Origin of the sequence: Stenotrophomonas sp. I18B00994, from assembly GCF_014145825.1 — a bacterium.
Classification (GTDB): Bacteria; Pseudomonadota; Gammaproteobacteria; order Xanthomonadales; family Xanthomonadaceae; genus Stenotrophomonas; species Stenotrophomonas maltophilia.
Map to the genome: position 1 here is coordinate 1 of NZ_JACIUW010000013.1, position 55,882 is coordinate 55,882.

The 55,882-nt window shown below is 66.8% G+C and carries 52 protein-coding genes (1 of these 52 cut by a window edge); 25 read left to right on the plus strand and 27 right to left on the minus strand.

What is annotated here, in order from left to right; genetic code table 11:
- The first annotated feature begins 244 nt into the window (after positions 1-244).
- The 5 genes from H4O10_RS14800 to lpdA all read left to right on the plus strand — a co-directional run bounded on the left by H4O10_RS14800 (position 245) and on the right by lpdA (position 8,326).
- Complete coding sequence (locus H4O10_RS14800; RefSeq protein ID WP_049452169.1) at positions 245-1,660, plus strand: cupin domain-containing protein; 1,416 nt, start codon at positions 245-247, stop codon at positions 1,658-1,660.
- 8 nt (positions 1,661-1,668) lie between these two features.
- Positions 1,669-2,565, plus strand: coding sequence for a GNAT family N-acetyltransferase (locus H4O10_RS14805; RefSeq protein WP_049452168.1), 897 nt, complete (start codon positions 1,669-1,671; stop codon positions 2,563-2,565).
- A 186-nt stretch (positions 2,566-2,751) separates the two neighbouring features.
- Positions 2,752-5,583, plus strand: coding sequence for a 2-oxoglutarate dehydrogenase E1 component (locus tag H4O10_RS14810; RefSeq protein ID WP_005410271.1), 2,832 nt, complete (start codon positions 2,752-2,754; stop codon positions 5,581-5,583).
- A gap of 40 nt (positions 5,584-5,623) precedes the next feature.
- A complete protein-coding gene (gene sucB / locus H4O10_RS14815; RefSeq protein ID WP_005410272.1) occupies positions 5,624-6,826 on the plus strand; it encodes a dihydrolipoyllysine-residue succinyltransferase in 1,203 nt (400 codons plus the stop codon).
- 63 nt (positions 6,827-6,889) lie between these two features.
- Entirely contained in the window at positions 6,890-8,326 is a 1,437-nt protein-coding gene (lpdA, locus tag H4O10_RS14820; RefSeq protein WP_005410273.1) for a dihydrolipoyl dehydrogenase, read from the plus strand.
- A gap of 161 nt (positions 8,327-8,487) precedes the next feature.
- Here lpdA and H4O10_RS14825 read toward each other — a convergent pair whose 3' ends face one another.
- From H4O10_RS14825 to H4O10_RS14875, 11 genes are all read right to left on the minus strand, one after another.
- Complete coding sequence (locus H4O10_RS14825; RefSeq protein ID WP_049402259.1) at positions 8,488-8,733, minus strand: hypothetical protein; 246 nt, start codon at positions 8,731-8,733, stop codon at positions 8,488-8,490.
- Positions 8,730-8,942: a hypothetical protein gene (locus H4O10_RS14830; RefSeq protein WP_005410275.1), complete on the minus strand. Its 213-nt coding sequence runs from the start codon at positions 8,940-8,942 to the stop codon at positions 8,730-8,732. Before H4O10_RS14830 ends, H4O10_RS14825 begins: the two co-directional genes overlap by 4 nt.
- Before the next feature lie 168 nt (positions 8,943-9,110).
- Entirely contained in the window at positions 9,111-10,700 is a 1,590-nt protein-coding gene (locus H4O10_RS14835; protein WP_049452167.1) for an alkaline phosphatase D family protein, read from the minus strand.
- Entirely contained in the window at positions 10,700-12,943 is a 2,244-nt protein-coding gene (locus tag H4O10_RS14840) for a TonB-dependent receptor (RefSeq protein ID WP_049452166.1), read from the minus strand. Before H4O10_RS14840 ends, H4O10_RS14835 begins: the two co-directional genes overlap by 1 nt.
- A gap of 173 nt (positions 12,944-13,116) precedes the next feature.
- Positions 13,117-14,547: a replicative DNA helicase gene (locus H4O10_RS14845; RefSeq protein ID WP_005410278.1), complete on the minus strand. Its 1,431-nt coding sequence runs from the start codon at positions 14,545-14,547 to the stop codon at positions 13,117-13,119.
- A gap of 317 nt (positions 14,548-14,864) precedes the next feature.
- The gene (locus tag H4O10_RS14850; RefSeq protein WP_005410279.1) at positions 14,865-15,425 is read right to left on the minus strand and encodes an NAD(P)H-dependent oxidoreductase; all 561 of its coding nucleotides are present in this window, start codon (positions 15,423-15,425) and stop codon (positions 14,865-14,867) included.
- Positions 15,426-15,491: 66 nt separating this feature from the next.
- Entirely contained in the window at positions 15,492-17,435 is a 1,944-nt protein-coding gene (asnB, locus tag H4O10_RS14855; protein WP_049402262.1) for an asparagine synthase (glutamine-hydrolyzing), read from the minus strand.
- Positions 17,436-17,438: 3 nt separating this feature from the next.
- Positions 17,439-19,718: a transketolase C-terminal domain-containing protein gene (locus tag H4O10_RS14860; RefSeq protein WP_049452165.1), complete on the minus strand. Its 2,280-nt coding sequence runs from the start codon at positions 19,716-19,718 to the stop codon at positions 17,439-17,441.
- A 62-nt stretch (positions 19,719-19,780) separates the two neighbouring features.
- Positions 19,781-20,437, minus strand: a complete 657-nt coding sequence (locus H4O10_RS14865) for a glutathione S-transferase family protein (protein ID WP_005410282.1) — start codon at positions 20,435-20,437, stop codon at positions 19,781-19,783.
- A 176-nt stretch (positions 20,438-20,613) separates the two neighbouring features.
- Positions 20,614-21,156, minus strand: coding sequence for a GNAT family N-acetyltransferase (locus H4O10_RS14870; RefSeq protein ID WP_005410283.1), 543 nt, complete (start codon positions 21,154-21,156; stop codon positions 20,614-20,616).
- A gap of 123 nt (positions 21,157-21,279) precedes the next feature.
- Positions 21,280-22,122, minus strand: a complete 843-nt coding sequence (locus H4O10_RS14875) for a glycine zipper 2TM domain-containing protein (RefSeq protein ID WP_049452171.1) — start codon at positions 22,120-22,122, stop codon at positions 21,280-21,282.
- A gap of 163 nt (positions 22,123-22,285) precedes the next feature.
- Between H4O10_RS14875 and H4O10_RS14880 the strand changes: the two genes are divergently transcribed.
- Positions 22,286-22,504 carry a DUF6116 family protein gene (locus H4O10_RS14880; protein ID WP_005410285.1) on the plus strand — a complete coding sequence of 73 codons (219 nt, stop codon included), beginning with the start codon at positions 22,286-22,288 and terminating at the stop codon, positions 22,502-22,504.
- A complete protein-coding gene (locus H4O10_RS14885; RefSeq protein WP_080353398.1) occupies positions 22,501-23,274 on the plus strand; it encodes a TatD family hydrolase in 774 nt (257 codons plus the stop codon). The genes H4O10_RS14880 and H4O10_RS14885 overlap by 4 nt, the downstream gene beginning before the upstream one ends.
- A gap of 34 nt (positions 23,275-23,308) precedes the next feature.
- On the opposite strand, the gene H4O10_RS14890 is transcribed toward H4O10_RS14885, so the two are convergent.
- Positions 23,309-24,133, minus strand: a complete 825-nt coding sequence (locus H4O10_RS14890; RefSeq protein ID WP_049452164.1) for a tRNA threonylcarbamoyladenosine dehydratase — start codon at positions 24,131-24,133, stop codon at positions 23,309-23,311.
- Positions 24,134-24,213: 80 nt separating this feature from the next.
- Here H4O10_RS14890 and H4O10_RS14895 point away from each other — a divergent pair, with 80 nt between their 5' ends.
- Complete coding sequence (locus H4O10_RS14895) at positions 24,214-24,648, plus strand: cytochrome c (protein WP_049452163.1); 435 nt, start codon at positions 24,214-24,216, stop codon at positions 24,646-24,648.
- Positions 24,649-24,784: 136 nt separating this feature from the next.
- Positions 24,785-25,279 carry a glycine zipper 2TM domain-containing protein gene (locus H4O10_RS14900; protein WP_005410289.1) on the plus strand — a complete coding sequence of 165 codons (495 nt, stop codon included), beginning with the start codon at positions 24,785-24,787 and terminating at the stop codon, positions 25,277-25,279.
- A gap of 73 nt (positions 25,280-25,352) precedes the next feature.
- Here the strand turns inward: H4O10_RS14900 and H4O10_RS14905 are convergent, their stop codons facing one another.
- Positions 25,353-25,562 (minus strand): cold-shock protein, encoded by a 210-nt coding sequence (locus H4O10_RS14905; protein WP_005410290.1) that lies wholly within the window; start codon positions 25,560-25,562, stop codon positions 25,353-25,355.
- Positions 25,563-25,798: 236 nt separating this feature from the next.
- Between H4O10_RS14905 and H4O10_RS14910 the strand changes: the two genes are divergently transcribed.
- From H4O10_RS14910 to arsC, 3 genes are all read left to right on the plus strand, one after another.
- Positions 25,799-26,284: a DUF456 domain-containing protein gene (locus tag H4O10_RS14910; protein ID WP_033835435.1), complete on the plus strand. Its 486-nt coding sequence runs from the start codon at positions 25,799-25,801 to the stop codon at positions 26,282-26,284.
- A 119-nt stretch (positions 26,285-26,403) separates the two neighbouring features.
- A complete protein-coding gene (locus H4O10_RS14915) occupies positions 26,404-27,558 on the plus strand; it encodes a phospholipase A (RefSeq protein ID WP_005413953.1) in 1,155 nt (384 codons plus the stop codon).
- Positions 27,558-27,899: an arsenate reductase (glutaredoxin) gene (gene arsC, locus H4O10_RS14920; RefSeq protein WP_012480792.1), complete on the plus strand. Its 342-nt coding sequence runs from the start codon at positions 27,558-27,560 to the stop codon at positions 27,897-27,899. Before H4O10_RS14915 ends, arsC begins: the two co-directional genes overlap by 1 nt.
- A gap of 188 nt (positions 27,900-28,087) precedes the next feature.
- Here the strand turns inward: arsC and H4O10_RS14925 are convergent, their stop codons facing one another.
- From H4O10_RS14925 to H4O10_RS14935, 3 genes are all read right to left on the minus strand, one after another.
- The gene (locus H4O10_RS14925; RefSeq protein WP_033832915.1) at positions 28,088-28,723 is read right to left on the minus strand and encodes a glutathione S-transferase family protein; all 636 of its coding nucleotides are present in this window, start codon (positions 28,721-28,723) and stop codon (positions 28,088-28,090) included.
- A 58-nt stretch (positions 28,724-28,781) separates the two neighbouring features.
- Positions 28,782-29,120 (minus strand): hypothetical protein, encoded by a 339-nt coding sequence (locus tag H4O10_RS14930; RefSeq protein ID WP_005410295.1) that lies wholly within the window; start codon positions 29,118-29,120, stop codon positions 28,782-28,784.
- Positions 29,121-29,246: 126 nt separating this feature from the next.
- Positions 29,247-30,764, minus strand: coding sequence for a fumarate hydratase (locus H4O10_RS14935; RefSeq protein ID WP_033832916.1), 1,518 nt, complete (start codon positions 30,762-30,764; stop codon positions 29,247-29,249).
- 146 nt (positions 30,765-30,910) lie between these two features.
- On the opposite strand from H4O10_RS14935, the gene H4O10_RS14940 reads away from it, so the two are divergent.
- The 4 genes from H4O10_RS14940 to H4O10_RS14955 all read left to right on the plus strand — a co-directional run bounded on the left by H4O10_RS14940 (position 30,911) and on the right by H4O10_RS14955 (position 35,267).
- A complete protein-coding gene (locus H4O10_RS14940) occupies positions 30,911-31,807 on the plus strand; it encodes an RNA polymerase sigma-70 factor (RefSeq protein WP_033832917.1) in 897 nt (298 codons plus the stop codon).
- Between the two features lie 36 nt (positions 31,808-31,843).
- Positions 31,844-32,296: a carboxymuconolactone decarboxylase family protein gene (locus H4O10_RS14945; RefSeq protein ID WP_033832918.1), complete on the plus strand. Its 453-nt coding sequence runs from the start codon at positions 31,844-31,846 to the stop codon at positions 32,294-32,296.
- A 239-nt stretch (positions 32,297-32,535) separates the two neighbouring features.
- Positions 32,536-34,407: an ABC transporter ATP-binding protein gene (locus H4O10_RS14950; RefSeq protein ID WP_005410299.1), complete on the plus strand. Its 1,872-nt coding sequence runs from the start codon at positions 32,536-32,538 to the stop codon at positions 34,405-34,407.
- An 80-nt stretch (positions 34,408-34,487) separates the two neighbouring features.
- Complete coding sequence (locus tag H4O10_RS14955; protein ID WP_005410300.1) at positions 34,488-35,267, plus strand: ferredoxin--NADP reductase; 780 nt, start codon at positions 34,488-34,490, stop codon at positions 35,265-35,267.
- A gap of 78 nt (positions 35,268-35,345) precedes the next feature.
- Here H4O10_RS14955 and H4O10_RS14960 read toward each other — a convergent pair whose 3' ends face one another.
- A complete protein-coding gene (locus tag H4O10_RS14960) occupies positions 35,346-35,825 on the minus strand; it encodes a glutathione peroxidase (protein WP_033832919.1) in 480 nt (159 codons plus the stop codon).
- Positions 35,826-35,955: 130 nt separating this feature from the next.
- Here H4O10_RS14960 and H4O10_RS14965 point away from each other — a divergent pair, with 130 nt between their 5' ends.
- The gene (locus H4O10_RS14965) at positions 35,956-38,124 is read left to right on the plus strand and encodes a M3 family metallopeptidase (protein ID WP_033832920.1); all 2,169 of its coding nucleotides are present in this window, start codon (positions 35,956-35,958) and stop codon (positions 38,122-38,124) included.
- A 126-nt stretch (positions 38,125-38,250) separates the two neighbouring features.
- Here the strand turns inward: H4O10_RS14965 and cfa are convergent, their stop codons facing one another.
- From cfa to H4O10_RS14980, 3 genes are read right to left on the minus strand one after another with little or no spacing between them, the layout of a single operon-like run.
- Positions 38,251-39,366 carry a cyclopropane fatty acyl phospholipid synthase gene (cfa, locus tag H4O10_RS14970; protein WP_005413964.1) on the minus strand — a complete coding sequence of 372 codons (1,116 nt, stop codon included), beginning with the start codon at positions 39,364-39,366 and terminating at the stop codon, positions 38,251-38,253.
- Between the two features lie 19 nt (positions 39,367-39,385).
- Positions 39,386-40,267: a DUF3298 and DUF4163 domain-containing protein gene (locus H4O10_RS14975; protein ID WP_005410304.1), complete on the minus strand. Its 882-nt coding sequence runs from the start codon at positions 40,265-40,267 to the stop codon at positions 39,386-39,388.
- A 37-nt stretch (positions 40,268-40,304) separates the two neighbouring features.
- Entirely contained in the window at positions 40,305-40,607 is a 303-nt protein-coding gene (locus H4O10_RS14980) for a GNAT family N-acetyltransferase (protein ID WP_005410305.1), read from the minus strand.
- Positions 40,608-40,816: 209 nt separating this feature from the next.
- Between H4O10_RS14980 and H4O10_RS14985 the strand changes: the two genes are divergently transcribed.
- The gene (locus H4O10_RS14985) at positions 40,817-40,978 is read left to right on the plus strand and encodes a hypothetical protein (RefSeq protein ID WP_005413966.1); all 162 of its coding nucleotides are present in this window, start codon (positions 40,817-40,819) and stop codon (positions 40,976-40,978) included.
- Between the two features lie 56 nt (positions 40,979-41,034).
- Here the strand turns inward: H4O10_RS14985 and H4O10_RS14990 are convergent, their stop codons facing one another.
- Both H4O10_RS14990 and H4O10_RS14995 read right to left on the minus strand, forming a co-directional pair.
- Entirely contained in the window at positions 41,035-41,661 is a 627-nt protein-coding gene (locus H4O10_RS14990) for a rhomboid family intramembrane serine protease (RefSeq protein WP_005410307.1), read from the minus strand.
- 7 nt (positions 41,662-41,668) lie between these two features.
- The gene (locus H4O10_RS14995; protein ID WP_180845737.1) at positions 41,669-43,234 is read right to left on the minus strand and encodes an oligopeptide:H+ symporter; all 1,566 of its coding nucleotides are present in this window, start codon (positions 43,232-43,234) and stop codon (positions 41,669-41,671) included.
- A gap of 163 nt (positions 43,235-43,397) precedes the next feature.
- Here H4O10_RS14995 and H4O10_RS15000 point away from each other — a divergent pair, with 163 nt between their 5' ends.
- On the plus strand, positions 43,398-44,333 hold the full coding sequence (locus H4O10_RS15000) for an endonuclease/exonuclease/phosphatase family protein (protein ID WP_259394426.1): 936 nt from the start codon (positions 43,398-43,400) through the stop codon (positions 44,331-44,333).
- On the opposite strand, the gene H4O10_RS15005 is transcribed toward H4O10_RS15000, so the two are convergent.
- A complete protein-coding gene (locus H4O10_RS15005) occupies positions 44,312-44,923 on the minus strand; it encodes a superoxide dismutase (protein ID WP_005410310.1) in 612 nt (203 codons plus the stop codon). The genes H4O10_RS15000 and H4O10_RS15005 overlap by 22 nt on opposite strands.
- 221 nt (positions 44,924-45,144) lie before the next feature.
- Here H4O10_RS15005 and H4O10_RS15010 point away from each other — a divergent pair, with 221 nt between their 5' ends.
- Both H4O10_RS15010 and H4O10_RS15015 read left to right on the plus strand, forming a co-directional pair.
- Positions 45,145-45,597 (plus strand): ribonuclease domain-containing protein, encoded by a 453-nt coding sequence (locus H4O10_RS15010; protein WP_033832926.1) that lies wholly within the window; start codon positions 45,145-45,147, stop codon positions 45,595-45,597.
- The gene (locus H4O10_RS15015; RefSeq protein WP_033832927.1) at positions 45,597-46,010 is read left to right on the plus strand and encodes a barstar family protein; all 414 of its coding nucleotides are present in this window, start codon (positions 45,597-45,599) and stop codon (positions 46,008-46,010) included. The genes H4O10_RS15010 and H4O10_RS15015 overlap by 1 nt, the downstream gene beginning before the upstream one ends.
- Before the next feature lie 142 nt (positions 46,011-46,152).
- Here H4O10_RS15015 and H4O10_RS15020 read toward each other — a convergent pair whose 3' ends face one another.
- Positions 46,153-47,919 carry a hypothetical protein gene (locus H4O10_RS15020; protein WP_049452162.1) on the minus strand — a complete coding sequence of 589 codons (1,767 nt, stop codon included), beginning with the start codon at positions 47,917-47,919 and terminating at the stop codon, positions 46,153-46,155.
- Between the two features lie 10 nt (positions 47,920-47,929).
- Positions 47,930-48,529: an NfuA family Fe-S biogenesis protein gene (locus H4O10_RS15025; RefSeq protein WP_005410314.1), complete on the minus strand. Its 600-nt coding sequence runs from the start codon at positions 48,527-48,529 to the stop codon at positions 47,930-47,932.
- Between the two features lie 90 nt (positions 48,530-48,619).
- On the opposite strand from H4O10_RS15025, the gene H4O10_RS15030 reads away from it, so the two are divergent.
- The 3 genes from H4O10_RS15030 to zupT all read left to right on the plus strand — a co-directional run bounded on the left by H4O10_RS15030 (position 48,620) and on the right by zupT (position 50,291).
- Positions 48,620-48,970: a 4a-hydroxytetrahydrobiopterin dehydratase gene (locus H4O10_RS15030; RefSeq protein WP_005410315.1), complete on the plus strand. Its 351-nt coding sequence runs from the start codon at positions 48,620-48,622 to the stop codon at positions 48,968-48,970.
- Positions 48,967-49,383 (plus strand): energy transducer TonB, encoded by a 417-nt coding sequence (locus H4O10_RS15035; RefSeq protein WP_005410316.1) that lies wholly within the window; start codon positions 48,967-48,969, stop codon positions 49,381-49,383. The genes H4O10_RS15030 and H4O10_RS15035 overlap by 4 nt, the downstream gene beginning before the upstream one ends.
- A gap of 98 nt (positions 49,384-49,481) precedes the next feature.
- Complete coding sequence (gene zupT / locus H4O10_RS15040; protein ID WP_012480802.1) at positions 49,482-50,291, plus strand: zinc transporter ZupT; 810 nt, start codon at positions 49,482-49,484, stop codon at positions 50,289-50,291.
- An 87-nt stretch (positions 50,292-50,378) separates the two neighbouring features.
- On the opposite strand, the gene H4O10_RS15045 is transcribed toward zupT, so the two are convergent.
- Positions 50,379-51,353, minus strand: a complete 975-nt coding sequence (locus H4O10_RS15045; RefSeq protein ID WP_182681058.1) for an RluA family pseudouridine synthase — start codon at positions 51,351-51,353, stop codon at positions 50,379-50,381.
- Positions 51,354-51,760: 407 nt separating this feature from the next.
- On the opposite strand from H4O10_RS15045, the gene rne reads away from it, so the two are divergent.
- On the plus strand, positions 51,761-55,036 hold the full coding sequence (gene rne, locus H4O10_RS15050) for a ribonuclease E (protein ID WP_033832931.1): 3,276 nt from the start codon (positions 51,761-51,763) through the stop codon (positions 55,034-55,036).
- Positions 55,037-55,358: 322 nt separating this feature from the next.
- On the opposite strand, the gene H4O10_RS15055 is transcribed toward rne, so the two are convergent.
- A protein-coding gene (locus H4O10_RS15055) for an endonuclease/exonuclease/phosphatase family protein (protein ID WP_033832932.1) crosses the window boundary here: on the minus strand, positions 55,359-55,882 show its 3' portion. It continues 361 nt past the right edge of the window; only the last 524 of its 885 coding nucleotides appear in the window; the start codon falls outside the window, past its right edge; the stop codon is at positions 55,359-55,361.

Consider the following 55,882-nt stretch of genomic DNA (forward strand, 5'->3'; position numbering starts at 1 on the left):
TCTTCCGATCTATCGAGCCCCCATGGATGGGTTCACGGCGTGTCCCGCGAACCCACCCCGCCCGGCCCAGCCCAGGAAGCCGGCGCTTTGCGCGACCAACCACCCCGCCACGAGGGGCTCCGCCGTTGGCCGGACACCCCGCGACAAACCCGCGCACGTGCGCAATCCCGACGAACGGCGGACAATGGAGACCTTGGCGGCCCGCCGCGCCGCCCCTCCCGCTTTCCGCTGCAAGGATTCCCCCATGGCCGCCCGCAAGTCCTCCGCCCCCCTGATCGAAGTCACCGCCCGCCCCGGCCAACCGCTGGGCATGGCGCCGGCCACCTTCCTGCGCGACTTCTGGCAGAAGCGCCCGCTGCTGATCCGCAACGCCTTCCCCGACTTCCAGACCCCGGTGCAGCCGGAAGACCTGGCCGGGCTGGCCTGCGAAGAAGGCGTGCTGGCGCGCCTGATCGAGCACGACAAGACCCAGGACGGCTGGCGCGTGCGTACCGGCCCGTTCCAGGAAGACGTGTTCCCCGCCCTGCCCGACCACGACTGGACCCTGCTGGTGCAGGACGTGGACAAGTGGGACCCGGACGTGCGCGCCCTGATCGAGCACTTCAGCTTCCTGCCGCGCTGGCGCATGGATGACGTGATGATCAGCTTCGCCGCCACCGGCGGCTCGGTCGGCGCCCATGTCGACCAGTACGACGTATTCCTGCTGCAGGCCCACGGCCACCGCCGCTGGCAGATCGATGCCAGCGAATCGATCAAGGGCAGGCAGCCGCCGCTGGGCTTCCGCCCCGACGTGGAGCTGAAGCTGCTGAAGGTGTTCAAGCCCACCCACGACTGGGTGCTGGCGCCGGGCGACATGCTGTACCTGCCGCCGAACGTGCCGCACCACGGCGTCGCTGAAGACCCCTGCCTGACCTTCTCCTTCGGCATGCGTGCGCCGTCCTCGGCCGAGCTGATCAGCGACTACCTGGACACCCTGATCGCCGACGCCGACGAGAACATCCGCTACCAGGATGCCGACCTGAAGGTGCCGGCCGACCCGAACGAGATCGACACGGTGGCGATGGCGCGGGTGATCACCGCGCTCAATGCCATCCGCATGAACGATCCGGACAAGCTGGGTGACTGGTTCGGCCGTTTCATCACCACCTACCGCGCGGCCGGCGAAGTGATGGCCCACCAGGCCGCACCGGCACAGGAGGAAGTGGTCCAGGCCCTGGCCTCGGGCCTGCTGCTGCAGCGTCATCCGTGGGCACGCCTGGCCTGGCGCCGGGCCAAGCGCGGCGCCAGCCTGTACGTCAGTGGCCAGGACTTCGCGCTGCCGGTGAAGGACGCGCAGCGCCTGGCCGGCGCCGAGCAGCTCGATGCCGCCGCCTATCGCGGCCTGTCCGACAAGGGCCGCGCGGTGGTCCAGCAGCTGTTGGTCGGTGGCGTGTTCCAGCTGATCGATCCGAACGAGGTGTATGACGCTGAAGATGAGGATGACGGCGAAGACGCCGTGGTGCTCGGCGAAGTGGTTGAAGGCCGTGACCGTGTCGACGCGATCGACGCCGAGGCGGTGTCCGACGATGTCCACACCGTGACCGTGCACGACGACGGCATCGAGGTCATCGTCAACTTCGAGGATCACGACGAAGACGACAGTGACGACGGTCGCGCCTGAGCCCTGCCATGGTCCGGGTCCAGCAGGTCAGCCACGCCGACGCCCACGTTGCCATCCACGACGTGCGCCAACGCGTGTTCGTGCAGGAACAGGGCATCACCGCCGAACTGGAACGCGATGCGCTGGACCCGCTCAGCGCCCATGTGCTGGCGCTGGACAGTGACAACCAGCCGGTCGGCACCGGTCGGCTGGCCCCGGACGGCCGCATCGGCCGCATGGCGGTGTTGGCCAGCCATCGCAGCCACGGGGTCGGTGAGGCCCTGCTGGAGGCACTGGTCGAGGCCGGGCGCAGGCTCGGCCTGGCCGAGCTGCACCTGCACGCCCAGCTGCCCGCCCGCGATTTCTATGCCCGCCAGGGCTTCCTGCCGGAAGGCGAGGTATTCGAGGAGGCCGGCATCGGCCACCAGCAGATGCGCCGCCGGTTGGGCGCGGCCAGTGCCATCGACAGTCGCGAGCAGGCGGTGGCCATCACCACGGCCATCGTCCACCGCGCCCGCCGCCAAGTGTGGCTGCACAGCCGTCAGCTGGACCCGGGACTGCTCGACGCGCCGTCGGTACAGGCCGCCCTGCGCCGCTTCGTCACCGCCCGCCACGACAAGCAGCTGCGGGTGATCGTGCACGACGCCGCCGCCATCGCGTCTGCCGGGGCGCCGCTGCTGGCCTTGGCTCAACGCCTGCCCAGTGTGATCCAGTTCCGCGAGGCCACCGATCCGGTCGACCGTGCACTGGCCTCGGCCTGCCTGCTCAACGACGCCGGCGACTTCTACTTTCGTCTGATCGGTCATCGCCTCGACGGCGAGGCAGGCGTCGCGCTGCCTGCACGTTCGCAGCCGTTCGAGCAGCAATTGCAGCGGGTCTGGGACCGTTCGCGCGATTGCAGCGAACTGCGTGCGCTCGGCATCTGAGCGGGTACCGCCTACTCAACCTGTCTGGAAGCGGCACCGGGGGACCCGGGATGCCCGTTTTGGTGCCCCTTCCTGTCCGGATGGGGGTACAATTTGGCTGTTTGAACGCGCCCGCGCAGGGCTATTCATCTTCCTGCCGGGTCCTTCTGAAGCCATACCCCACAAAGCGAATCAACACCCTCCATCGTGGACAATCAACTGAAGCAGTTTGCGCAATCTTCGCAGCTCGCCGGCGGCAACGCCTCCTATGTCGAGGACCTGTACGAGCAGTACCTGGTCTCCCCGGACAGTGTCGATCCCAAATGGAAGACCTACTTCGACGGCTTCAAGGGCCGCGAAGCAGGCGACATTCCGCACTCGGCCGTCATCTCCCACATTGCGGACGCGGCCAAGGAAGCGCTGAAGGCCGGCACCGGCAACGGTGCGGGCGACGAGCGTGAACGCAATGTCGGTCGTCTGATCACCGCCTACCGCTCGCGCGGCCACCTGGACGCCCGCCTCGATCCGCTGGGCCTGGCCGCGCCGGTCAACACCCCGGACCTGGGCCTGCCGTTCCACAGCCTGTCCGATGCCGACCTCAACAGCGAGTTCAGCACCGGCGGCGTCGGTGGCCAGCCGCGCATGAAGCTGCGCGACCTGCTGGCACGCCTGAAGGCGACCTACACCGGCTCGATCGGTGCGGAGTTCATGCACATCTCCGAGGTCGAGCAGCGCCAGTGGATCTACAAGAAGCTGGAAGCAGCCGGCGGCAACTACCAGCTGGACGCTGACACCCAGCGCCGCACCCTGGAGCGCCTGACCGCGGCCGAAGGCCTGGAGCGCTACCTGCACACCAAGTACGTCGGCCAGAAGCGCTTCTCGCTGGAAGGCGGCGACTCGCTGATCCCGATGATGGACACCATCATCCGCAGCGCCGGCAAGGATGGCGTCAAGGACGTGGTGATCGGCATGGCCCACCGCGGCCGCCTGAACGTGCTGGTCAACACCCTCGGCAAGAACCCGCGCAAGCTGTTCGACGAGTTCGAAGGCAAGTTCGAGCACGACGAGCACGCTTCTGCCGGCGACGTGAAGTACCACATGGGCTTCTCGGCCGACGTGGCTACCGACGGCGGCCCGGTGCACCTGGCGCTGGCGTTCAACCCGTCGCACCTGGAAATCGCCGACCCGGTCGTGGCCGGTTCCGTGCGTTCGCGCCAGGAGCGCCGCAAGGACACCGCACGCAAGCAGGTCATGCCGATCCTGATCCACGGCGATGCGGCCTTCTCGGGCCAGGGCGTGGTCATGGAGCTGTTCCAGATGTCGCAGGCCCGCGGCTTCGCCGTCGGCGGCACCGTGCACATCGTGGTCAACAACCAGGTCGGCTTCACCACCTCCAACCCGCTGGACACGCGCTCCACGCGCTACGCCACCGACGTGGCGAAGATGATCGCCGCCCCGGTGCTGCACGTGAACGGCGATGATCCGGAAGCGGTGGTGTTCGCCGCGCAGCTGGCCTTCGAGTTCCGCCAGAAGTTCGCCAAGGACGTGGTCATCGACCTGATGTGCTACCGCCGTTGGGGCCACAACGAGGCCGACGAGCCGGCGATCACCCAGCCACTGATGTACCAGGTGATCCGCAAGCACCCGACCACCCGCGAGATGTACGCCGAGCAGCTGGAAAAGGCAGGCGTGATCGCTGCCGGTGCCGGCAAGGCGATGGTCGATGCCTACCGCGAGAAGCTCGATGCCGGTGAGGTGACCACCGAGCTGGCCAAGGTCGAGAAGACCCCGCCGACCAGCCCGCTGTTCGTCGATTGGCCGAAGCTGCTGGAAGGCAAGCTGTCCGACCCGGTCTCGACCAAGGTCGAGAAGAACAAGCTGGTCGAACTGGCCAAGCTGATCAACACCATTCCCGAAGACGTGCAGCTGCACTCGCGCGTGGCCAAGGTCTATGACGACCGCCGCAAGATGGCCGCCGGCGAGATCCCGGGCGACTGGGGCTTTGCCGAGAACCTGGCCTACGCCACCCTGCTCGACGAAGGTCACGCACTGCGCCTGGTCGGCCAGGACGTCGGTCGCGGTACGTTCACCCACCGCCACGCGATCCTGCACGACCAGAAGACCGACAACTACTACATGCCGCTGCGGCAGCTGGTGGATTCGCCGGAGAAGGCCACCGTCATCGATTCGCTGCTGAGCGAAGAAGCGGTGATGGCCTACGAGTACGGCTTCTCCACCACCGATCCGAACACGCTGTGCATCTGGGAGGGCCAGTTCGGCGACTTCGCCAACGGCGCCCAGGTGGTGATCGACCAGTTCATCGCCGCCGGTGAAGCCAAGTGGGGCCGCATTTCCGGCCTGACCCTGCTGCTGCCGCATGGCTATGAAGGGCAAGGCCCGGAGCACAGCTCGGCGCGCCTGGAGCGCTTCCTGCAGCTGTGTGCACTGGAGAACATGCTGGTGGTGGTTCCGTCCACCCCGGCACAGGCCTTCCACATGCTGCGCCGCCAGCTGCACCTGACCACCCGCAAGCCGCTGGTGGTGATGTCGCCGAAGTCGCTGCTGCGCCACAAGCTGGCCGTGTCGACCCTGGACGAGCTGGCCAACGGCGAGTTCCAGCACCTGATCGGCGACGCCAGTGCGGACGCCAAGAAGGTCAAGCGCGTGGTGCTGTGCTCGGGCAAGGTCTACTACGATCTGCTGGAAGACCAGACCAAGCGTGGCCAGGACGACGTGGCGATCATCCGCGTGGAGCAGCTGTATCCGTTCCCGCGTGCGCTGCTGGCTGCCGAGCTGAAGAAGTACGGCAAGGCCACCGACGTGGTGTGGACGCAGGAAGAACCGCAGAACCAGGGTGCGTGGTACCAGATCCGCCACCACCTGCAGTTCTGCCTGGCCGATGGCCAGAACCTGCACTACGCCGGTCGCGCACGTTCGGCGTCGCCGGCTGCCGGTCACATGGCTGACCACGTCCGCGAACAGCAGCAGCTGATCGCCGACGCGCTGGTCAACCCGTTCAACGACACGTTCGCTGAATAATCCTCCCCCTATTTAGAAGACAAACCAGGAAGCTCCCGCAATGGCCACCGAAGTCAAAGCCCCGGTACTGCCCGAATCCGTCGCCGACGGCACCATCGCCACCTGGCACAAGAAGGTGGGCGACGCCGTCAAGCGCGACGAAAACCTGCTTGACCTGGAAACCGACAAGGTCGTCCTGGAAGTGCCGTCGCCGGTCGACGGCGTGCTGAAGGAAATCAAGTTCGCCGAAGGCTCGACCGTGACCTCCAGCCAGGTCGTGGCGATCATCGAAGAAGGCGCCGTGGCTGCTGCCCCGGCTCCGGCTGCCGAAGCCGCTCCGGCTGCAGCCGCTGCGCCGGCCGCTGCTGCTCCGGCCGCTGCCGCCGCTCCGGCCCCGGCCGCCAAGTCGGCCGCCGATGCGCTGCCGCCGGGCGCCCGCTTCACCGCCATCACCGAAGGCGTGAACCCGGCCGACGTCGACGGCACCGGCCGTCGCGGCGCGGTGACCAAGGAAGACATCGTCAACTTCGCCCGCAACGGCGGCGCCGGCAAGGCCGGTGGTGCACGTCCGGAAGAGCGCGTGCCGATGACCCGCATCCGCAAGCGCATTGCCGAGCGCCTGATGGAGTCGAAGAACTCCACCGCCATGCTGACCACCTTCAACGAAGTCGACCTGTCCAAGGTGTCGGCGGCGCGCAAGGAACTGCAGGACGAGTTCGTCAAGGCCCACGGCATCAAGCTGGGCTTCATGAGCTTCTTCGTGAAGGCCGCCGCCAACGCGCTGCAGCGCTTCCCGCTGGTCAACGCCTCGATCGACGGCGACGACATCATCTACCACGGCTACTCGGACATCTCGATCGCCGTCTCGACCGAAAAGGGCCTGGTCACCCCGGTCCTGCGCAATGTCGAGCGCATGTCGTTCGCCGACATCGAGAAGACCATCGCCGACTACGCCAAGAAGGCGCGTGACGGCAAGCTGGGCCTGGATGAACTGCAGGGCGGCACCTTCACCGTGACCAACGGCGGCACCTTCGGTTCGCTGCTGTCGACCCCGATCATCAACCCGCCGCAGAGCGCCATCCTGGGGATGCACGCCATCAAGGAGCGTCCGATCGCCCAGAACGGCCAGGTCGTGATCGCGCCGATGATGTACCTGGCGCTGTCGTACGACCACCGCATCATCGACGGCAAGGATTCGGTGCAGTTCCTGGTGGACATCAAGAACCAGCTGGAAAACCCGGGCCGCATGCTGTTCGGCCTGTAAGACACCTCCCGCCCCTCCGCGCCTGCGCGGAGGGGTTCTGGTAATGCATCAAGGAATAATTCAATGGCTGAACAATTCGACGTCGTCGTCATCGGTGCCGGCCCGGCCGGTTACCACGCTGCCATCCGCGCGGCCCAGCTGGGCCTGAAGACCGCCTGCATCGACGCGGCGCTGGGCAAGGACGGCAAGCCGGCCCTCGGCGGCACCTGCCTGCGCGTGGGCTGCATCCCGTCCAAGGCGCTGCTGGATTCCTCGCGCCAGTTCTGGAACATGGGCCACATCTTTGGCGACCATGGCATCAGCTTCAAGGATGCCAAGATCGACGTCGAGGCGATGGTTGGCCGCAAGGACAAGATCGTCAAGCAGTTCACCGGCGGCATCGGCATGCTGTTCAAGGCCAACAAGGTCGCTGCCTATTATGGTTTTGGCGAACTGCAGCCGGGCAACGTGGTCAAGGTCACCCAGCATGACGGTTCCATCGTCGAGCTGAAGGGCACCAACGTCATCATCGCGGCCGGTTCGGATTCGATCGAACTGCCGTTCGCCAAGTTCGACGGCGAGACCATCGTCGACAACGTCGGCGGCCTGGACTTCACCGAAGTGCCGAACCGCCTGGCGGTGATCGGCGCCGGCGTCATCGGCCTGGAACTGGGCAGCGTGTGGAAGCGCCTGGGCGCGGAAGTCACCATCCTCGAAGCCATGCCGGAGTTCCTGGCGGCTGCCGACGCCGAAGTGGCCAAGACCGCTGCCAAGGAATTCAAGAAGCAGGGCCTGGACATCAAGCTCAATGCCAAGGTTTCCAAGACCGAGATCACCGGCAAGGGCAAGAAGAAGGAAGTCATCGTCACCTACACCGACGCTGAAGGCGAAAAGACCCTGACCGTGGACAAGCTGCTGGTGGCCGTTGGCCGTCGCGCGGCCACCAAGGGCCTGCTGGCCGAAGGCACCGGCGTCAAGATCAACGAGCGCGGCCAGATCGAAGTCGACGCGCACTGCCACACCGGCGTCAACGGCGTGTGGGCGGTGGGCGACTGCGTGCGCGGCCCGATGCTGGCGCACAAGGGCTTCGAGGAAGGCATCGCGGTGGCTGAGCTGATCGCCGGCCTGCCGGGCCACGTCAACTTCGACACCATCCCGTGGGTCATCTACACCGAGCCGGAACTGGCGTGGGTCGGCAAGACCGAAGCCCAGCTGAAGGCCGAAGGCATCCCGTACAAGGCCGGCAGCTTCCCGTTCGCCGCCAACGGCCGTGCCGTGGCGATGATCGAGCCGGCGGGCTTCGTGAAGATCCTGGCCCATGCCGAAACCGATCGCATCCTCGGCATGCACCTGGTCGGCGCCAACGTCTCCGAACTGGTGCACGAAGGCGTGCTGACCATGGAGTTCAGTGGCTCGGCCGATGACCTGGCCCGCATCTGCCACGCCCACCCGTCGCTGTCGGAAGTGATCCACGACGCGGCGATGGCGGTCAGCAAGCGCGCCATCCACAAGGCGAACTGATCGGCATCATGGCAGGTGCCGACCGTTGGTCGGCACTCACCTGCAGACGAAAAACCCCGCTTCGGCGGGGTTTTTTGTTGCCCGTTTTCCTGCAGAGCCAAGCCCATGCTCGGCTCTCCGGTCGGCAGCCGCGGAGGGTGAAGCCGAGCGTGGGCTCGGTTCTACACCTTTCCAGCCGGCTTCTTCGGCGGATCGTCACAGATGCGGTGCTGGGCCACGGTTTCACCGGCCTTCCACTCCTTCACCACCCGGCAGCGCTCCTTGGGTTTGACCGCCTTGGCCGCTGCAGCATCCGCCTCATCGGCAGCGGCGGTCTGCTGGCGTTCCAGCCATGCGGACGGCGGCACCGGTGTGGCCAGTGCCGGCCCCGCGAGCAATGCCAGCGCGACCAGCAACACAGCCCTCATGCCGCCACCGGGCCGCCGCCGAGCAGGCGCGCGGGCAGCATGAACAGCGCGCGCAGGAACGCAAACAGCGCCGAGAAGGTGATGCCGACCAGGCGGAACGGCAGGCTCAGCAGCCACACGAACGGCCAGGCGATCAGGGCGAGGATCGCCAGCGGCCAGCACAGCACGAACAGCAGGCACCACACGCCGAGCGCGAACAGGGTCTTCATCACGGTCTCCTTGTGGCGGCACCTTGCCGCCTGCGGACACCTTGGCGCCCCGCTCTGGCCGCCCGCAAACGGTTTGCGACGAAACCCGGCTCGGGGCGATGAATCCGGTGGTGGGGAAACCGAAGATTGATCAGGTTGCCGGCCAGCGGCCGGCACGACCGAACGGATTCACACCAGCACTGCGCCCGGGCGGCCGTGGGTGACCTGGAAGCGCGCCGCAGTGCGCACCGGCGCATCCGCGCGCAGCACGCTGTCGGCGAAGCGCAGCTCCGCATCCACGGTCTGCCGGTTCAGCTGCAGCTTCCACCAGCCGCGGCGGTCACCGTCGAAATAGCGGATGTGCGGGTTCTGCGCTATCGACGGCCCATAGTACGGCCCGTACGGTGTGTCGTCTCCGCCACTGCTGATCGCCGGGGCGATGAATTCGGTGGCCACGATCGGCGCGCTGGCCGCGTCGAAATCCAGCTTCAGGTCGTTGACGAAAGTGGAATGCCAGTCACCACCGAGCACGATGGCATTGCCCTGCCCGCCTGCCTGCATCGCCTGCAGCAATCGCTTGCGTGCGGCGGGATAGCCGTCCCAGGCATCGTTCCAGAAGCGCTCGCGCGCCGTGCCGCCGTCCAGCCGCAGCTGCGCCATCAGCAGCTGCTGCACCACCACGTTCCAGCGCGTGCCGCGTGCGGCCGCCATCGACTGCGCGAACCAGGCTTCCTGGCCCACGCCCAGCATGCCAATGCGTGGATCCAACGCAGCGTCGCAGCGCGGCGACTCGCCCACCCCGCAGGGATTGGCCGGACGGAACTGGCGGCAGTCGAGCAGCACAAGCTGTGCCAGATCGCCGTAACGCAGGCGCCGATGCACGCGCAGGCCACCGTTGCCCGCAGGCGTACTACGCATCGGCAGGTGTTCGTAGAACGCGCGGTAGGCCGCCGCCCGGCGAACGATGAAGTCCTCCGTCGAGGCGCCGGGCTTCTCCGGATGGATGCCGGAGTAATCGTTCTGCACTTCGTGGTCGTCCCAGATCACCGCGAACGCGTGGGCGGCGTGCGCGGCCTGCAGATCGGGATCGAGCTTGTACAGCGCGTACTGGTCGCGGTAGCGCGCCAGGCTGACGGTCTCGCCACTGAAGCGTTCCGCATCCAGCGTGCATCCGCGCGCGTTCTGCAGTGGGCTGTACTCGTACAGGTAGTCACCGGCATGCAGCACCAGGTCGACATCACTCTTCGCGATATCGCGCAGCACCGGGTAGTAGCCACTGTTCCAGGCCTGGCAGGTGCACAGGGCCAGCCGCAGCTGCTGCAGCTGCGCGTCGGGCAGCGGCGCGGTGCGGAAGTGGCCGACCGCGCTTTCCTCGTCACCGTCGCAGGCAAAACGGTAGTAGTAGTCGCGGCCTGGGCGCAGGCCATTGACCTCCACGTGCACCGAATGCGCCAGCTCGGGCACTGCCGCGGCGACGCCACGCTGCACCAGCCGGCACATGCCCGGGTCTTCGGCCACGAACCAGCGCACCGGCACCGCCCGCGATGGCATGCCGCCGCCGTTGAGCGGGTCCGGCGCCAGACGCGTCCACAGTACGGCTCCCTGCGGATCCGGATCGCCGGCGGCGACGCCCAGGGTGAACGGATCACGCCCCAACCGCGGGCGCGGGCCGGCCGTGGCCAGCCCCGGCATCGCCGCCAGTGCGATCGCCGCCCCCGTGCCCTGCCACGCCATGCGCAACAGGCGACGACGGCTTTCCGGATCGACGGGGCCGCGCATCAGAAGTGCACGGTGGCGGTGGCCATCACCTGCCGCGGCGCGCCAACCTGCATGGTCGCCAGGCTGCGGGTCGGGTCGGCGGCGTAGGTGCCGTTGGTGTTGATCGAGGACAGGTAGCGCTTGTCGGTCAGGTTGGTCAGGTTCAGCGCCACGGTCAGGTTCTGCGCCGGGCCGAGCTTGCCGAAGTCGTAGGCCACCGAAGCGTTGACCAGCCAGTAGCTGGGCACCGACACGTCGTTGGTATAGGTCACGTAACGCTTGCCGACATGGTTGGCGGCCAGGCGCAGGTCCCACGGGCCCGGGGTCCAGGCCAGGGTGCTGGCGAACATCCATTCGGGGGTGTCAACGGTCTTCTTGCCGCGGGTCGGCACCACGCCGTTGTTGACGTAGTCGTTGTCGTAGGTGCTGTCATTCCACGACAGCGCGTTGGACCAGGTCAGGTCCTGCATCGGCTTCAGCTGCAGGGTCGCCTCGGCGCCGCGGCTGGTTACCGAACCGACGTTGGAGAACAACGCCGGGCAACCGAGGATGCCCACGCACTGCGCGATGGCCAGCAGACGGTTGTCGAACTTGACGTCGTACACCGCTACCGAGGCTTCATAGCCCTGGCCGTAGCCGCGCCAGCCCAGCTCGATGGTGCGCGACTGTTCCGGCTTCAGGTTCTTCGCGCTGGCATCGAAGGCGGCCTGCGGCACGTTGAACGGGCTGCCCACGCCCAGCGCGTAGGCGGCCACGTTCTTGGCGAACGAGCCGAAGATCTCGTTGCCCTCGTTGAGCTTGAAGTTGAAGCCCGCCTGCGGGAGCAGGCCCTTCTTCGAGGTCAGGCTGCTGTTGTTGGCATAGCTGCCCAGCGGCGTGCGCACGCGGGTGCGGGTGTGCGGCGACTTCGCGCCGATATCGATGGTCAGGCGGTCACCGAACAGGCGGAAGCGGTCCTGCACGTAGAACTGGCGGGTGATGGTGGTGTAGCGCTGGTGCCACACGCGCTGGTCCGGATTGCGCAGGAAGAAGTCGTCGGTGATCGGGCCGTCGATGTAGTAGAAGTTGCGCTGCACGCTGTGGCCGTTGTCTTCGTACCACAGGCCCGCCTCCAGTTCGTGGCCCGCCACGTTCCAGGTGAACGCCGAGGTCACGCCGGTGCGGTCGATCGCATACTCGGTGGTGCGGATCGAGATCGGGATCTCACGGCTGGTGCCCGGGTTGGACGGATTGGACGGGCTGAACCAGTGGCCCTGGCCACGGTTGCTGTGGTTGTAGACGTTGACCTTCAGGCGCATCGATTCGTTCAGGCCGAAATCACCGGCAATGCTGGACACATCGTCATTGCGCAGGCCGTGACCGGAGTAATAGGCGTCCCACGGGCTGTTGACGCCACCACTGTACTTTCCGCGTGCAGCAGCCACCGCGCGATCCCAGTCCGGCGCGTAGTTGTCCCAGTCCCAGCCGAGGCGATCGATCATCTCCAGCGACAGGTCCTGGTAGTCGGCCTCGACGCGGCGCGAAGCGTTGAACAGCGCGGTGATCCTGCTGTCCGTGCCGAAGTTGTAGGTGGCCTTGCCGTTGAACTGCTTCAGTTCCTGCGAGCCCTTGCCCTTCCACTTGTCGCCTTCGGAATACACGCCGGACAGGTAAGCGGCAAAGCCCTGGTGGTCGCCGGTATCGAGGCGCGCATAGCTGCGGCGCGCATTGTCGCTGCCGAAGCTCTGTGCCAGCACGACCCCATATTCGGTGGACGGATCGATCGAGTAGAACTGGAACACGCCGCCGAGGTTGCTGGTGGACGGCGTACCCAGCGCACCAATGCCGGTGGAGACCTCCGCACCGCCCAGGTTCTCGCTGATCACCGCGCGGCTGATGTGCAGGCCGTTGCTGTTGCCGTAGGCCATGTTGCCCAGCGGGATGCCATCGAGGGTGTAGCCCAGGCGATTCTGGTTGAAGCCACGCAGGCTGATGCTGGTGGACCATTCGTAGGCGCCGGTGGCATCGGCCGATTCGAAATGCACGCCCGGCTTGGCCGCCAGCAGCTTCAGCGGGTTGGCACCGGGCGGCAGGACCTTCATGTCCTCGGCGGTCACGCGCTGCACCTGGCGGGCTTCGCCGCGGCCGATCACCGAGATCGAATCGAGGGTCGTGGCCGACTGCGCGTCGGTCGCGGGGGCGGTTTCAGCGACAGCCAGCGACGGCAGCGAAGCACAGACCAGCAGGGCCAGCAGATTGCGGCGAAGCGGAGCGTGGGACGGCATGGAGGCGGATTCCTTGGGCACGCTGGACGCCGAAGGGCGGCGTCGAAGAGCAGCAGCGGCGGAATCGTAGAAGCCTCGCGTTACATGTCATTTACACGCCACGTACGGAAGATTGGCGTTCTGAATGGTTTGCAAGCCGTGGGGTGGTTGCCGGCAAGCGGCCGGCACTACGGTTATTCGAATGAGCCGACCGAGTCGTGGGCCAGGTTGTCGAAGCGGGTGTACTCACCGAAGAACTTCAGCTTGCACGATCCGGTCGGGCCACCACGGTGCTTGCCGATGATGATCTCGGCCAGGCCCTTGTCTGGCGAATTTTCCTTGTTGTAGTAATCGTCGCGGTAGATGAACACGATCATGTCCGCGTCCTGCTCGATTGCGCCCGATTCGCGAAGGTCGGCCATCACCGGGCGCTTGTCGGTACGTGTTTCCAGCGAGCGGTTGAGCTGCGACAGCGCGATCACCGGCACGTGCAGTTCCTTGGCCAGGCCCTTCAGCGAACGCGAGATCTCCGAGATTTCGGTGGCACGGTTTTCACTGTTGCCCGGCACGCTCATCAGCTGCAGGTAGTCGATCACCACCAGGCCCAGGTCGTGCTCGCGCTTGAGACGGCGGCACTTGGAACGCAGCACTTCCGGCGACACGCCCGGCGTATCGTCGATGAAGATCTTGGTTTCCTTCAGCATCTTGATCGCGCTGGTGACGCGGCTCCAGTCTTCATCTTCCAGCTGGCCGGTACGCAGGCGCTGCGCGTTGATGCGGCCGTTGGAGGAGATCAGGCGCATCGCCAGCTGCGAGGCCGACATTTCCATCGAGAACACCGCCACGCCCTTCTTCGACTTGATCGCCGCGTACTCGGCGATGTTCAGTGCAAAAGTCGTCTTGCCCATGGCCGGGCGCGCGGCGAGGATGATCAGGTCGGTCGGCTGCAGGCCGGCAGTCATCGCATCGAAGTCGTTGTAGCCGGTCGGCAGGCCGGTGATGTTGCCGCCGTTCTCGAATCGGTTGCGCAGTTCCTCGAAGGCATCCTTCAGCGCGCCAGGCATCGCCACGAAGTCGGTACGGCCGCGTGCACCCTGTTCAGCGATGGCGAACACGCTCTTCTCCGCAGAGGCCAGCAACTCACTGCTGTCACGGCCCTCAGGCTGGAAGCCATCGTTGACGATGTCGGTGCCGACCTGGATCAGCTGCCGCAGCACGGCCTTGTCACGCACGATCTCGGCATAAGCCACGATGTTGGCCGCCGACGGCGTGGTGCTCGCCAGCTCGATCAGGTAGGCACCATCGCCCACCAGCTCCAGCTTGCCCTGTGATTCGAACCACTCGCCCAGGGTCACCGCGTCGAACGGCCGCTCGCGCTCGGACAGCTCACGGATCGCGCGGTAGATCATCTGGTGATCGCGGCGGTAGAAATCGCCCTCGGTCAGCTGGTCGTTGACCCGGTCGTAGGCCTCCGGCGCCAGCATCAGGCCACCCAGCACCGCCTGCTCGGCTTCCACCGAATGCGGCGGAACGCGCAACTGGTCGATACGCGATTCATCGCGATCACGATCAAAGCCATCACCGCGCTCTCTGCGGTTGGAACGGAAGCCGGAACGAGCGGACATGCTGCGGTGTTTCCTGCAAAAGTGGGCCGGACGAGTGTAGGCATGCGCCGACCCCGGCAGCCATGGACAAGCCTGTGGATAAGCCGTGGAGAAACGGGGGATATCCGCCAGTGCCTGGCCACTCTGGCGCGGGGGCGTCGCAGTGCCTGCGACGGGCGCCGTTGCGGCGCCCGGGTGGGTCATTATCGCAGATCGGGCGGCCAGGGTCGGATTCCGTGCAGCGCACGGGCTCCGGTGCTCAGCGGAACGTGGGGCCAGGGCCCGCCGCTGCGCGCCGGGATCCGACCCGCGGCCTGGCTGCTGCTACCCCATCGGTCTCAGTCGCCCTTCACGTGCACCGCGATCAGTGCCAGGAACCGGTCCACGTAGCCCTGCAGGAATTTCTGCGTGCCCTCGTTGTGGATCGTGCCGTCGGCGTCGATCAGGCCGTCCTTGAAATGGATGAACGCCTCGGGCTGGCCGAGCACGTGCATGTCCAGGAAGGCCAGGCTGTTGCGCAGGTGCTGCTGGGCCACGGCGGTGCCGATCTGGCCGATGGAGGCGCCGATCACCGCCGCCGGCTTGCCGGCAAACGCACTGTCACCGTAGGGGCGCGAGCCGATGTCGATGGCGTTCTTCAGCACGCCCGGCACCGACCGGTTGTATTCGGGGGTCACGAACAGCACCGCGTCGGCGGCCCGCACCTGATCCTTCAGCCGGGTGCCCTGAGGCGGGTACTGGCCATCGAAATCCTGGTCGTACAGCGGTAGATCACCAATCTGCACGTACTGGAAGCGCGCGCGGTCGCCAGCGATCTTCTCCAGCGCATGGGCCAGCTTGCGGTTGCAGGAATCCTTGCGCAGGCTGCCGACGAACACAGCAATGGTGGGGACGGACATAGGGACATACTCCTCACGGTGCGGGAGGCCCAGCCTAGACGCCGGGCCCGTGCCGTCCGGTGAAGATCAGCCCCCGGTCACGCGGGTCCGCACCTGGCGCCAATGCGCCTGCCAGGCCTGGAACATCAGCACGTTCCACAGGTGGGTATGCCACTTGCGCTGGCCGCCCAGGAACTGCTGCCACAGCGGCTGCACCGCCGCCGCCGACAGCACGCCTTCGCGCTCCAGGCGCGCCGGCTGCAACAGATCTTCGGCCCACGGCCGCAGGTCGCCCTTCAGCCAGTCGCTGACCGGCGCGCCGAACCCGCGCTTGGGCCGGTGCACCATCGACTGCGGCACGTAGCGGCCAAGCACGCGCTTGAGCAGCACCTTGCTGGTGGTTTCGCTGCGCTTGAAGCCCAGCGGCAGCGACCAGGCGAACTCGGCCACGCGCCAGTCCAGCAGCGGCGCGCGTGCCTCCAGGCTGACCGCCATCGAGGTCCGGTCGACCTTGCAGAGCAGGTCATCCGGCAGGTAGGTCACGTAATCGGCCAGCATCATCGCGTCGGCCGGCGTGCCGGCACCGTGCAGCGGATCGGCCAGGTCGTAGAAGCTGCCGGCGGCCTGTGCGCCGGGCACTGCCGCGGCGGGGTCGCGCCAGCGCGAGATGCGGTTGCGGTACACGTCGCCAATGCCACGCGCGCCGGACTCGGCCAACAGCGCGGCCAGTCCGCCGGTCCGCGAGGCCTCGCCCTGCTGCTGCGCGCGCGCGCCCATCCAGCGTCGCAGCGGGCCCGGCACGCGGCCCAGCATCTGCCAGTTGCGCAGCGCGCGCACGTAGCGGGTATAGCCGAAGAACAGCTCATCACCGCCGTCGCCAGACAACGCCACGGTCACGCCCTGCCGCGCCAGCCGGGCGACCAGCGCGGTCGGCACCTGCGAGGCATCGGCAAAGGGTTCGTCGAACATTGCCGGCAGCTGCGGCACGACTGCCAGTGCATCCGCGCCGCTGACGTAGAGCTCGGTGTGGTCGCAGCCCAGATGCGTGGCCAGTTCCCTGGCCAGCGGTGCCTCGTCGTGGCCCGAATCGGTGAAGCCGATGCTGAAGCTGTGCACCGGCTGCCCGCTCTGCGCCTGCATCAGCGCCGCCACCAGCGACGAATCGGTACCGCCGGACAGGAACACGCCCACCGGCACGTCGGCCACCATGCGCAGCGCCACCGCGTCGCGCAGCAGCCCGTCCAGCTGCTCCTCTGCTTCCTCGATGCGGCCCTGGAACGGCGCAGCCAGTGCCGCCTGCATGCGTGCACGCGCATCCCAGTACGGGCGCTGCGCCTGCTCCGGGCGATGCGCCGATGCACCCGCCGCTACGGCTTCGGCGTCCAGGCGCAGCACGCGGCCGGGCATCAGCTTGTAGCAGCGCTGGTGGATGCTGTGCGGGGCCGGAATGTAATCCAACCGCAGCAACAGGGTCAGCGCGTCGCGGTCGATGTCGTTGTCGAACGCCGGGTGCTGCCACAGCGCTTTCAGTTCGGAACCGAACACCAGGGTGTCACCGGCCCAGCCGTAGTACAGCGGCTTCTTGCCAACGCGGTCGCGTGCCAGCCACAGGCACTGCGCCTGGCGGTCCCACAGCGCGATGGCGAACATGCCGTTGCAACGCTGCAGGGTTTCTTCCATGCCCCACTGCAGGATCGCCGCGAGCAGCACTTCGGTGTCGGAATGGCCACGGAAAGCATGCCCCAGCGGCTCCAGTTCGGCACGCAGGGCGGCGAAGTTGTAGACCTCGCCGTTGTAGGCCATCACGTAGCGGCCATCGGACGAGGCCATCGGCTGGTGGCCCAGCGGCGACAGATCGAGAATGCTCAGCCGACGGTGCGCCAGCGCGATGCCTGCCCCGGCATCGACCCAGCTGCCGCCATCATCCGGCCCGCGGTGGTGCAGCGCCTCGCCCATGGCCAGGACCTGCGCCTGCAGCACCTCGGCCGACGCCACCGGCGCCGGCAACAACATTCCCGCCAATCCACACATGCATCAAGGTTCCTGCGCCAGTTCAAGGGCGGCGCCAATCACCGCATTGTCGCTTGGAAGCCCGAACATTGCTGCCCCTGCCAGCGGGGTATAGGTATCGGCGCCGCAGACCCGGCGCAGCGGCAGGTGGCCGAAACCGGCCTCGACCAGTGCGGTGACCACGCCCTCGCCCACCCCTCCACTGTGGCGGCCCTCGTCCAGCACCAGCACGCGCCGTGCGCTGGCGGCCTGGCTGGCGATGAAGCCGGCGTCCAGCGGCACCAGCCAGCGCAGGTCGACCACCCGTACCTGCCAGCCCAGCTGCTGTTCGATGGCTCGCGCTGCGCGCAGCGCCATCGGCACGCCATTGCCGTAGGTGTAGACCACCAGCTCGCCAGCCTCCGGCCCGTAAACACGGCCTTCGCCCGGCACCAGTGCCCGGCCCTGGGCCGGGTAGTCGAACAGCCACTGGCCATCGCCCGGCTCATGCAGGTCCTTGCTCATGTACAGCGCGATCGGCTCCAGGAACACGGCCACGCGCCCATCCACCCGGGCCAGCGCCGCCAGCGTGCGCAGCATCATCACCGCATCGTCGCCGCGCGATGGGCAGCCGACCACCAGCCCGGGGATGTCGCGCAGGGCGGTGATCGAGTTGTCGTTGTGGAAATGGCCGCCGAAACCCTTCTGGTAGCCCAGCCCGGCCACCCGCACCAGCATCGGATTGCGGTACTGGTCGTTGGAGAAGAACTGCAGCGAACAGGCTTCGCCACGCAGCTGGTCGATGGCGTTGTGCAGGTAGGCCAGGTACTGGATCTCCGGGATCGGCAGCATGCCCATGTTGGCCAGGCCCTGCGCCATGCCCAGGATCATGGTTTCGTCCAGCAGGGTGTTGAACACCCGGCGCGGCCCGAAGCGGCGCAGCAGATCCTTGGTGACGGTGTAGACACCACCCTTCTGCGCCACGTCCTCGCCGAACAGCAGGCTCTGTGGATACTTGGCCAGCAGCTCCTGCAGACCATGATTGATCTGGATTGCGAGATGCCGCGGCGCCTGTCGTTCCGGCAATGCCTCGGCACCGCCATAGAGTGCCTCGCGTGCTTCGGCAGCGGCCTCGCGCTGCGCTTCGGCCTGCACCGCTGCAGGGGTGTACGGTGCCAGCGGCGCCATCACCTCCCGCAGCGACTGCAGCTTCGCACTGCCTTCGGCATCGGCGGCAGCGGCCATGCAGCGCGCGCGCATCGTTTCGTAGGCCACTTCGATGGCGTCCGCATCCATCCAGCCTGATTCCAGCGCGATCTGCGCCGAGCGCAGCAGCGGATCCTGCGCCTCGGCCGCGCACAGTTCCGGCAGCGCGCGCCATTCCACTTCAAAGTCGGTGCCGGCATGGCCCATCAGGCGCGTGGTGCGCAGATGCAGGAAGGTCGGCCGCCGCGTACGCCGGCAGTGTTCCACCGCCGCCTGCACCTGGGCGTGCCCGGTAGCCAGGTCGAGACCATCGGCAAAGAAATAGTCCAGCCCCGGCTGGTGGCTGAAGCGCTCGGCGATCCAGCCATCGGGGGTCTTCACCGAGATGCCCAGGCCGTTGTCCTCGCAGACGAACAGGATCGGCGCCGGTAGTTTCTGGTAGGCCGACCACATCGCGGTATTGAAGGCGGTCTGCGCGGTGGCGTGGTTGGCCGACGCATCGCCGAACGAGCACAGCACGATGCTGTCGGTGGGAATGGGCAGCGCCTGCCCCAGCCGCTTGCCACTCTCGATGGCCAGCGCGGTACCCAGCGCCTTGGGCAGGTGCGACGCAATCGTCGAGGTCTGCGGCAGCACCCACAATGGCTTGCTGCCCCACACCTTGTGGCGGCCACCGCTGGCCGGATCATCCGCGCTGGCGGCGAAGGACAGTGCCGCATCGCGCAGCGGGTCGATGCCCGGCACCTGCCGCGAACGCTCGGCCATGAAGGCGCCGGAACGATAGTGCAGGAAGGCGGGATCGGTGTGCCGGCAGGCCCGCGCCAGCAGCGCGTTGCCTTCATGGCCGGACGAACCAATGGTGTAGAAGACCTTGTTCTGCACGCGCAGCACGCGCGCCATCAGGTCCAGCTGGCGACTGGCCAGCTGCGAGTCGAACAGTTCATCGAAGGCGGCAGCGGTGAGCGTACTGCCGGGCAGGATCGGAGCATCTGCCGCGGGTCGCGGGCGCGGCGTCCCGCGCCACCCGCGCACCGCCTCAAGGAAATTGACGTCGCACACCTCGGCGCGGTTGAGCCCCCGCATGCGTGCGGGAATCGGATCCGGAACCACAGCGAACATCGAACACCCTCCGTGTCGTTGTTGCGTTCCGCCCGGCAATACCGGGCGCTACCCTGTGGGCATCAAGCCGCCTCGAAACGCGAGCGCACCTCGGCGGTCACCGCCGGCATCGGCAGGAAGCGCGGCTGCGCACGCACCCGCTGCAGCCAGGCGCGAACTTCCGGGAACGGCTCCAGGCTGATGCCGCCCTCGCCCGCCACATCGGTATAGGCAAACAGGGCGATATCGGCAATGCCGTATCCGCTGCCGGTGAACCACTGCGCTTCGCGCAGGTGCTGCTCCATCACCGCCAACGCGGTGGCGGCACGCTCGTGCAGGCGTGGCAGTTCGGCACGGCGTGGCGAGTCGGGCGCCGTCCAGCCCCGGATGAAGCGCGCTACCGCCACGCACGGCTCGTGCGTGTACTGCTCGAAGAACATCCAGCTCAACGCCTGCGCACGCTCCCAGCCATCGCTGGGCAGGTAGGGCGTGCCTTCGGCCAGCCAGAACAGGATCGCGTTGGACTCGGTCAGCACGCGGCCGTCGTCGCGGACGATCAGCGGCACCTTGGCATTCGGGTTGAGCGCCAGGAATTCGGGCGTGTGGGTCTGGCCATGGGCACTGTCCACTTCCACCCAGCGGTAACGGCTGCCGAGCTGCTCAAGCAGCAGCCGGACCTTGTGGCAATTGCCCGAGACCGACATGCCATGCACCGTCAGCGGGACGCGCTCTTCCACCATTGCCTGCTCCATCGGATCCGGCCGGCGGCCGGCTGCGTGCAGTCTGGCAAGTGCGCCAGGGAATGCCAAGCGCGGATGCAGCATGGCACCCCGGTAGTGCCTGCCGCTGGCCGGCAATCGCACGAATCCTGCTGCAGCGAGGTTGCCGGCCAGCGGCCGGCACTACCGGGCCACGTTCAGCGTGCACGCTGCCGCCACTGTTCGCGCGACTGGCCCCAGATCTGCATCGGTTTGTCGTTGTACGGCGGCGGCAGTTCGCCCATCCGCAGCAACGTGCTGCCCAGCTTGCGCGCGACCGCCCGCGAGTTGTCGTTGTTCTCGGCGATGGTATGGATCACCTCGTGCCAACCCAGCGTGTCGAAGGCCCAGTCGATCGCCGCGACCGCCGCTTCCGGCGCATAGCCCCGGCCCCAGCTGGCGCGGCGGATGCCCCAGCCGACCTCGGTACCCGGCCAGTCCTGCGGTTGCCAGGGGCCCATCCGCCCGATCCAGTCCCCGCTGGATTTTTCGATCACGCTGAACATCGAGAAGCCGAACAGCTGCCAGGCGCCAGCCAGGCTGCAGAAGCCGCGCCAGGCTACCGAAGGCGGCTGCACGCCACCGAGGGTGCGCATCGTTTCCTCGTCGGCGCAGAACGCCAGATAGGGTTCGTAGTCCTCGCGCAGCAGCGGACGCAGGATCAGGCGCTCGGTTTCCAGGCGCAGGTCGAAGATGCTCATGCCGACTCCATGTCGAAGGGGCCACCATGATGGTGGATTCCGCCTCCACACGGATGAATGCCCGCGCTCACAACGAAACGGGCCGGCATGCGCCGGCCCGTCGGGTACAGCACGTATTCTGGATTACTGGCGCGTGGCCGCAGTGGCGCTGGCAGCAGCGGTCTGCGTGACCAGCTGGCCATCGACCACCGGCAGGCGATCGCTGGCCGGCTTGTTGTCCATGCGCACGGTCTTCTCGGCGCCGTCGTAGCGGTAGGTCACGTTGTAGCCCTTCACCACGTCATTGGTGCCCATGGCGATGCGGTTGCCCGGCTTGCTGGCCATGCGCATGGTGCCGGTGGTGCCGTCCTCGTTGCGGTAGGTCACGTTGTAGCCGGTAACACGGCTCGACTCGGAGGTGGCGGTCTCGGTGTGGCACTGGCGCTCGGTACGGTTGACCACGCGGCCACCCACGTGGCGCTTGTCGATCTGGTTGCCGATGAAGCCACCGGCCACGGCACCGGCTGCGGTCGCGGCCTTCTTGCCGTTGCCACCGCCGACCTGGTTGCCGAGCAGGCCGCCGACCACCGCGCCGACCACGGTGCCGCCGACGTTGCCGTCACGCTCCGGCAAGCGCTCCTGCACGGTCACGTCCTGGCAGACCTCGTGCGGGGTCTGGGTGGTGGAGGTCTCGCGCACGGGATCGGTGCCGATCACGGTGGCGTAGGCCTTCTGCTTCTCGGTGATCGGGTCGACCTTCAGCACGTCGGCGTATTCCAGCCCGCGCGGTGCAGACGGGTCGAGCTTGTCACCACGCGCGCCATCGTCAACGGCATTGCCGTCAACCAGCCGCGATTCACCGTTGGGGGTTCCGGCGCTGATGGAATCAGGCGACTTGTCGCCGCTCTTCATGAAGGCGGCGGTGGCGATGCCACCGACCAGCAGCGCGCCCGCTGCGACCAGGACAGTTGTAGTTGTGCTTTTCATGACCTGCTCCTTGCGGACCATCCGCAACGTTCTCGGCCCAGATTGCAGCATGCACTGCCTGAACGGAATCTCCACATTTCCTGCTCATTCCTGTAACCCATTCAGCATCGGGAAATGCTGGGCCCGTGGTAGCGTTTGCATATTCCCCACGAGGATCCACGCCATGGCCAACCCGATGCTGCTGCCGGTACTGCAATGGGCCCGCCGGCTGCGCTACCCCACCCTGTTCAAGCTGACCGCCGGCCTGTTCGTGCTGACCCTGTTCATTCCCGACCCGATTCCGTTCGTCGACGAGCTGGTACTGGGCTTCGGCACCCTGCTGCTGGCCAACTGGAAGAGCCGCAATACAGTCCCGGCCCCGCCGCCGCTGGAACAGCGTTGATCCCGCTGGTCGACAGCCACTGCCATCTGGATGCCAGTGAATTCGATGCTGACCGCACGGCGGTGATCGAGCGCGCAGGCGCCGCGGGCGTGCGCGAGCAGGTGGTACCGGCCGTCACGGCCGCCAGCTGGCCGAAGCTGCGCGAGGTCTGCCGGCAGGCACCGGGGCTGTACCCGGCCTACGGCCTGCATCCGATGTTCCTGGCCGAGCACCGGCCCGACCATCTGCCGCTGCTGCGCGAATGGATCGTTCGCGAACGCCCGTGCGCGATCGGCGAATGCGGGCTGGACTTCTTCGTCGAGGGACTGGATGCAGAGGCGCAACAGGCGTACTTCATCGGCCAGCTGCAACTGGCCCGCGAGTTCGAGCTGCCGGTGATCGTGCATGCGCGACGCGCGGTGGATGCGGTCATTGCCGCGATCCGTCGCGTCGGCGGCCTGCGCGGCGTGGTGCACAGCTTTTCCGGCAGCCCGGAACAGGCCGCGCAACTGCACCGGCAAGGCTTCCTGCTCGGTCTCGGTGGTCCGCTGACCTACGATCGCGCGCAACGGCTGCAGCGCCTGGTGCGCGGGATGCCGCTGGAACAGCTGCTGCTGGAGACCGACGCGCCCGACCAGCCTGACGCCGGCATCCGCGGCCAGCGCAACGAACCAGCGCGACTGGCAGTCATCGCCCGCCATGTGGCTGCACTGCGCGGGATGGAGCTGGACGCGGTGGCCCAGGCCACGACGGAGAATGCGCGGCGCCTGTTCGCGCTGCCGGCAATGTAACGGGTAGGTGCCGGCCGCTGGCCGGCACGATCCATCACACCTCGCTGGAATCGACCACTTCGGCCTTCACCTTCTTCGGCTCCAGCAGCATTTCAAGCGCCTTGCCGACCGCCGCGAAGGCGAAGGCACCGGTGATGTGGGTTGCCGCACCGAGGCCTGCGCCACAGTCCAGTTTCAATGCAGCATCCGCACCGAGGTTCGGGCGGATGCCGCAGACGCTGCCATCGGCCTGCGGATACTTCACGTTTTCCAGCGAGTACACCGCCGGTACGCCAAAATAGCGCTTGGCATTCTTCGGGAAATTGAACTCGCTGCGCAGCTTCTTGCGGATCAGCGCCAGCATGGCGTCGTGCTCGGTGCGCGAGACATCGCGGATGCGCACCAGGGTCGGATCGGTGCGACCACCGGCAGCCCCCACGGTCAGCAGCGGCAGCTTGCGGCGACGGCACCAGGCGATCGTCTCGACCTTCACCCGGAAGCTGTCGCAGGCATCGATCACCAGGTCGAAGCCACGGTCCAGCAACTCGGCCATGTTCGACACGGTCAGGAATGCCTGCACGGCATCGACCTCGATGTCCGGGTTGATGGCGCGGCAGCGCTCTGCCATTGCCTCTGCCTTGTTGCGTCCGTAGTTGCCCTCCATCGCCGGCAGCTGCCGGTTGGTGTTGGACACGCAGATGTCATCGGCGTCGATCAGGGTCAGGTGGCCGACCGCCGAACGCGCCAGCGCTTCCACCACCCACGAGCCGACCCCGCCCATGCCCACCACCGCCACGCGGCTGCCCTGCAGGCGCTCGAGCGCACCTACGCCATACAGCCGTTCGATGCCGGCGAAGCGTTGTTTGACCTGTTCGTTCATGCGGCTATTTTAACGTGCAGGCGCCAGCGCCTACAGCGCGCCGGCATCGAACCCACCGTTGCACGCCAGGAGAGCCCGCCATGAACGCCAGCCCGCCCCGCCGCCCGTCCACTGCCCAGCGGTACCTGTTCGTGCTGTGCCTGGGCCTGCTGATCGGCCTGGTCGCCACGGTCATGGTCGGCCGCGCCCTGCAGGCCCGCCGCGACCCGTTCCCGGACAGCCTGATGCAGGTGATGCAGCGGCAATCGCAGCTGCTGCAGCAGGCCCAGCAGCAGAACCGCTGCAGCCTGGCCGACAGCGTGCCGCGGCTGCAGGCCCTGCGCCTTCTGTCCAACGATTTCGACCTGGCCTTTCCCGGGCTGAAGGACAACGGCCGGTTCCAGCAGCACGCCAGCCAACTGCGCGGCAACCTCAACGCTGCATTGGCGGCTCCGCCCAGTGACTGCACCGCTCTGGCCAAGGTCGTGGAAACCGTGCAGGCCGATTGCCGCGCCTGCCACCAGGACTTCCGCTGACGCGCATTCATCCTGTAGCCGGGCAAGGCACGCCTGGTTGGCACCTTGTTCACGTTCGAAAGGAGAGGATTCGTCCACCCTGCTGCATGACGCAGTACCACCCAACACACCCGCCTTCACGGCCAGGAGACGCTCCATGAAGATCCAGCTCATTGCCGCCAGCGCCATCGCTACCCTCGCCCTGGCTGGCTGTGCCACCTCGCCCGGCTACGGTGGCGGTGGTTACAACAACGGCTACAACAATGGTGGCTACGGCAACAACGGCGGTTACAACCAGGGCCGTTGCGCTGACTGTGGCATCGTCACCCGCATCAACACCGTGCCGTCGGGCCGCACCGCGCCCAGTGCGACCGGCGCCATCCTCGGCGGCATCGTCGGTGCCGTGGCCGGCCATGAGATCTCCGATCACACCGGTGGCAGCCGTGGCAACAAGAACATCGCTGCGGCCGCAGGCGCGGTCGGTGGCGCGCTGGCCGGCAACCAGATCCAGAAGAACGTCACCAGCGATACCTACGACATCAGCGTGCGCATGGACGATGGCCGCACCATCGTGGTCAACCAGCGCGACCTCGGCGGCATCCGCGAAAACACCTACGTGCGCGTGGTCAACGGCAAGGTCATCCTGCGCTGACCTGCGCCGGGCCGGCGGCAAAGAAAAAGGCCCGCTTGCGCGGGCCTTTTTCATGTGACGGCTTGCAGCGCGATCAGGTCGGCTGCACGGCGTCGGCCTGCAGGCCCTTCTGGCCCTGCACGACGGTGAAGGTGACCTTCTGGCCTTCCTTCAGGCTCTTGAAGCCCTGGGTCTGGATGGCACGGAAGTGCACGAACACGTCTTCGCCGTTTTCACGGCTGATGAAGCCGAAGCCCTTTGCATCGTTGAACCACTTGACGGTACCGGTCTCGCGATCAGACATCTCACTAACTCCCTGGTGACTCTCTCTTGTTGTTGGAAACGCCTGGTGGGCGGCTGACAAGCAAGGGGGAAGCGAGGTGCATCGATGCAGCGGATCGGGAAGATCTTGCTTCATCAGGCCACGATCCACGGTGACCTTGCCAAGCTCAGCGACTGCAACTTAACCCGCCCAAAACGAAAAAGCAACTGGCAAAATCTTTCACTGTCAACCCCAAAACGGCTACCATACGGGACAGCATGGGACTCTCATTCATCTTATATCTGCTAGCGGTCATTTTTGTCCTTGTCGGCATTGCCGGAATCATCCTGCCGGCCCTGCCCGGCATCCCGCTGGTGTTCATCGGACTGCTGCTGGCGGCCTGGGCGGACGGCTTCACCCACGTCGGCTGGCCGACCCTGGTCGCGCTGGGCGTACTGACCGTCCTCTCGCTGCTGGTGGACGTGCTGGCCACGGTGGTGGGTGCGCAGCGGGTCGGTGCCAGCCGCAAGGCACTGTGGGGTACGTTCGTCGGCAGCATCGTCGGCCTGTTCTTCATGCCGATCGGCCTCTTTGCAGGCCCCCTGATCGGCGCCCTGGCCGGCGAGTACTGGCACACCCGCGAACTGGGGCGCTCGACCAAGGTAGGCCTGGCCACCTGGCTCGGTATCCTGCTCGGCCTGGCGCTGAAACTGGCCGTGGTGATCGCGATGCTCGGCCTGTTCGCCTTCGCCTGGTTCCTGTAACCCGCACTGCCTTCACGCCGCGCGCACGCGGTGCCCGTGCATAAACCGTGGGGGCTGGCCGTGAACCGGTGCAGCCGCCACACTGTGCGATTCCCGTATTCACCTAAGGGCCTGCTGCAATGACCCTGTCTCCGCTGCTTCCCCGTCTCGCGCCGCTGGCGCTGGCCCTGGCCAGTGCGCCGCTGGCCGCGCAGGAGTTCGCGCCCAGCGCCGAAGCCTCGCCGGCCGCGTGCGCGGCGATTACTACCGATGCTGCCCGCCTGGCCTGTTATGACCGCCAGTTCGGCCGTACCCCGCAGGCCACTGCCGAGGCCGACGCTGCGGCCGAGGCGGCCGCGCAGGCCCGTCGCGAAGAACGCCAGACTGCACGCGTGAGCCAGGGCGAAGAGAAGCTGCGCGAGCGGGTCAGCGATCTGTTCCGTCCAGCAGCCCCTGACAGCGCACTGGCCAATGCTGGCCGCGGTTCGCTGCTGGACAGCCGCTGGGAACTGGCCGAGGACTCCAAGCTGGGCCCGTTCCAGCTGCGCGCCTACAAGCCGGTGTACCTGCTGCCGGCATTCTGGACCAGCGATCGCAACACCACGCCGCATTCGCCGAACCCGGCCAACACGGTCACCACGCCGCAGGTGCTGGACAGTGCCGAGCTGAAGTTCCAGATCAGTTTCAAGACCAAGATCGCCGAGAACCTGTTCGGCGACAACGGCGACATCTGGGCCGGCTACACCCAGAGCTCGCGCTGGCAGGCCTACAACGGCGAGGATTCACGCCCGTTCCGCGAAACCAATTACGAGCCGGAAGTGATGATGGTGTTCCGCAACGGCTACTCGATCGGTGGCTGGCGCGGGCGCATGACCGGCATCGCGCTGAACCACCAATCCAACGGCCGCGCCGACCCGCTTTCGCGCAGCTGGAACCGGGTGATGCTCAACATCGGCCTGGACCGCGAGAACTGGGCGCTGGTGCTGCGCCCCTGGTACCGCATTCCCGAGACCCGCAGCGACGACAACAACCCGGACATCGAGGATTACATGGGCCGCGGTGATGCGACCCTGACCTGGAACCGCAACGGCCACGAAGTCTCGCTGATGGCGCGCCATTCGCTGCGCACCGGCAGCCGCTCGCACGGTGCCCTGCAGCTGGATTACGGCTTCCCGATCAGCAACCTGCTGCGCGGGCATGTGCAGGTGTTCGACGGTTACGGCGAAAGCCTGATCGACTACAACCACAAGGCCACCTACGTGGGCGTGGGCGTGTCGCTGCTGGAGTGGTTCTGATGCCCGTGACGATCTGGCACAACCCGGCCTGCAGCAACTCGCGCGGCGCATTGAAGCTGATACGTGATGCCGGCTTCGAGCCAGTGGTGATCGAGTATCTCGGCAATCCACCCGATGTGGCCACACTGCGCCAGGTGCTGGCCGAATCCGGCCTGGACGCGCAGGCACTGGTGCGCAGCAAGGAGGCGCAGTTCGCCGAACTGGGCCTGGAAGGTGCGGACGAGGCCACGCTGCTGGCCGCGATGGCCGAACACCCGCGACTGATCAACCGCCCCGTGGTGCGCACGGACAAGGGCACACGCCTGTGCCGTCCACCGGAAACAGTGCTGGAGATCCTGTAACCCGCCTCGCCGCCGCGTAGCGGAGCGTGTTGGTAGAGTCGACTGTTGGTAGAGTCGACTGTTAGTCGACTCCCTCCTCACCCTTCATATGCATCCGCGGAAAAGCCCGCACTGCGTGCGATAGTCGACTGACAGTCGACTCTACCCCAGCGCCCTCTTCTACCCGGACGCCCTCCTCCCCGGCTGGCTTACAGCCAGTCGGTGATGCCTTCGCGGCGGTACACCTCGGCGAACGCGGGGCGCGCCTTCATCAACGTGGCGTGCGCCTTCAGTACCGGCCAGGTATCGGTAGGCCTGGGCATGTTGCGCGACCAGCGCATCAGCATCACCAGCATGTAGTCGACCACGCAGGGCGTGGCGCCCAGCAGGCAGGGGCCATGTGCATGCAGGTGCGCGGCCGCATGCTGCCAGGCCGCTTCCAGGCGCTGCCGTGCCATCCCGCGGCTGGCCTCGATATTCGCCTCGCCCGCCATTTCGTGTGGATAGAACCAGGCTCGATAGGCCGGCTGCAGCGTATTGGCACACCAGAACATCCAGCGGTAGGCATCGGCGCGCTGCGGCGTGCCCAGCGCGGGCAGCAGGTTGGCGTCCGGATGGCGATCCGCCAGGTACAACGCAATGGCCGCCGCCTCGGTCAGTACCAGGCCATCGATCAGCAGTGTCGGCACCACACCGGCCGGATTCAGCGCCAGGTACTCCGCCGACTTGTGCTCTCGCGCGTCGAAATCCAGCAGCACCAGTTCATGCTCGATGCCCAGCTCGATCAGCAGCCAGTGCACCACCAGCGCGGCGGTACTGGTCGAACCATACAGCGTGGTGCTCATGCAGAAGATCCTGTACAGGTGGATCAGCCGATTATGCGCCCGCGCGCACGATCGTTGCTCAGCCGCAGCTGCTCATGCAGGAATCCCGGCGTTCGCCACAGGACATCATCGGCGCGCGCATCGTACAGTCATGCGTCTTCAGTTCGCAGGCATGGCGCAGGTCCGGGTTGTCCACGTCCTTGCAGCGCTTGTCCGGCGCCGGCACCATCCGCTGCTCGCAATTGCTCTGGCGGCTGCCGAGAGAGTCATTCTGCGCCATGCAGCTGCGATAGCCGGCCTGGCACTGCACGCGGCACTGCGCCGATGCAGGGAAATCCGCGCCTTCGTACGACGCTGGGGTGTTGCAGCCGGCCAGCGCCAGCAGCATGCCTACCACGATGAATCGATGCAGGGCCATGGACACGTCCTGTGCGAGGGTGTGCCGACCGTAGCAGAGCAAGGGCTACAGGCGCGTTAATCCTCCCCCCGGATACAACAACGGCGCCACACGGGCGCCGTTGTCTGGACCGAAGCGTGCGGGGAGTTACTCCACCACCACCGGAATCTTGCCGATGCGGGCCTGCCATTCGCGCGGGCCGGTCTTGTGCACCGATTCACCGGTGGAGTCGACTGCCACGGTCACCGGCATGTCCTGCACGGTGAACTCGTAGATCGCCTCCATGCCCAGGTCAGCGAAACCAACCACCTTGGCGGCCTTGATCGCCTTGGACACCAGGTAGGCCGAGCCACCCACGGCCATCAGGTAGGCCGACTTGTGCTTCTTGATCGCCTCGATCGCGGCCGGGCCGCGCTCGGCCTTGCCGACCATGCCCAGCAGGCCGGTCTGTGCCAGCACCTGCTCGGTGAACTTGTCCATGCGGGTGGCGGTGGTCGGGCCGGCCGGGCCCACCACTTCGTCGCGCACCGGATCGACCGGGCCAACGTAGTAGATGAAGCGGCCCTTCAGATCAACCGGCAGTTCCTCGCCCTTGTTGAGCATGTCGACCATGCGCTTGTGCGCGGCATCGCGGCCGGTCAGCAGCTTGCCGTTGAGCAGCAGGGTCTGGCCCGGCTTCCAGCTGGCCACGTCTTCCGGCGTGATCGTGTCCAGGTCCACGCGGGTGCCCTTGGATGCGTCGTAGGTCAGCTTCGGCCAGTCTTCCAGCGACGGCGGGTCCAGCATCACCGGGCCGCTGCCATCGAGGGTGAAGTGCGCATGGCGGGTGGCCGCGCAGTTCGGGATCATCGCCACCGGCAGGTTGGCCGCGTGGGTCGGGTAGTCGTTGATCTTGATGTCGAGCACGGTGGTCAGGCCACCCAGGCCCTGCGCACCGATGCCCAGCGCGTTGACCTTCTCGTACAGCTCCAGGCGCAGCTCTTCGATGCGGTTGGACGCACCACGGGCCTGCAGCTCGGTGATGTCGATCGGCTCCATCAGCGCTTCCTTGGCCAGCAGCATCGCCTTCTCGGCGGTGCCACCGATGCCGATGCCGAGCATGCCCGGCGGGCACCAGCCGGCGCCCATGGTCGGCACGGTCTTCAGCACCCAGTCGACGATCGAGTCGGACGGGTTGAGCATGGCGAACTTGGTCTTCGCTTCCGAACCACCGCCCTTGGCGGCGACGATCACGTCGACCTTGTTGCCCGGCACCACCTTGACGTTGACCACGCCCGGGGTGTTGTCCTTGGTGTTGATGCGCTTGCCGGCCGGATCAGCCAGCACCGAAGCGCGCAGCTTGTTGTCCGGGTGCATGTAGGCACGGCGCACGCCTTCATTGGCCATGTCTTCCACGCCCATGGTGGCGTCGTCCCAGCGCACGTCCATGCCGATTTCCAGGAACACGGTGACGATGCCGGTGTCCTGGCAGATCGGACGGTGGCCTTCGGCGCACATCCGCGAATTGATCAGGATCTGGGCCATCGCTTCCTTCGCGGCCGGCGACTCCTCGCGCTCGTAAGCGGCGGCGAGGTTCTTGATGTAGTCGACCGGGTGGTAGTACGAGATGTACTGCAGCGCGTCGGCGATGGACTGGATGAGGTCTTCCTGCTTGATCGATGTCACGTCTTGCTCGCTTGCTCGAGGCTGGCGGGGGTAATCCGCCCATTTTACCCCCTCCCCCGGCCCCGGGGTGGTAGTGCCGGCCGCTGGCCGGCAAGATTCCCCCGACGCTCTGTCACGCCACGCGCCACTGCGGCGTCCTTGCCCACATGAACGCCGAAACCGCTTTCCAGACCCACCGCCCGCGCCTGATGGCCCTGGCCTACCGCCTGCTTGGCAGCCGCGCCGACGCCGAAGACGTGCTCCAGGATGCCTGGCTGCGCTGGTCCGGCGCCGACCCGGCGGCCGTCCGCGACCCCGAAGCCTGGCTGGTCACCACCACCACCCGGCTCGGCCTGGACCGGCTGCGCGCGGCCAAGCGCGAGCGCGTGCACTACGTCGGCCCATGGCTGGCCGAGCCGCTGGCGGTCACCCTGGAGCCCGACCCGGCGCCCGGCCCGGCGCAGCTGCATGCGCTGGCCGACGACGTCTCGGTCGCCTTCCTGACCCTGCTCGAACAGCTCGGCCCCGAGGAACGCGCCGCGTTCCTGCTGAAGGAGGCCTTTGACCACGACTACCGCGAAATCGCCGAGCTGATCGGCCACAGCGAAGCCAACTGCCGGCAACTGGTACACCGTGCCCGGCAGCGCCTGCACGCCGGACGGCCGCGCTTCAACGCCGATGCCAGCCAGCACCGGCAGCTGCTGGCGCGCTTCATGGACGCCTCGCAGCGCGGCGACAGCGAGGCGATCCAGGCCCTGCTGCACGCCAACGCGCTGCTGGTCTCCGACGGTGGCGGCGTGGTTACCGCCGCGATCCGCCCGCTGCGGGGCGCCGAGCGCATCGGCCGCCTGTTCTGGGCCATCGCCCGCCGCAGCGCGGCGCATCCGGCGCAGCTGGGCTATGTCAACGGCGAACCGGCGATCCTGCGCTTCCACGGCGAGCGCCTGCACTCGGTCACCACCATCGAAGTGGTCGACGGCCGCATCGCCAATGTCTACAGCGTGTTGAATCCGGAAAAGTTGCCGAAGGTTGTCACGCGCGGCGACGCTGCGGCGTCCTGGTAGTGAAAGGCGGCCATCGTGGCCGCCGTGGAGCCCCCGATGTCCAATCACACTTCTCCCCGCGTCCCCTACACCCGCCTGGCCGCCGAGGCCTTCAAGGGCCTGCTGGCCACCAGCCAGGCGGTGCATGACAGCTCGATCGATCCGACCCTGATGGAACTGGTGTTCCTGCGCGTGTCACAGCTCAACGGCTGCGGCTACTGCATGGACATGCACGGCACGGCGCTGCGCAAGGGTGGCATCGAGCCGCGCAAGCTGGACACGCTGCCGGCATGGCACGAGAGCCGCTTCTTCGACGAACGCGAGCGCGCGGTGCTGGGTTGGGCCGAGGCACTGACCCGGCTGACCGACGGCGCGCCGTCGCAGGCGGCGTTCGATGCATTGGCGCCGCACTTCGATGAGAAGGGCATCAGTGACCTGAGCATGGGAATTGCGGTGATCAACGCCTGGAACCGGCTGGGTGCGGGCCTGCTGCCGCCGCTGCCGGCCTGACCCACCCCGCCTTCGACAATTCACTGGAGCTGCTGGTAGGTGTCGACCTTGGTCGACACGGTAGATCCACGCTACGCGTGGATGCGGGAGAGTCAGATCCCTTCGCTTCGCGAAGGGATCTGACCCGCTGTGGGTCGCTGGGGTCAGAGCCCTTTGCCGCGCAAAGGGATCTGACCCCGGCGCCAGCCACACGCCTGCACTGACCCCCTCTGCACGTATCAGGCGCGCACAATACGCGCATGCCTGCCACCCCCACCGCTGGCGCTGACGCCGCAAAGAAACCCAGCCTGCGCCAGCGCTTCAGGGCGATGCGCAACCTGCCGCCGTTCCTGCGCATGGTCTGGAAGACCAGTCCCGCGCTCACCCTGGCCAGCCTGGGGCTGCGCCTGATCCGCGCGCTGCTGCCGGTGGCGATGCTGTACGTCGGCAAGCTGATCATCGACAGCGCCCTGCACCTGAGCCAGCACGACGCGGGCTTCCCGCCGCTGGGCGAAGCGCTGTCCAGCGGCGTGCTGAATCCGCTGCTGGGCCTGCTGGCGCTGGAATTCGGCTTGGCCATCGCCTCGGACCTGCTCGGCCGGCTGGTCAGCTACGCCGATGCCCTGCTCTCCGAGCTGTTCGCCAACGTCACCAGCATCCGGCTGATGGAACACGCGGCGACGCTGGATCTGGAGGACTTCGAGGACCCTGACCTGCAGGACAAGCTGGACCGTGCGCGGCGCCAGACCATGGGCCGGATGAACCTGATGAGCCAGCTGTTCGGCCAGGTCCAGGACGCGATCACCGTGGCCAGCCTCGCTGTCGGCCTGCTGGTCTACGCGCCGTGGCTGATCCTGCTGCTGGCGCTGGCACTGGTGCCGGCCTTCATCGGCGAATCGCACTTCAACGCGGCCGGCTACAGCCTCAACTTCCAGTGGACGCCCGAGCGCCGCCAGCTCGACTACCTGCGCCAGCTCGGTGCCAGCGTGGAAACGGCCAAGGAAGTGAAGATCTACAACCTGCACCGCTTCCTGGTGGAACGCTACCGGCGGCTGTCGGTGGCGCTGTTCCAGGCCAACCGTGCACTGGCCCGGCGCCGCGCGTTCTGGGGCACGCTGCTGGCCGCGCTGGGCACGCTGGGGTATTACACCGCCTACGCCTACATTGCCTGGCGTACGGTACGCGGCGACTTTTCGATCGGCGACCTGACCTTCCTCGCCGGCAGCTTCCTGCGCCTGCGCCAGCTGCTGGAAGGCCTGCTGATCGGCTTCTCGCAGGTGGCCAGCCAGGCACTGTACCTGGACGACCTGTTCTCGTTCTTCCAGATCGAGCCGGAAATCCACTCGCGCGAAGGTGCGGTGCGCGTGCCGCAGCCGATCCAGCAGGGTTTCGTGTTCGAGAACGTCGGTTTCCGCTATCCCGATGCGGAACAGTGGGCGGTGCGCCACCTCGATTTCCAGCTGCAGGCCGGCGAAGTGCTGGCCCTGGTCGGCGAGAACGGCGCGGGCAAGACCACGCTGGTGAAACTGCTGGCACGGCTGTACGAGCCCGACGAAGGCCGCATCCTGCTCGACGGCCGCGACCTGCGCGACTACGACCTGGACGACCTGCGCGCCAACCTCGGGGTGATCTTCCAGGACTTCGTGCGCTACAACCTCAGCGCCGGCGAGAACATCGGCGTCGGCCAGGTCGAGGCGATGGACGACCAGGCACGCATCGCCGATGCCGCGCGACGAGGCATGGCCGAGGAAGTGATCGACGACCTGCCCGGCGGCTACGACCAGCTGATCGGGCGCCGCTTCAAGCAGGGCGTGGACCTGTCCGGTGGCCAGTGGCAGAAGATCGCCATCGCCCGCGCGTGGATGCGCAATGCGCAGGTGATGATCCTGGATGAGCCAACGGCAGCGCTGGACGCGCGCAGTGAGTTCGAAGTGTTCCAGCGGTTCAGGGAGCTGGCGGATAATCGTACGGCAGTGCTGATTTCCCACCGTTTCTCTTCGGTACGCATGGCCGATCGCATCCTGGTGCTGGCCGATGGCCGCATCGAGGCCAGCGGCACCCATGCGCAGCTGATGGCCCAGGGAGGACGGTACGCCGAGCTGTTCGAGCTGCAGGCGGCGGGTTACCGCTGAGAACGCCTCTCGTTCCGCCCAATGAGAACCCATCTCATTTGAGATAGAATCAACCCCGACGACTTCCGATAGATACGCCCATGTCCTCCGCTTTCGGCGCCGAAACGGTGCTTGAGGTCCGTCACTGGACCGATGCCTACTTCAGTTTCACCACTACCCGCGACAGCGGCTTCCGCTTCGAGAACGGCCAGTTCGTGATGATCGGCCTGGAAACCGAGGCACGGCCGCTGCTGCGCGCCTATTCCATCGCCAGCGCCAACTGGGAAGAGCACCTGGAGTTCTTCAGCATCAAGGTGCAGGACGGCCCGCTGACCTCGCGCCTGCAGCACATCAAGCCGGGCGACAAGGTGCTGGTCGGCAAGAAGCCCACCGGCACCCTGCTGATCAGCGACCTGCACCCGGGCAGGAACCTGTACCTGCTGGGCACGGGCACCGGCATGGCGCCGTGGCTGTCGGTCATCAAGGACCCGGAAACTTACGAGCGTTTCGAGAAGGTGATCCTCTGCCACGGCGTGCGCTACGAGAAGGATCTGGCCTACCGCGATTACTTCGAGAAGGAACTGCGTGAGCACGAGTTCCTGGGCGAGATGATCGGCGACAAGCTGCTGTACTACCCGGCCGTCACCCGCGAGCCGTTCGCCAACCAGGGCCGCCTGACCCAGCTGATGGAAAGCGGCCAGATGCAGCGCACCCTCGGCCTGCCGGAGCTGAGCCCGGAAAACGACCGCGCGATGATCTGCGGCAGCCCGCAGATGCTGGCTGATCTGCGCAGCGTGCTCGATGCCCGCGGCTTCCAGGTCTCGCCGCGCATCGGCCAGCCGGGTCACTACGTGTTCGAGCGCGCGTTCGTCGAGAAATGATCTGCAACGGCAGTGCCGGCCGCTGGCCGGCTCTCCGTGCGCTCCGGGATTGCCGGCCAGCGGCCGGCACTACCCCCTTCACAGCAGCGCTTCAATCGCGCTGCGCAGCTGTTCCGGCCTGGTGGTTGGCGCAAAGCGCGCAGCCACCCGCCCCTGGCGATCGACCAGGAACTTGCTGAAATTCCACTTGATGCGGGCGCTACCCAGCAGGCCGCGCTTCTCGTGTGAAAGCCATGCCCACAACGGATCAGCCCCCTCGCCGTTGACCTCGATCTTCTCCGAAAGCGGGAAGCTGACCGGATAATCCAGCGAACAGAACTGGCGGATCTGCGCGGCGTCCCCCGGCTCCTGCGCGCCGAACTGGTTGCATGGGAAGCCGATCACCACCAGGCCACGCTCGCGATATTCCTTCCACAGCTGTTCCAGCCCGGTGTACTGCGGGGTGAAGCCACAGCGGCTGGCGACATTGACCAGCAACAGCGGGTGACCCCGGTACCCGGCGAGGGCCTGTGGCTGGCCGTCGAGGTCGCGGAAGCTGAAATCGTAGGCAGTGGTCATGGCGGTGAACCGTGGGCGGTGAATGCATGGTACCCGCGCCCGGCCGCGGCAACATGCCTTTTGACACAAGTGCGGGCGCCGCCGGCCGGGTTACCCTCGGGCCCTTGTTTGCCTTACCGGAGTTCCTGCCTTGACCACCCGCCTTGCCCTTGCCGTGGCCATGTCCCTCGGCCTTGCCCTGCCCGCCTTCTCGGCCGGCGCCGCCACCCCGGCCGCCAGCAGCACCGCCCAGCAGGCCAATCCGTTCTTCGCCGAAAGCCCGCTGCCGCTGCACTTCCCGCAGTTCGACAAGATCAAGGACAGCGACTTCGCCCCGGCCTTCGACGCCGGCATGGCGCAGCAGCTGAAGGAAGTGGAGGCCATCGCCAACAACAAGGCCAAGCCGACCTTCGACAACACCATCATCGCCCTGGAAAAGAGCGGTGATGTCCTCGACCGCGCGACCACCGTGTTCTTCAGCCTGGTCGGTGCCGACACCAACGACACCCGCAAGAAGCTGCAGGCCGACTACTCGGCGAAGTTCGCCGCGCACAGCGATGCGATCGCGCTGAACGGCAAGCTGTTCGCCCGCATCCAGGCGCTGTATGACACCCGCAGCCAGCTGGGCCTGGACGCCGAAGGCGTGCGCCTGGTCGAGAAGTACTACGACAACTACGTGCGCGCAGGCGCCAAGCTGTCCGACGCCGACAAGGCCAAGCTGAAGGAGATGAACGCCGAGCTGGCCAACCTGGGGACCAAGTTCAGCCAGAACGTGCAGTCGGAGGTGAACGCTTCGGCGATCACCGTCGACGACGTCAAGGAACTGGACGGCCTGTCCAAGGAGCAGATCGCCGCCGCCGCCGAAGCCGCCAAGGCCCGCGGCCAGGACGGCAAGTACGTGATCACCCTGCTCAACACCACCGGCCAGCCGCCGCTGACCAACCTGGCCAACCGCGCCCTGCGCCAGAAGATCTACGAAGCATCGGTGAGCCGCGGCAGCCGCGGCGGTGAGTTCGACAACACCGCGCTGGTCTCGCGCATCATGCAGCTGCGCGCCGACAAGGCCAAGCTGATGGGCTTCCCGAACTTCGCCGCCTACAACCTGACCAACCAGACCGCCAAGACCCCCGAAGCGGTCAACGCGATGCTGGGCAAGCTGGCCCCGGCCGCGGTGGCCAACGCCAAGCGTGAAGCCGCCGACCTGCAGGCGATGATCGACCAGGAACAGAAGGCCGCTGGCAAGCCGACGTTCAAGCTGGAACCGTGGGACTGGGCCTTCTACAGCGAGAAGGTGCGCCAGGCCAAGTACAACTTCGACGAGTCGCAGCTGAAGCCGTACTTCGAAATGAAGAACGTGCTGGAGAACGGCGTGTTCTACGCCGCGGGCCAGGAATTCGGCCTGACCTTCAAGCAGCGCACCGACCTGCCGGTCTACCACGATGACGTCACCGTCTACGACGTGTTCGACGCCGACGGCAGCCAGCTGGCGATCTTCATCTTCGACCCGTATGCACGCGCCTCCAAGCGCGGTGGCGCGTGGATGAACTCCTACGTCTCGCAGTCCAAGCTGACCGGCTTCAAGCCGGTGGTCGCCAATCACCTGAACATTCCGAAGCCGCCGGCCGGCCAGCCGACCCTGCTGACCTGGGACGAGGTGAACACCACGTTCCACGAGTTCGGCCACGCCCTGCACGGCATGTTCTCCAACGTGAAGTACCCGTACTTCTCGGGCACCTCGGTGCCGCGTGACTTCGTCGAGTTCCCCTCGCAGGTCAACGAGATGTGGGCCGACAACCCGGTCATCCTGAAGAACTACGCCAAGCACTACCAGAATGGTTCGGCGATGCCGCAGGCACTGCTGGACAAGGTGCTGGCGGCAGCCAAGTTCAACCAGGGCTTCGCTACCACCGAGTACCTGGGTGCGGCCATGCTGGACCAGCGCTGGCACCAGATCGGCGCCGACCAGGTGCCGGCCGCCAAGGACGTGATGGCCTTCGAGCGCGCCGCGCTGGAGAAGGACGGCATCTACTACGCGCCGGTGCCGCCGCGCTACAAGACCCCGTACTTCAGCCACATCATGGGCGGCTATTCGGCCGGTTACTACGCCTATATCTGGTCGGAAGTGCTCGACGCCAACACCCAGAAGTGGTTCAAGGACAACGGCGGCCTGAGCCGCAAGAACGGCGACCACTTCCGCGCCACCCTGCTGTCCAAGGGCGGCAGCGTCGACGCGATGCAGCTGTTCCGCGATTTCGCCGGCCACGAGCCGCAGATCGAACCGCTGCTGGAAAAGCGTGGCCTGACCGGCGCCGGCAACTGATCGCCCGCGCAGTAGCCTGAAACGAAAAACCGCCTGGGAAACCGGGCGGTTTTTTGTTGTGGTTGGGGTCAGAGCCCTTTTCTGAGAAAAGGGATCTGACCCCGGGGTTTCCGCCCCGCGCTGGCTTCAGCGCGGCGCCACGTACCCGCCCGGCACGCCTTCCGGCGACAGCACCAGCTGCCACAGCTGCGCGTGCCGGCAGCGGAAGGTGGCCATCGATCCGGCCAGGTAGAACCGCCACATGCGGCGGAAATGCTCGTCGTAGCGCGCGTCCAGCTGCGGCCACGCCGCTTCCACGTTGCGTCGCCAAGCCTGCAGGGTGAGGTCGTAGTCGGTGCCGAAGTTGTGCCAGTCCTCCAGCACGAAGCGCCCTTCGAACGCCTTGCTGATCTGCACCGCCGACGGCAGCATTGAATTGGGGAAGATGTAGCGCGCGATCCACGGATCGGTGCGATGCCGCGAGATGTTGGTGCCGATGGTGTGCAGCAGCAGCAACCCGCGCGAAGACAGGCAGCGCCTGGCCACCTCGAAGAAACTGGCGTAGTTCTTGTCGCCGACATGCTCGAACATGCCGATCGAGAAGATCGCATCGAACGGCTCATCCAATTCGCGATAGTCCTGCAAGCGGATCTCGATCGGCAGGCCGGCGCACAGTTCGCGTGCGAACCCGGCCTGTTCCTGCGAAATGGTCACGCCGACGCCGCTGACGCCGTAGCGCTCTGCTGCGAACTTCAGGGCTTCACCCCAGCCACATCCGATGTCCAGCACACGCTGCCCGGGGCGCAGCCCCAGCTTGCGGCAGACCAGGTCCAGCTTGGCCTCCTGCGCGGCATCGAGATCACCGGCATTGCGCCAGTAGCCGCAGCTGTACACCAGGCGTTGGCCGAGCATGGCCTGGTAGAGGTCGTTGCCAAGATCGTAGTGGCGGCGGCCCACTTCGTAGCTGCCCTGCCCGACCTGCAGGTTGAACAGGCGCGCCTTCAGCGCATCGGCCACTTCGCGCCAACCGTGCACCCGTTCATCCAGGTGTGCCTGCATCAGGTGGACGAGGAATTCATCGAGGACGTTGGCATCCCACCAACCGTCCATGTAGCTCTCGCCGAGGCCGAGCGAGCCGTGCGCCATGACCCGCGCGAAAAAGCGCGGGTCATGCACCTGGATGTCCTGTGGCTGGGTGCCGCCGATGCGGACCCCGGCTTCCTGCAGCAGGCCGGCGACCCGCTCCTGCAACCCTGTATCCACGCCACCTCCTCGACTGCGGTCAACCGCGTGCGAACAGCTCCACGTAGTCCTTGGCCACGTGCGGCAACAGCACCGCCGCCGGTACGTCGGCGGTCTGGGTGCCGTCCGAGTATGGACCCACCTGGTACGGCGGGAAAACAAAGCGCAGCGCGGTGATCTGCCCCTTGTCGTTGGTCAGCGGCTGGAACTGGCTGAAATTGTCGGCCTGGGGGCCGGTACCGTCGGCAATCATGCGCGATGCGTTACGCAGCGATTCCTGCAGCTGGGCCGGGTCCATGTCCTCGCCACTGAGGCGGGTGGCCACGCGTTCGCGCAGCTGGTCGGCGACGAAATCACTGATCGCCTTCCAGCCCTTGGCATCGGCCACCAGCTTGTCGGCACTGAGCATCTGTTGCTGCGCCGGCAGCCACACGAAACGCGCCACCAGCGGCTCGCCGTGGGCGCCACCGGTATAGCGGCTGCCATCGGCACTGACCACCACCAGCTGCGGCGTTTCCAGCAGCTTTTCGAAGCTCAACGACAGTTCGTAGGGCATGGTCGGCTTGTCATTGCCGAGCCCGTCCAGTGCCTGCTGCAGGTCGCTGCGTGCGCTGGTTGCGTAGTTCTGCAGCGCGCGCGCCAGGCCCGGGTAGCGATCGATGCCGGCCGGGTAGCTGATGCCCACCACTTCGCGCTCGTTGTTCTCGATCACGTCGCGCAGGTCCAGCGGCGCTTCCGTGGCCGGCGTTTCACCTGCGGCAGTGGCCTCGGCGGCGGGAGCCGCGTCGGTCGCCGGTGCCGGCTCGCTTTCACGCTGGCAACCGGCCAGCAACAGCACGCCCACCACGCCGGCCAGCACGCTGCCGTGCAATGGCCGGTTGTTTCCAATCTTCATCGGGATCCCCTGTTCATGTTTGTACATCATCGCCTGCCATGGCTGAAGCGTGGCCCGCTGGCATTCAGCCAGCGAGCAGGTCGTGGTACTCCTCGTGCCGCTGCAGGAAGGCCTCGGCGTAGGAACATGCCGGCACCACCTTGTACTTCTGCTCGCGGGCAAAGCGCAGTGCCACGCGGGTCAGCTCACCTGCGATGCCACGGCCGGCAATCGGCTCGGGTACCTCGGTGTGGGTGATGACCATGCGCCTGCGTTTGATCTGGTAATCGAGCACCGCCAGCTGTCCGCGCACACGGGCGGTGAAGCGATGGTTGGCCAGGTCGTGTTCGACCTCATAGGCCAGACCGGGGGGCGTGACCGAAGCCATGGAACTGTCTCCTGCGGCGACTGCGTGGATGGTGCGCAGCCGGGCGCCATGATCGCGTGAAGCCTGAACAGGGGCAAGTCCAATCCATTCACGTCAGTTTTCGACCCTCAAGCTGGAGCGAGGACGGCCGCTATCGCCTGTGGAGGGGTACGGCCATGCTGGCACGGCCCTTGCGACCGTTGATCATGCGCACCACCGCGGAGGCTCCGATGCACCCCAGCGATTCCCATTCCGACACCGACCGCGCCCTGCTGGAGGGCCTGCTGCAGCTGGCGGTGGAAGGGCAGACCGAAGATCAGGATTTCCAGCGCATCGGCGAAGAGGTATTCGCCCGCCTGCTGGACACCTACGGCCAGCAGACCCGCGCCTGACCAGGAGCGGGTCCCTGCCCCCGGGGGCGGATCCAGTGGATCCGACCCCAGCCCCCTCAACCGCCGCCGAGGCGGAAGGTCGGGTTGGAAAGCTCGCGCAGGAAGTGGGTGAAGATGCTCGGCTGCATGGCCAGCATGAAGATCACACCGAACGCCGCGCCCGCCAAGTGGGCGCTGTGGTTGATGCGATCACCACCGCGCTTGTCCATCCAGATGCTGTAGCCCACGTAGAACGCGGCATAGACAATGGCCGGTGCCGGGATGAAGAACACCAGGATGATCGACCACGGCTTGATCAGGATGAAGGCGAACAACACCGCCGACACCGCACCGGACGCGCCCAGGCTGAGGTAGTTCGGGTTCTTCTGGTTCTTCAAGTAGCTGGGCAGGATCGAGACCAGCAGCGCACCGATGTAGAACGCCGGATAGGTCAGGTAGCTGCCGGTCAGCTGCACCATCACGCTCTCGATGAATCCCCCGAAGAAGAACAGGGTGATCATGTTGAAGATCAGGTGCGACCAGTCGGCGTGGATGAAGCCATAGGTCACCAGCCGGTCGTACTGGCGGTGACGGTCGATGGCCGGCGGCCACAGGATCAGGCGGTCGGCCAGCTTGCGGTTGTTGAACGCCATCCACGACAGGAGGGCGGTGATGGCGATCAACAGCAGATTGACGGGGGTCATGTCAGGCTCAGGCGCTACGGTAGTTGTCGACCATACGATAGCGTTTCGCGTACCAACCGAAGGCCAACGCCGCAACGAAGGCGAAACCGGCGAAGAAGAACATCAGGAATGCCGCCTCGCTCAGGCCCGTACTGGCGATCTTGTGGGTCACCGCATCGTTGCGCACAGCAGCGTTGGACAGCAGCACCCACAGGTTGCCGATGGTGGTGGTCAGGTTCCAGAAGCTCATCACCACGCCCTTCATCGCCTGCGGCGCCTGGCTGTAGGCGAACTCCAGGCCGGTGGCCGAGACCAGCACCTCACCGAAGGTCAGCAGCGCATACGGCAGCATCTGCCAGAAGATCAACATGGCATTGCCACCGTCCATCACCACCTGGATGCCGCCGACCACGATCCAGGCCAGGCCACTGAAGGCGATGCCGGCGGTCATGCGGCGCAGCGCGGTCGGCTCGAAGCCGAAGCGGCGCAGGGCCGGGTACAGCACCAGGTTGTTGAACGGAATCAGGATCATTACCAGCAGCGGGTTCAGCGCCTGCATCTGCGAGGCGGTGAACCAGCTCGGCATCTGCATCTGCTGGCCCTGCAGGACCCAGGTCGAGGCCTTCTGGTCAAACAGCGAGAAGAACGGCGTGGTCAGCGCGAAGATCACCAGCACGCGCAGCACGGAGCGTACACCTTCCACGGCTTCGGTCGGGTGCAGGCCACGGGCGCGATCGAGCTGCATCCAGGTGCCACCGCCAATACCGGCCAGGATCGACACCAGCGCCAGGCACAGGCAGATGACGATGCCCAGCGAGCCAACCAGGCCGAACGAGGCCACTGCCAGGACCAGGCCGAGTACGGCGATCACCAGGCCCGGACGGCCCTGGCCGGCCACGCGCGTGGTCAGCGCGGTACGCACCACGTTGGCGAACGAATGCGGGTCCTTCGGCGGGAGCGGCACCAGCACGTAGCGCTTGCGGCCCAGCCAGAACACGAAGGTGGCGATGAACATCAGGATGCCCGGGATGCCGAACGCCCACTGCGGGCCCCAGTTCTTCAGCACCAGCGGGATCAGCAGCGAGGCGAACAGCGAGCCGAAGTTGATGATCCAGTAGAAGGCGTCGAAAACGATCTTGGCCAGGTGCTTGTTGCTCTGGTCGAACTGGTCGCCCATGAACGAGGCCACCAGCGGCTTGATGCCACCGGCACCCAGCGCGATCAGGCCCAGACCGAGGAAGAAGCCCTCGCGGCTGTTCTCGAACAGCGCCAGGCACAGATGGCCGGCACAGTAGACCAGGCTGAACCAGAGAATGGTGTGGTACTTGCCGAAGAACCTGTCGGCCAGCCAGCCTCCGAGCAGCGGGAAGAAATACACGCCGATCATGAAGCTGTGCATGATGTCCTTGGCTTCACCGGCACGGCCTTCCGCAGTGATTTCCTGCAGCAGCAGCGAGGTGATCAGGAACTGCACCAGGATGTTGCGCATCCCGTAGAAACTGAACCGCTCGCAGGCCTCATTGCCGATGATGTACGGGATCTGGCGCGGCATCTTTCCCTGGCCGGCGATGGGGGCAACTGCGTCGTGGCTCATCCTGTAAGGCAATCCTGCAAAGCGAAAGGCGCAAGGTTACCGGAAGCGGGGCTTGCGAAGCACGCTGCAGGGCTGCATGACAACGGTGCCAATCCATGGCAGGCAACGTCACTACATGCCGGAAGTCACGGCACCTGCACGACAAAAGCGTAAACTTATCGTTATGCGCCCCCTCGCCCACGCCCGTCTCCTGCTCAGCTGTCTCGTGCTGCTGCTGGCGTTGCAGGCACAGGCGCGGCCGCAGGCACCGGCCGCCGCCAGCGGTGAGGCCGAGCCCCGGCAGCTGACCGTGGCCGCGCTGGAACTGCCCAGCCGCGATGATGCGCAGTGGAAGCAGCGCCGCGAACAGGTGGCGCACCTGCTCACCGAGCTGCAGCCGGACGTGATCTCCGTACAGCAGGTGCTGCAGCAGCAGGGCCGCAATCCGGCCTGCTGGCTGGCCAGCCGGCTGCGCTACAGCTGCGACTTCGTTACCGCCGATCCGCCCAGCCAGCCGTTGCGGCACGGCAACGCGATGCTGACCCGGCTGCCGGTCAGCGAGGATGGCGTAACCCTGCTGCACCCACCCGGAACCTTCAGCGCCGCCGGCATGATGCGGCTGAAGCTGGGCCAGGCGCTGGTCAACATCTATGTGGCACGGCTGCGCCCGGACCCGGACGAGGCCACTGCCCGCCAGCACCAGACCAGCGACCTGATGACCTGGATAGGCGCCACCGCCGAGGGCATGCCCAGCCTGATCGCCGGTGATTTCTCGGCAACCACCGTCGAGCTCGTGCGCAGTACCCCGGGGTTCCAGCCGGCCCGGCGCAATCCGGGCGGCCGCCCCGAGCCGCCGGCGGCCAGCGGCGGTGGCGCCAGTGGTCATGGCCTGGACGTGCTGTTCCAGGTCAAGCACTTCGGCGGCATCCGCCAGCAGCCGATCCTGCTGCCGGCCGACGGTGACCTGCCGGGCCTGCGTCTGGGCGTAATGGCCACCCTGCGCCTGCAGGGCGATACGGCCACGGCCGGCACTACCAATGCGGAAAACAAAAAGGCCGGGGTCTCCCCCGGCCTTTTCATTTCATCTAGCCAACGAGATCAGGCAATCGCTTCCTGGTAACGGCGCTCGACTTCGTTCCAGTCGATGACGTTGAAGAACGCGCCGATGTATTCCGGGCGGCGGTTCTGGTACTTCAGGTAGTACGCGTGTTCCCACACGTCCAGGCCGAGGATGGGGGTGTTGCCTTCCATCAGCGGGCTGTCCTGGTTGCCGGTGCTCTCGACCACCACCTTCTTGTCCGGAGTCACGCTCAGCCAGGCCCAGCCGCTGCCGAAACGGGTCAGCGCTGCCTTGGTGAAGGCGTCCTTGAACTTGTCGAAGCCGCCCAGGTCCTTGTCGATGGCCTTGGCCACGTCGCCCACCGGGTTACCGCCAGCGTTCGGTGCCATCACGGTCCAGAACAGCGAGTGGTTGGCATGGCCGCCACCGTTGTTGCGCACCGGACCCTGCAGGTTCTCCGGCAGCGACTTGAGCTTCTTCACCAGTTCTTCGACCGGCAGGTCAGCGTACTCGGTGCCTTCCAGCGCCGCGTTGACGTTGTTGATGTAGGTCTGGTGATGCTTGGTGTGATGGATTTCCATCGTCGCCGCATCGATATGCGGTTCCAGCGCGTCGTAGGCGTAGGACAGCTTGGGCAGGGTATAGGCCATGATGCATCTCCTGATTGCGAGGGCACCCGACGGTGTCGGGCGTTGCGCGGTGAATGATGGGGACAGACCGCCAGATTACCAAGGTGGATGTAAAGGAAATTGCGTCCTGCCGGTGAGCACGAGGGCAATTGTTACGCAGCGGTGACGCAGCGCCGTCCTCATGCACCGTGCAGCGCGCAGGCGCTACAGTGCGAGCACCACCCTCGCCCGCTTCCTTGCCCATGCGCAACCCCCGGCTGCTGATCACCGCCATCGCCCTGCTGCTGCTCGGCCTGGTCGTCAACCATTTCATGCAGCGCCCGCCGGCGCCGCAGTTCGCGCCGGACCTGCAGGGTGCGCCTGCCGCGCGCGCACCGGCCACGGCCACGCCCGGCAAGGGCAACGGTCTGCCCGCCTTCCTGCCCGCCGAAGCCCTGCAGACGATCGCGCTGATCCAGCGCGGCGGGCCGTTCCCGCACCGCCAGGATGGCAGCACCTTCGGCAACCGCGAACAGCAGCTGCCGCAGCGTCCGCGCGGTTACTACCGCGAATACACCGTGGACACCCCCGGCGCGCGCACCCGTGGCACGCGCCGCATCGTCACCGGCGGCGATCCGCCGGAGGCGTGGTACTACACCGACGACCACTACGCATCGTTCCGCAGCTTCACCGTACCAGCCCAGGGAGCGCAGTGATGAGCCACGATGATTTCGGCCTCGGCCTGCATGACATCAACAATGCCGGCGTCTACGCCATCGACAGCGACGACATCGACGCACTGGCCGCAGCGATGCGCGATGCCGGCCTGAAGGTGATCCGCATCGACCTGGAAGGCGTGGCCGACAAGCGCACCCTGCTCGCCCGGCTGGCGGCGCAGCTGGATTTCCCGGCTGGCTTCGGCGGCAACTGGGATGCACTGTCGGACAACCTGCGTGATCTGCAATGGCTGCCGGCCGACGGTTACGCGCTGTTCCTGGCCGACGTGGATACGTTGCGCGCCTCCACACAGAAGGATTTCGACACGTTGCTGGACGTGATGGACGAAGCCAGCCGCGACTGGGTCGGCCGCGACGTGCCGTTCTGGGTGTTCCTGTCGCAGAGCGCGTAGGGCAATGCCCTGGTAGAGGCCGACCTTGGTCGGCATGCGCTGGTGCCTTGGTAGAGGCCGACCTCGGTCGGCGCTTCTGTGCCAATCAACGTTGGCACCTACCCAAGCGCGAGCCGGCCAGCGTGTGGCGCGCGCGCCTTGCCTAGCGGCTCCCGTTATCTTCCTGCAGCTCTTTCTTGAACGGAACGTCCGGCGGCGGCCGTGCCACCGCCGGCTGGTCCTGCATGTTCGGATTGGTGAGGCCGCAGCCGCCACCCGCCTGCAGGATCGAGATCACGCAGGAGATCTTCGTACCGGTGCCCGGCAACGGAATCTCCATCGACTTGATGCCCTTGCGCACCCATTCGGCCAGCAGTGATTCCTGCGGCACCCAGTACTTGTCGAACGAGGTCGGCGTGTAGTCGTACGGCGGTCGCTTCAACCAGGTGCCAGACTGCGCGATGCGCTCCTTGCTCCAGCCATCGTTGGCGCCCCCGGGGGCACCACGTTCGGCGTGACCGCCACCTTCCTGCCCCGGCACGCGCACGCTGCCGTCGGCATTGAACAGGCCATTGCCCTTGCCGGCGGCACTGGCCTGGCTTGCGCCCCTGCTGGCGCCGTCGTGGTTGCGGCTCGACGCGCCCCAGTCGTCGCCCTTGGCAGGCGTAGCCCAGTTGCCCGGGTTGGAAGCCGGACGCGCGCCGGCCTGGGCCGGTGTCGTGCTGGAGGCGGATGGCCGTGGCGTGCTGCTGTTGGCCTGGGTTGCAGTGCTACTGGCCGCAGACGCCGGCGTTGCCGCTGGCGCGCTGCCACTGGACGTTGAAGGCGCCGCCGCGGGTGCCGACGCAACTTCGCGCTCGCGCACCTGCAGGTCACGGCCTGCCGGCGCACGCACGGTCGGCTCGCGCCCGGGCACAGCAGCCATCCGTACCTGCGGATCGACCACGGCCTGCACTTCGCGCTCGCGCACCTGCACATCGCGCTGCGGCACACGGACCTGTACATCGGCCGTGCGCAGCGGCTGCGATATCGCCGGTGCATCGACCGTACTGATTTCACGCTCCTGCACCGGGATGTCACGCAGCTGCGGCGTCCGCACCGCGATCTCCGGCGCACGCAGTGCGGCAGGGGCCGGCGGCGCCTGCACCGGCTGCAAGCTGCGCTCGCGCACCGTCGGTACCGTGTCGCGCGGCACGATGCTGATCTCCGTGCGCGGCACGCTGACAGGCGGCACCACGAAATCCGCACTGGCCTCGGCTACTTCGGTGGCCTGCACCGGAGACGGCGGCGGTGCCGCGACCGGCGCCGGCTCGGATTCGGCGGGCGGCGGTGGCACGCTGGCCACTGCAGCCGGAGCGGGTGCGGACGCAGCTGCCGACGCGGACGCCGGACGCGGCTCAGGCGCCGTTGCGGCCCCTGCGTTCTGGCCAGCTGCAACCTGGCCCGGCGGTGCAGCGGCCGCCGCTTCCGCACCTGGCTGATCGCCACCGCCCTCCTGGGTAGCGCGACCGACGAACTCCACCTGCACGCGCTCGCCCTCGGCGCCTTGTTCTTCCGGCGCCGAGGTGCGGATCACTGCCACCCATAGCAGCAGCATGAAGAACAGCAGATGCAGCAGCGCACTGGCCAAGGCCGAGACCCAGCGCATCCAGCGCTGGTCGCGCGGCGCAGCATCCCAGTCCTGCCAGAACAGACGGCGCAACGCTTGCCAGGGTGACAACCGGGGCAACTGCCCGGGTGGCCCCGGCAGCGGACGCGGCAGCAGCACCGCGATCAACTCGCTGGCGTGCAGCGGCCGCGGCAACGGACCGAGCGAGCGCAGCCACAGCGCCCAGCCGTACGGCAGGCGCGTGGTTTTCTCCAGGACGGCCCTGGGCTGCTGGCGGGCCAGCAGCAGGTCGATGAACTGCTCGGCCCGGGTCAGAGGCACGCGTCAGCGATCAGGCGGCGTTGCCGCGAGGGATATACGGCGCGTGGCCACTGTCGTGGTCGGTCGCGTCGCGCACGGCGGTCACGCCCGGCACGCGGCCCATCAGTGTCTTTTCAATGCCCTGCTTGAGGGTCACGTCGGCCATGCCGCAGCCCTGGCAACCGCCACCGAAGCGCAGCAGCACCACGCCTTCGGCCGAAACTTCCTGCACGGCCACCTTGCCGCCATGAGAGGCCAGCTGCGGATTGATTTCGTTTTCCACCACCCAGTGCACGCGCTCGACCAGCGAGGCGGCATCGCCGGGCGCTTCGCCCTTGATGCGCGGCGCCTTGATGGTCAGCTGCTGGGTACCGGCACTGCCGGCGACGATGTCGATCTCGGCGCCATCGAGCCAACCGACGCTGCCGGCATCAACGTAGAGCGTGAAACCATCGCAGTCCACCGCCCACTCGTCGCCGAGCAGGTCGGTCGGTTCGGCGAACTCCAGCCGGGCGTCGGCGCGCGGGGTGCCGGGATCGACCGCGCTCAAGCGCACACCCATGCCGGGCACGCCCTCGCGTTCGATCAGCTTGCGGAAATGGGTCTGGGCAGTGTCGGAGATCTGGATCATCAGGCTATTCTAGCCAAGTAAGCGTCAGCCGCTCATTCGATTTATACACCGTCCGGCGCATTGTTCAGTCAACACGAGGTGGAGATTCCCATGGCCGACCTGATTCCACTGGCCCAGGCCCGTTGCGTGCCGCGCAAAGGCAGCGACCACAAGCTCGGCGAAGCCCGCCTGGCCGAACTGCTGCCGCAGATTCCCGGCTGGGAGCTGAGCGAGGGCGGACAGGCCCTGACGCGCACCTTCCGCTTCAAGGATTACTACGCCACCATGGCCTTCGTGAACGCGCTGGCCTGGATTGCCCACCGCGAGGACCACCATCCGGACCTGGGCGTGCACTACGACCGCGCTGTGGTGCGCTTTTCCACCCACGACGTGGGCGGCCTGAGCGAGAACGACTTTATCTGCGCTGCGAAGACTTCGGCCCTGACGGAGCAACTGCCATGAACGTACGCTTGCTGAGCCTGTCCCTGATTGCTGCGACCGGCCTGGCCGGCTGTGGCCCGTCGGAACCGCCGGCACCACCGCCGCCGCCGCCGACCGAAGTAGCCGCGGTGAAGACGCCGCCACCGCAGTACCCGCTTGAACTGGCCTGCATGGGCGTAGGCGGCACCAGCACCTTCAAGGTGACCATCGGCACCGACGGCAAGCCAAGCGAGGTCGCCCTGTTGACCGGCGCCGGCAACCCGCAGCTGGACGAACTGGCCAAAACGGCCGTTCAGGGCTGGCAGTTCAAGGCTGCCACCCGCAACGGCGCTGCCGTGCCGGCCACCATCCAGGTACCGGTCAGCTTCAACCCGCCGCAGCCGAAGCCCGATCAGTGCTTCGCCATCGAAGAACGCCTGCGCCGCGGCGGCTGATCGCGCGCGCCCCGACGAGGCCAGCCGACGCCCGCCTCGCCCTCCCCGCCCCGGGCTCATCCGGGGCGGCTGTCTGTTGACCAGGACCGCGTCGGTACATGCTGCAGATTCCCCCCGAAAATGTCTGGATCGCACTGGCGGTCACCCTCGCGGCCGGTCTGGCCACTGCCATCGGCAGCCTGCTGGTGCTGTTCTCGCGCCGCCCCAATCCGCGCCTGCTGGCGTTCGGCTTGGCCTTCGCCGGCGGCGCGATGGTCTACGTGTCGCTATCGGAAATCCTCAACAAGTCCATCGCATCGTTCGCCCTGGCCTATGGCGAGCGCACCGGCTTCACCTACGGCACCTTGGCCTTCCTGGCCGGCGTGATCGTGATCGTGCTGATCGACCACTTCATTCCCAACCCGCATGACAGCCTGGACAAGCAGGACCCTGCGTTCCGCGAAAACAGTCGCGAGTACCTGAAGCGGGTCGCGCTGCTGACCTCGGTGGCGATCACCGCGCACAATTTCCCGGAAGGCCTGGCGACCTTCTTCGCTACGCTGGAAAGTCCGTCGGTGGGCATGCCGCTGGCCTTCGCCATCGCCATCCACAATATTCCCGAGGGCATCGCGATCGCGGTGCCGGTGTACTTCGCCACCCAGAACAAGTTCTATGCGTTCAGCGCCAGCCTGCTGTCGGGTCTGGCCGAACCGGTCGGCGCGGCGCTGGGCTACTGGCTGCTGTCCGGATCACTGTCGCACGCCACCTTCGGCTGGGTGTTCGGACTGATCGCCGGCGTGATGGTGTTCCTGGCGCTGGACGAACTGCTGCCGGCAGCCAAGCGCTATGCCAAGGGCCACGAGACGGTATATGGCCTGGTGGCCGGCATGGGCACCCTGGCGATCAGCCTGGTGCTGTTCAAGTGGTGAACGGCCCAGAAGGGTGCATCCACGCATGGCGTGGATCTACCCGAACAAGGTAGCGGCCGGGCATGGCCCGGCGCTACCCGGCCATTGTCAGCGGAGGCGATCCAGCGCCTCGACCAGCTCATCGGCCAGCGGCGCGTTCAGCACATACGGGCTCTTGCCATCGTCCAGCGCGAACTCCAGCGAGGCCGCGTGCAGGAACAGACGCTTCAGCCCGATCTGCTCACGAAGCCGCTTGTTGACCGCCGGATCGCCGTATTTATCGTCGCCGGCCACCGGATGACCCAGGTGCTGGGCATGCACGCGGATCTGGTGGGTACGGCCGGTCTCGATGCGCACCTCGCAATAGGAATGGCCGCCGCGGCGCTCCAGCACCCGGAAGTGGCTGATCGATTCCTTGCCGATCGCGTTGACCTGCACATGGCGCTCGCCGCCCTGGCGCAGGCCGACATGCAGCGGCGCATCGACCGTCATCACCCCGTCGGGCATGCGCCCGGCCAGCAGGGTCAGGTAGCGCTTGCGGATGCCGGCGCCGTGGTCTTCACGCAGCAGCGCCTGCAGTTCGCTCAGCGCCGAGCGCTTCTTGGCCACGATCAGCAGGCCCGAGGTGTCGCGATCCAGCCGGTGGACCAGCTCCAGGGTCTGCCCCGGGCGCAGCGCGCGCAGGGTCTCGATGGCGCCGAAGCTGATGCCGCTGCCGCCGTGGCTGGCCACGCCGGTGGGCTTGTTCAGGGCCAGCAGGAGCGCGTCCTCGAAGACGATGGCCTGCTCCAGCCGGCGCATGAATGCCTCCGGGGGACCCACCTTGTCTCCCTCTTCAGTGAGACGAACCGGCGGCACGCGCACTTCGTCGCCCGCCTCCAGCTTGCGCTCGGCCTTGGCGCGGCCACCGTTGACCCGCACCTGGCCACTGCGCACCAGCTTGTAGACCAGGCTGCGCGGGGCCCCCTTCAGCTGGCCGAGCAGGAAGTTGTCCAGGCGCTGGCCGGCGCGGTCGGCGGGAACGGTGATCATGCGCACGGAAGGCTTGTCGCCAGCGGGCTTGGTGGGGTCTTGGGCGGTCATCAGGCTGTTTATTCTGTTACACTCGGGGGGCGAGATAAGGGATTGATTTCGTTGGAAGTTACTCAGGGCCAGAAGCCCAGCTTCCGACGAATCCGGCACAGTGCGCGACCACCGCCCGCGGGGCGGCCATGTTAGCGGCTCACCGGCCTTCCCGGCCATCGCCGGATGCCTGACACGCAACCGTGCTGAACATGTCCCGCGTGGCGCTCCAGCCTGGCTGACAGCTGCCTGCGGCCCTGCAACACCCAAAAACCATAAGAGTGAAGCGCTCCCGCGGCCTGCCGTGGTGTCGTAGCGCTGGAAACCCAAGCCGCCCTCCCCGCGCTTGCGCGAATGGGCGGCGAGCCGTGTCCAGAGGCGAAACCCCATGGCGTTCCGCGCGGTAGCCGCTTGCGAGGAACGCAACAATGAAGCGAATGCTGATCAACGCCACGCAGGCTGAAGAGCTGCGTGTTGCCATCGTGGATGGCCAGTCGTTGTATGACATCGACATCGAACAGCCGTCGAAGGAACAGAAGAAGTCCAACATCTACAAGGGCCGGATCTTCCGCATCGAGCCCTCGCTGGAAGCGGCCTTCGTCGAGTACGGCGGTGGCCGCCATGGCTTCCTGCCGCTGAAGGAAATCTCCCGCGACTACTTCCAGGCCGGTGTCGACCACAACAAGGCCGGCATCCGCGAGCTGCTGAAGGAAGGCCAGGAGATCGTCGTCCAGGTCGACAAGGAAGAGCGTGGCAACAAGGGCGCCGCCCTGACCACGTTCATTTCGCTGGCCGGCCGCTACATGGTGCTGATGCCGAACTCGCCCAGCGCCGGCGGCGTGTCGCGCCGCATCGAAGGCGAAGACCGGGCCGCGCTGAAGGACGCCCTGGACAAGCTGAACATCCCCGACGACATGGGCGTGATCATCCGTACCGCCGGCGTCGGCCGCGATGCGGAAGAGCTGCAGTGGGACCTGGACTACCTGCTCAATGTCTGGCGCGCCATTGCCGAAGCGGCACTGAGCAAGCCCGCCCCGTTCCTGATCTACCAGGAATCGCGCCTGATCGTGCGCGCCCTGCGTGACTACCTGCGCGCCGACATCGGCGAGATCCTGGTGGACACCGAGGAGATGTACGAGCACGCCCGCGAATTCATGCAGCAGGTGATGCCGCAGACCCTGCGCAAGCTCAAGCACTACAAGGACGACATTCCGCTGTTCAACCGCTTCCAGATCGAATCGCAGATCGAAGGCGCCTACGAGCGCAACGTGCGCCTGCCGTCGGGCGGCTCGATCGTGGTCGACCAGACTGAAGCGCTGACCGCGGTCGACGTGAACTCCTCGCGTGCCACCAAGGGCAGCGATATCGAGGACACCGCGTTCCAGACCAACCTGGAAGCGGCCGAGGAAGTGGCCCGCCAGCTGCGCCTGCGTGACCTGGGCGGCCTGGTGGTGATCGACTTCATCGACATGGCCTCCAACAAGCACCAGCGCGAAGTCGAGAACCGCCTCGCCAACGCGCTGAAGTACGACCGCGCGCGCGTGCAGGTCGGCCGCATCTCGCGCTTCGGCCTGCTGGAAATGAGCCGCCAGCGCCTGCGCCCGAGCCTGGGCGAGTCCAGCCAGATCGTCTGCCCGCGTTGTGACGGCCACGGCCGCATGCGCAGTGTCGAGTCGCTGTCGCTGTCGATCATCCGCGTGGCTGAAGAGCATGCGATGAAGGAGAACACCGGGCAGGTGCTGGTGCAGGCCCCGGTGGAGATCGCCAATTACCTGCTGAACGAGAAGCGCAGCGCCCTGCGCGAGATCGAACAGCGCCACGAGGCGCCGATCGTGATCGTCGCCGACGAGCAGCTGCACACCCCGCACTACACCGTGACCCGCCTGCGCGAGAACGAGCTGGGTGAAGAAAGCAGCAAGCCCAGCTACCAGCGCGGCACCCCGCGCAAGCTGCCGGTGCACGCGCTGACCAAGGGCCAGCTGAACATCCCGCCGCCGGCGGTGACCCAGGTCAAGCACACTTCCCCGGCCCCGGTGCGCGAGGAAGTGGAGCCGGCCGCGGCCGCTCCGGCCCCGGTCGCTGCAGCGCCTGTTGCGCCGGCCCCGGCGGGCGGCGTGATCGGTTGGCTCAAGCGCGTGTTCGGTGGCGAACCGGCGCCCGCGCCGGCACCGGCCGCCCCGGCTGCACGCCAGCAGCAGGACGGCGGTCGCAAGGACCGCAACAAGGATCGCAACAAGGACCGCAAGGACCGTCGCGACGACAATCGTGGCAATGGCAACGCGCAGCAGCAGAAGGATGGCGGCAACCGCAAGGACCGCGGCGAGCAGCGCAAGGACGGCCGCAACGGCAACAATGGCAATGCGCAGCAGCAGCCGCAGCAGGGCAAGCAGAAGGAGCCGCAGCACAAGGATGGCCAGCAGCCGCCGCAGCAGCAGAACAAGCCGCGCAACGAGCAGCAGGGCCAGAACCAGCAGCAGCCGAAGCTGAAGCAGCCCAAGCAGCCGCGCCCGCAGCAGCAGGACGGTGACAAGCCGGCCGAGAAGCCGCAGCGCAATGCCGCCGAAGCACCTGCCGAAGCCGTGACCGCAGCTGCAGCCGTAGCCGCTACGGCCGTCGCCGCCAATGGGGTGAACGCGCAGGAAGCCACCGCCCCGGTCGCCCCGGTGGAAGCGGCCGCACCGGTCGACACCGCTGCCAATGCGGCCAGTGCGACCGACGTGGTTGCAGTTGCCGGTGAAGAGGCTGCAACCGACGCCAATGGCGAGCAGGCTGGCGAAGGCGCAACCCGCCGTCGCCGTGGCCGTCGTGGTGGCCGTCGTCGTCGCCGCGGTGGCGCCGAGAACGCCGCCGGCAGCGACGCCCTGGGTGATGACCAGGACGAGGGTGATGACGGTGATGACGCCGACAGCGCCGAGCCGAACATCGACAGCACTGCCGGCATTGCGCCGGTCGCGGCTGTGCAGCCCACGCGTTCGCAGCCGGAGTTCGACTTCGATGACGAAGTCGAACCCGCCGCTGTCGACGCCGAGAAGCCGGCCCGTGCTTCCGCCGCCGTTGTCGCCGCGCCGGTCGCGGTGGTGAGCAGCGCCGTGGTCGAAGCCGCCGCCCCGGTCGTGGCTGAAGTGCAGGCACCGGTCGAAGCTGCGAAGACCGAAGCGGTGTCCTCGCCGGTGCAGACCAGCATGCTCGATGCCATCGACGCCGCGACCCCGGTCCAGCCGGTCGCCGCTGCCGCACCGGTCGCCAACGCCACTCCGGTGGTGGACGCTGCTGCGCCGGCCATCGAAGTAAAGCCGGTTGTGGTTGAAACGGCCGCGGTGGTTGAAGCCGCTCCGGTGATCGAAGCGAAGCCGGTCGCAGTCGAGGCCGCGCCGGTCGTGGAATCGAAGCCGCAGGTGGTTGAAGCAACCCCGGTGGTTGAAACCAAGCCGGTGGCCAGTGAGAGTGCCCCGGTGGTGGAGGCCGCCCCGGCCGTTGAAGCCACGCCGGTCGTCGAGACTGCGCCGATCGTGGAACAGCCGGTCGCTCCGGTAGCGGTCGAAGCCGCACCGATCGAAGCCGCCTCCCCGAGCGCTGATGCGGTGGTGACGCCGTCGATCGATCCGGTCGCCGATGGCCATGCCGACGCTGCAGCCCAGGCTGCAGAAGCCAAGGCTGATGAAGAAGACGACGAGGCCGCCAAGCGCACGCCGCCGGCGAACTGATCGCTCCTTGATAGCGTGAAAACGAACCGGCGGGGATCAATGATCCCCGCCGTTTTTGTTTGTGCTTCGGGCCGAACCGTGCCAACCAAGGTTGGCACCTACCTGATGCACGCACAGCGCACTGGTAGAGGCCGACCTTGGTCGGCGCCGTGGGTCGGTCGCCAGCGGACACCTCCGTGCCAACCAAGGTTGGCACCCACCAGGGCACAACCCGCGCACGGTCACCGCTATGGTAGAGGCCAACCTTGGTTGGCGCCGTTGATCGAGTGCACGCGGACACGCCCGTGCCAACCAAGGTTGGCACGTACCCAAGCGTGTCCCGTCAGGGTTTCGGCGCGAACTGCAGGCGGGTCCACACGCCGTAGTGGTCCGAGGCCCAGCGACCGCTGTCGTCGGGCTGGTCGAACAGGATCTTCGCCTCGCGCGCGACCATCTCGTCCTGCTGGAAGAAGATGTGGTCGATCCGCGACGGCGCCTGGTAATAGTGGCGGTTGAGCGTACTGACCCCGGACAGATCGGTGTTGACGTGCACGCTGCCGTAACTGTCGCCGTAGTGGCTGCGCAGCTCGCTCAGATCGCCGGCATCCACCAGTGCATTGAAGTCACCTGCGATCACCACCGGCGCGCCCGCCGACGTCGCGCTGATGAAGCGCAGCAGGTCCTCGACCTGGCTGCGACGGATGCGTTGTCCGCTCTCATCACTGCGCTCGTTCAGATGCGTGGCGTAGACGTTTACCGGCGTGCCATCGACGTCGATGCGCAGGTGGGCCACGGTGCGGTAGTCGTCCAGGGGCTGCAGCAGATGATCCCCCTGGGCAAGGATCGGCCGCCGGGTCAGAAGCGCAT

Excerpts from the sequence above, each read along its gene's own strand:
- H4O10_RS14800 (WP_049452169.1), top strand. The coding sequence starts at position 245 with ATGGCCGCCCGCAAGTCCTCCGCCCCCCTGATCGAAGTCACCGCCCGC.
- H4O10_RS14805 (WP_049452168.1), top strand. The coding sequence starts at position 1,669 with ATGGTCCGGGTCCAGCAGGTCAGCCACGCCGACGCCCACGTTGCCATC.
- sucB (WP_005410272.1), top strand. The coding sequence starts at position 5,624 with ATGGCCACCGAAGTCAAAGCCCCGGTACTGCCCGAATCCGTCGCCGAC.
- lpdA (WP_005410273.1), top strand. The coding sequence starts at position 6,890 with ATGGCTGAACAATTCGACGTCGTCGTCATCGGTGCCGGCCCGGCCGGT.
- H4O10_RS14825 (WP_049402259.1), bottom strand. The coding sequence starts at position 8,733 with ATGAGGGCTGTGTTGCTGGTCGCGCTGGCATTGCTCGCGGGGCCGGCA.
- H4O10_RS14830 (WP_005410275.1), bottom strand. The coding sequence starts at position 8,942 with ATGAAGACCCTGTTCGCGCTCGGCGTGTGGTGCCTGCTGTTCGTGCTG.
- H4O10_RS14835 (WP_049452167.1), bottom strand. The coding sequence starts at position 10,700 with ATGCGCGGCCCCGTCGATCCGGAAAGCCGTCGTCGCCTGTTGCGCATG.
- H4O10_RS14840 (WP_049452166.1), bottom strand. The coding sequence starts at position 12,943 with ATGCCGTCCCACGCTCCGCTTCGCCGCAATCTGCTGGCCCTGCTGGTC.
- H4O10_RS14845 (WP_005410278.1), bottom strand. The coding sequence starts at position 14,547 with ATGTCCGCTCGTTCCGGCTTCCGTTCCAACCGCAGAGAGCGCGGTGAT.
- H4O10_RS14850 (WP_005410279.1), bottom strand. The coding sequence starts at position 15,425 with ATGTCCGTCCCCACCATTGCTGTGTTCGTCGGCAGCCTGCGCAAGGAT.
- asnB (WP_049402262.1), bottom strand. The coding sequence starts at position 17,435 with ATGTGTGGATTGGCGGGAATGTTGTTGCCGGCGCCGGTGGCGTCGGCC.
- H4O10_RS14860 (WP_049452165.1), bottom strand. The coding sequence starts at position 19,718 with ATGTTCGCTGTGGTTCCGGATCCGATTCCCGCACGCATGCGGGGGCTC.
- H4O10_RS14865 (WP_005410282.1), bottom strand. The coding sequence starts at position 20,437 with ATGGTGGAAGAGCGCGTCCCGCTGACGGTGCATGGCATGTCGGTCTCG.
- H4O10_RS14870 (WP_005410283.1), bottom strand. The coding sequence starts at position 21,156 with ATGAGCATCTTCGACCTGCGCCTGGAAACCGAGCGCCTGATCCTGCGT.
- H4O10_RS14875 (WP_049452171.1), bottom strand. The coding sequence starts at position 22,122 with ATGAAAAGCACAACTACAACTGTCCTGGTCGCAGCGGGCGCGCTGCTG.
- H4O10_RS14880 (WP_005410285.1), top strand. The coding sequence starts at position 22,286 with ATGGCCAACCCGATGCTGCTGCCGGTACTGCAATGGGCCCGCCGGCTG.
- H4O10_RS14890 (WP_049452164.1), bottom strand. The coding sequence starts at position 24,133 with ATGAACGAACAGGTCAAACAACGCTTCGCCGGCATCGAACGGCTGTAT.
- H4O10_RS14895 (WP_049452163.1), top strand. The coding sequence starts at position 24,214 with ATGAACGCCAGCCCGCCCCGCCGCCCGTCCACTGCCCAGCGGTACCTG.
- H4O10_RS14900 (WP_005410289.1), top strand. The coding sequence starts at position 24,785 with ATGAAGATCCAGCTCATTGCCGCCAGCGCCATCGCTACCCTCGCCCTG.
- H4O10_RS14905 (WP_005410290.1), bottom strand. The coding sequence starts at position 25,562 with ATGTCTGATCGCGAGACCGGTACCGTCAAGTGGTTCAACGATGCAAAG.
- H4O10_RS14910 (WP_033835435.1), top strand. The coding sequence starts at position 25,799 with ATGGGACTCTCATTCATCTTATATCTGCTAGCGGTCATTTTTGTCCTT.
- H4O10_RS14915 (WP_005413953.1), top strand. The coding sequence starts at position 26,404 with ATGACCCTGTCTCCGCTGCTTCCCCGTCTCGCGCCGCTGGCGCTGGCC.
- arsC (WP_012480792.1), top strand. The coding sequence starts at position 27,558 with ATGCCCGTGACGATCTGGCACAACCCGGCCTGCAGCAACTCGCGCGGC.
- H4O10_RS14925 (WP_033832915.1), bottom strand. The coding sequence starts at position 28,723 with ATGAGCACCACGCTGTATGGTTCGACCAGTACCGCCGCGCTGGTGGTG.
- H4O10_RS14930 (WP_005410295.1), bottom strand. The coding sequence starts at position 29,120 with ATGGCCCTGCATCGATTCATCGTGGTAGGCATGCTGCTGGCGCTGGCC.
- H4O10_RS14940 (WP_033832917.1), top strand. The coding sequence starts at position 30,911 with ATGAACGCCGAAACCGCTTTCCAGACCCACCGCCCGCGCCTGATGGCC.
- H4O10_RS14945 (WP_033832918.1), top strand. The coding sequence starts at position 31,844 with ATGTCCAATCACACTTCTCCCCGCGTCCCCTACACCCGCCTGGCCGCC.
- H4O10_RS14950 (WP_005410299.1), top strand. The coding sequence starts at position 32,536 with ATGCCTGCCACCCCCACCGCTGGCGCTGACGCCGCAAAGAAACCCAGC.
- H4O10_RS14955 (WP_005410300.1), top strand. The coding sequence starts at position 34,488 with ATGTCCTCCGCTTTCGGCGCCGAAACGGTGCTTGAGGTCCGTCACTGG.
- H4O10_RS14960 (WP_033832919.1), bottom strand. The coding sequence starts at position 35,825 with ATGACCACTGCCTACGATTTCAGCTTCCGCGACCTCGACGGCCAGCCA.
- H4O10_RS14975 (WP_005410304.1), bottom strand. The coding sequence starts at position 40,267 with ATGTACAAACATGAACAGGGGATCCCGATGAAGATTGGAAACAACCGG.
- H4O10_RS14980 (WP_005410305.1), bottom strand. The coding sequence starts at position 40,607 with ATGGCTTCGGTCACGCCCCCCGGTCTGGCCTATGAGGTCGAACACGAC.
- H4O10_RS14985 (WP_005413966.1), top strand. The coding sequence starts at position 40,817 with ATGCACCCCAGCGATTCCCATTCCGACACCGACCGCGCCCTGCTGGAG.
- H4O10_RS14990 (WP_005410307.1), bottom strand. The coding sequence starts at position 41,661 with ATGACCCCCGTCAATCTGCTGTTGATCGCCATCACCGCCCTCCTGTCG.
- H4O10_RS14995 (WP_180845737.1), bottom strand. The coding sequence starts at position 43,234 with ATGAGCCACGACGCAGTTGCCCCCATCGCCGGCCAGGGAAAGATGCCG.
- H4O10_RS15000 (WP_259394426.1), top strand. The coding sequence starts at position 43,398 with ATGCGCCCCCTCGCCCACGCCCGTCTCCTGCTCAGCTGTCTCGTGCTG.
- H4O10_RS15005 (WP_005410310.1), bottom strand. The coding sequence starts at position 44,923 with ATGGCCTATACCCTGCCCAAGCTGTCCTACGCCTACGACGCGCTGGAA.
- H4O10_RS15010 (WP_033832926.1), top strand. The coding sequence starts at position 45,145 with ATGCGCAACCCCCGGCTGCTGATCACCGCCATCGCCCTGCTGCTGCTC.
- H4O10_RS15015 (WP_033832927.1), top strand. The coding sequence starts at position 45,597 with ATGAGCCACGATGATTTCGGCCTCGGCCTGCATGACATCAACAATGCC.
- H4O10_RS15025 (WP_005410314.1), bottom strand. The coding sequence starts at position 48,529 with ATGATCCAGATCTCCGACACTGCCCAGACCCATTTCCGCAAGCTGATC.
- H4O10_RS15030 (WP_005410315.1), top strand. The coding sequence starts at position 48,620 with ATGGCCGACCTGATTCCACTGGCCCAGGCCCGTTGCGTGCCGCGCAAA.
- H4O10_RS15035 (WP_005410316.1), top strand. The coding sequence starts at position 48,967 with ATGAACGTACGCTTGCTGAGCCTGTCCCTGATTGCTGCGACCGGCCTG.
- zupT (WP_012480802.1), top strand. The coding sequence starts at position 49,482 with ATGCTGCAGATTCCCCCCGAAAATGTCTGGATCGCACTGGCGGTCACC.
- H4O10_RS15045 (WP_182681058.1), bottom strand. The coding sequence starts at position 51,353 with ATGACCGCCCAAGACCCCACCAAGCCCGCTGGCGACAAGCCTTCCGTG.
- rne (WP_033832931.1), top strand. The coding sequence starts at position 51,761 with ATGAAGCGAATGCTGATCAACGCCACGCAGGCTGAAGAGCTGCGTGTT.